The organism is Clostridioides sp. ES-S-0001-03, from assembly GCF_020676075.1.
In the GTDB taxonomy this organism is placed as follows: Bacteria; Bacillota; Clostridia; order Peptostreptococcales; family Peptostreptococcaceae; genus Clostridioides.
Map to the genome: position 1 here is coordinate 403700 of NZ_JACVWJ010000005.1, position 55846 is coordinate 459545.

Annotated in this window: 44 protein-coding genes and 1 other annotated feature; of the genes, 16 read left to right on the plus strand and 28 right to left on the minus strand. The window is 28.6% G+C overall.

Annotated features, from left to right (window positions below; all coding sequences use genetic code 11):
* Window positions 1-163 precede the first annotated feature (163 nt).
* From IC174_RS12925 to IC174_RS12945, 5 genes are all read left to right on the plus strand, one after another.
* Entirely contained in the window at window positions 164-340 is a 177-nt protein-coding gene (locus tag IC174_RS12925) for a hypothetical protein (RefSeq protein ID WP_227433563.1), read from the plus strand.
* Between the two features lie 228 nt (window positions 341-568).
* On the plus strand, window positions 569-1321 hold the full coding sequence (locus tag IC174_RS12930) for an ABC transporter ATP-binding protein (RefSeq protein ID WP_227483064.1): 753 nt from the start codon (window positions 569-571) through the stop codon (window positions 1319-1321).
* Window positions 1311-3431 (plus strand): FtsX-like permease family protein, encoded by a 2121-nt coding sequence (locus IC174_RS12935; protein ID WP_227483065.1) that lies wholly within the window; start codon window positions 1311-1313, stop codon window positions 3429-3431. Before IC174_RS12930 ends, IC174_RS12935 begins: the two co-directional genes overlap by 11 nt.
* A gap of 195 nt (window positions 3432-3626) precedes the next feature.
* Entirely contained in the window at window positions 3627-4337 is a 711-nt protein-coding gene (locus IC174_RS12940; RefSeq protein ID WP_227483066.1) for a LytR/AlgR family response regulator transcription factor, read from the plus strand.
* Window positions 4338-4356: 19 nt separating this feature from the next.
* Entirely contained in the window at window positions 4357-5694 is a 1338-nt protein-coding gene (locus IC174_RS12945; protein ID WP_227483067.1) for a sensor histidine kinase, read from the plus strand.
* A gap of 214 nt (window positions 5695-5908) precedes the next feature.
* Here IC174_RS12945 and IC174_RS12950 read toward each other — a convergent pair whose 3' ends face one another.
* From IC174_RS12950 to IC174_RS12995, 10 genes are all read right to left on the minus strand, one after another.
* Window positions 5909-6478, minus strand: coding sequence for a GrpB family protein (locus tag IC174_RS12950; RefSeq protein WP_227433568.1), 570 nt, complete (start codon window positions 6476-6478; stop codon window positions 5909-5911).
* Window positions 6479-6588: 110 nt separating this feature from the next.
* Window positions 6589-7317 carry a HEAT repeat domain-containing protein gene (locus tag IC174_RS12955; RefSeq protein ID WP_227483068.1) on the minus strand — a complete coding sequence of 243 codons (729 nt, stop codon included), beginning with the start codon at window positions 7315-7317 and terminating at the stop codon, window positions 6589-6591.
* Between the two features lie 42 nt (window positions 7318-7359).
* Window positions 7360-7452, minus strand: a complete 93-nt coding sequence (locus IC174_RS21405; protein ID WP_227433570.1) for an aminoglycoside 6-adenylyltransferase — start codon at window positions 7450-7452, stop codon at window positions 7360-7362.
* Window positions 7453-7811: 359 nt separating this feature from the next.
* Entirely contained in the window at window positions 7812-9263 is a 1452-nt protein-coding gene (locus IC174_RS12965) for a sensor histidine kinase (protein ID WP_255625504.1), read from the minus strand.
* 19 nt (window positions 9264-9282) lie between these two features.
* Window positions 9283-9975 (minus strand): response regulator transcription factor, encoded by a 693-nt coding sequence (locus IC174_RS12970; protein WP_227433571.1) that lies wholly within the window; start codon window positions 9973-9975, stop codon window positions 9283-9285.
* A 113-nt stretch (window positions 9976-10088) separates the two neighbouring features.
* Window positions 10089-10856 (minus strand): lantibiotic immunity ABC transporter MutG family permease subunit, encoded by a 768-nt coding sequence (locus IC174_RS12975; RefSeq protein WP_227483069.1) that lies wholly within the window; start codon window positions 10854-10856, stop codon window positions 10089-10091.
* Window positions 10853-11623, minus strand: coding sequence for a lantibiotic immunity ABC transporter MutE/EpiE family permease subunit (locus IC174_RS12980; protein WP_227483070.1), 771 nt, complete (start codon window positions 11621-11623; stop codon window positions 10853-10855). Before IC174_RS12980 ends, IC174_RS12975 begins: the two co-directional genes overlap by 4 nt.
* 1 nt (window position 11624) lies before the next feature.
* Window positions 11625-12323 carry a lantibiotic protection ABC transporter ATP-binding protein gene (locus IC174_RS12985; RefSeq protein WP_227433574.1) on the minus strand — a complete coding sequence of 233 codons (699 nt, stop codon included), beginning with the start codon at window positions 12321-12323 and terminating at the stop codon, window positions 11625-11627.
* Between the two features lie 380 nt (window positions 12324-12703).
* Window positions 12704-13240 (minus strand): IbrB-like domain-containing protein, encoded by a 537-nt coding sequence (locus tag IC174_RS12990; protein WP_227433575.1) that lies wholly within the window; start codon window positions 13238-13240, stop codon window positions 12704-12706.
* On the minus strand, window positions 13237-14571 hold the full coding sequence (locus IC174_RS12995; RefSeq protein ID WP_227433576.1) for a phosphoadenosine phosphosulfate reductase: 1335 nt from the start codon (window positions 14569-14571) through the stop codon (window positions 13237-13239). The genes IC174_RS12990 and IC174_RS12995 overlap by 4 nt, the downstream gene beginning before the upstream one ends.
* Window positions 14572-15532: 961 nt before the next feature.
* Here IC174_RS12995 and IC174_RS13000 point away from each other — a divergent pair.
* Together IC174_RS13000 and IC174_RS13005 are read left to right on the plus strand one after the other, a co-directional pair.
* Window positions 15533-15868 (plus strand): hypothetical protein, encoded by a 336-nt coding sequence (locus IC174_RS13000; protein ID WP_227483071.1) that lies wholly within the window; start codon window positions 15533-15535, stop codon window positions 15866-15868.
* Window positions 15869-16006: 138 nt separating this feature from the next.
* Complete coding sequence (locus IC174_RS13005; RefSeq protein ID WP_227483072.1) at window positions 16007-16288, plus strand: FMN-binding protein; 282 nt, start codon at window positions 16007-16009, stop codon at window positions 16286-16288.
* Window positions 16289-16417: 129 nt separating this feature from the next.
* Here the strand turns inward: IC174_RS13005 and IC174_RS13010 are convergent, their stop codons facing one another.
* Window positions 16418-16579 carry a type I toxin-antitoxin system toxin gene (locus IC174_RS13010; protein ID WP_227433577.1) on the minus strand — a complete coding sequence of 54 codons (162 nt, stop codon included), beginning with the start codon at window positions 16577-16579 and terminating at the stop codon, window positions 16418-16420.
* Window positions 16580-17324: 745 nt separating this feature from the next.
* Here IC174_RS13010 and IC174_RS13015 point away from each other — a divergent pair.
* Window positions 17325-17723, plus strand: a complete 399-nt coding sequence (locus IC174_RS13015) for a DUF6110 family protein (RefSeq protein WP_227483073.1) — start codon at window positions 17325-17327, stop codon at window positions 17721-17723.
* A gap of 64 nt (window positions 17724-17787) precedes the next feature.
* Window positions 17788-19887 (plus strand): heavy metal translocating P-type ATPase, encoded by a 2100-nt coding sequence (locus IC174_RS13020; protein WP_227483074.1) that lies wholly within the window; start codon window positions 17788-17790, stop codon window positions 19885-19887.
* A 167-nt stretch (window positions 19888-20054) separates the two neighbouring features.
* Here IC174_RS13020 and IC174_RS13025 read toward each other — a convergent pair whose 3' ends face one another.
* The 9 genes from IC174_RS13025 to IC174_RS13060 all read right to left on the minus strand — a co-directional run bounded on the left by IC174_RS13025 (window position 20055) and on the right by IC174_RS13060 (window position 39486).
* Window positions 20055-25259 carry a GTPase gene (locus tag IC174_RS13025; protein WP_227483075.1) on the minus strand — a complete coding sequence of 1735 codons (5205 nt, stop codon included), beginning with the start codon at window positions 25257-25259 and terminating at the stop codon, window positions 20055-20057.
* Between the two features lie 14 nt (window positions 25260-25273).
* Window positions 25274-27775 (minus strand): ATP-binding protein, encoded by a 2502-nt coding sequence (locus tag IC174_RS13030; protein WP_227483076.1) that lies wholly within the window; start codon window positions 27773-27775, stop codon window positions 25274-25276.
* A 630-nt stretch (window positions 27776-28405) separates the two neighbouring features.
* A complete protein-coding gene (locus IC174_RS13035; protein ID WP_227483077.1) occupies window positions 28406-29641 on the minus strand; it encodes an MFS transporter in 1236 nt (411 codons plus the stop codon).
* Between the two features lie 318 nt (window positions 29642-29959).
* The gene (locus tag IC174_RS13040; RefSeq protein ID WP_227433583.1) at window positions 29960-30427 is read right to left on the minus strand and encodes a MarR family transcriptional regulator; all 468 of its coding nucleotides are present in this window, start codon (window positions 30425-30427) and stop codon (window positions 29960-29962) included.
* Between the two features lie 134 nt (window positions 30428-30561).
* Window positions 30562-30690 (minus strand): hypothetical protein, encoded by a 129-nt coding sequence (locus IC174_RS21145; protein WP_255621506.1) that lies wholly within the window; start codon window positions 30688-30690, stop codon window positions 30562-30564.
* Window positions 30691-31369: 679 nt separating this feature from the next.
* Window positions 31370-32515, minus strand: a complete 1146-nt coding sequence (locus IC174_RS13045; RefSeq protein WP_227433584.1) for a restriction endonuclease subunit S — start codon at window positions 32513-32515, stop codon at window positions 31370-31372.
* Window positions 32508-34064: a class I SAM-dependent DNA methyltransferase gene (locus tag IC174_RS13050; protein ID WP_227483078.1), complete on the minus strand. Its 1557-nt coding sequence runs from the start codon at window positions 34062-34064 to the stop codon at window positions 32508-32510. Before IC174_RS13050 ends, IC174_RS13045 begins: the two co-directional genes overlap by 8 nt.
* Window positions 34065-34083: 19 nt before the next feature.
* Window positions 34084-37395 (minus strand): DEAD/DEAH box helicase family protein, encoded by a 3312-nt coding sequence (locus tag IC174_RS13055; protein WP_227433586.1) that lies wholly within the window; start codon window positions 37393-37395, stop codon window positions 34084-34086.
* A gap of 630 nt (window positions 37396-38025) precedes the next feature.
* The gene (locus tag IC174_RS13060) at window positions 38026-39486 is read right to left on the minus strand and encodes an NADP-dependent glyceraldehyde-3-phosphate dehydrogenase (RefSeq protein WP_227433587.1); all 1461 of its coding nucleotides are present in this window, start codon (window positions 39484-39486) and stop codon (window positions 38026-38028) included.
* Window positions 39487-40313: 827 nt separating this feature from the next.
* On the opposite strand from IC174_RS13060, the gene IC174_RS13065 reads away from it, so the two are divergent.
* From IC174_RS13065 to IC174_RS13080, 4 genes are all read left to right on the plus strand, one after another.
* Window positions 40314-40892 carry a TetR/AcrR family transcriptional regulator gene (locus IC174_RS13065; RefSeq protein ID WP_227483079.1) on the plus strand — a complete coding sequence of 193 codons (579 nt, stop codon included), beginning with the start codon at window positions 40314-40316 and terminating at the stop codon, window positions 40890-40892.
* Window positions 40893-41078: 186 nt separating this feature from the next.
* Entirely contained in the window at window positions 41079-41312 is a 234-nt protein-coding gene (locus tag IC174_RS13070; RefSeq protein ID WP_227483080.1) for a hypothetical protein, read from the plus strand.
* 8 nt (window positions 41313-41320) lie between these two features.
* Entirely contained in the window at window positions 41321-42583 is a 1263-nt protein-coding gene (locus tag IC174_RS13075; protein ID WP_227483081.1) for an MFS transporter, read from the plus strand.
* 299 nt (window positions 42584-42882) lie between these two features.
* Window positions 42883-43452 carry a hydrolase gene (locus IC174_RS13080; protein ID WP_227433591.1) on the plus strand — a complete coding sequence of 190 codons (570 nt, stop codon included), beginning with the start codon at window positions 42883-42885 and terminating at the stop codon, window positions 43450-43452.
* Window positions 43453-43935: 483 nt separating this feature from the next.
* Here IC174_RS13080 and IC174_RS13085 read toward each other — a convergent pair whose 3' ends face one another.
* Window positions 43936-45273, minus strand: coding sequence for a sensor histidine kinase (locus tag IC174_RS13085; RefSeq protein WP_227483082.1), 1338 nt, complete (start codon window positions 45271-45273; stop codon window positions 43936-43938).
* 370 nt (window positions 45274-45643) lie between these two features.
* On the opposite strand from IC174_RS13085, the gene IC174_RS13090 reads away from it, so the two are divergent.
* From IC174_RS13090 to IC174_RS13100, 3 genes are read left to right on the plus strand one after another with little or no spacing between them, the layout of a single operon-like run.
* Window positions 45644-45964: a PadR family transcriptional regulator gene (locus tag IC174_RS13090; protein ID WP_227433593.1), complete on the plus strand. Its 321-nt coding sequence runs from the start codon at window positions 45644-45646 to the stop codon at window positions 45962-45964.
* Window positions 45965-45975: 11 nt separating this feature from the next.
* Window positions 45976-46653 (plus strand): TMEM198/TM7SF3 family protein, encoded by a 678-nt coding sequence (locus IC174_RS13095; protein ID WP_227483083.1) that lies wholly within the window; start codon window positions 45976-45978, stop codon window positions 46651-46653.
* A complete protein-coding gene (locus IC174_RS13100; protein WP_227483084.1) occupies window positions 46646-47707 on the plus strand; it encodes a DUF4097 family beta strand repeat-containing protein in 1062 nt (353 codons plus the stop codon). Before IC174_RS13095 ends, IC174_RS13100 begins: the two co-directional genes overlap by 8 nt.
* Before the next feature lie 248 nt (window positions 47708-47955).
* Here IC174_RS13100 and thrS read toward each other — a convergent pair whose 3' ends face one another.
* From thrS to IC174_RS13135, 7 genes are all read right to left on the minus strand, one after another.
* Complete coding sequence (gene thrS, locus IC174_RS13105) at window positions 47956-49875, minus strand: threonine--tRNA ligase (protein ID WP_227483085.1); 1920 nt, start codon at window positions 49873-49875, stop codon at window positions 47956-47958.
* A gap of 63 nt (window positions 49876-49938) precedes the next feature.
* Window positions 49939-50176, minus strand: a binding site (T-box leader).
* Between the two features lie 207 nt (window positions 50177-50383).
* The gene (locus IC174_RS13110) at window positions 50384-50986 is read right to left on the minus strand and encodes a DUF445 domain-containing protein (RefSeq protein ID WP_227433597.1); all 603 of its coding nucleotides are present in this window, start codon (window positions 50984-50986) and stop codon (window positions 50384-50386) included.
* 248 nt (window positions 50987-51234) lie between these two features.
* Window positions 51235-52053 carry a putative sporulation protein YtxC gene (locus IC174_RS13115; protein WP_227433598.1) on the minus strand — a complete coding sequence of 273 codons (819 nt, stop codon included), beginning with the start codon at window positions 52051-52053 and terminating at the stop codon, window positions 51235-51237.
* Window positions 52054-52055: 2 nt separating this feature from the next.
* Window positions 52056-52817 carry a DUF6873 family GME fold protein gene (locus IC174_RS13120; RefSeq protein ID WP_227483086.1) on the minus strand — a complete coding sequence of 254 codons (762 nt, stop codon included), beginning with the start codon at window positions 52815-52817 and terminating at the stop codon, window positions 52056-52058.
* A 161-nt stretch (window positions 52818-52978) separates the two neighbouring features.
* The gene (locus IC174_RS13125; protein WP_227483087.1) at window positions 52979-53440 is read right to left on the minus strand and encodes a hypothetical protein; all 462 of its coding nucleotides are present in this window, start codon (window positions 53438-53440) and stop codon (window positions 52979-52981) included.
* 67 nt (window positions 53441-53507) lie between these two features.
* The gene (locus IC174_RS13130; RefSeq protein ID WP_227483088.1) at window positions 53508-54617 is read right to left on the minus strand and encodes a BMP family ABC transporter substrate-binding protein; all 1110 of its coding nucleotides are present in this window, start codon (window positions 54615-54617) and stop codon (window positions 53508-53510) included.
* A gap of 40 nt (window positions 54618-54657) precedes the next feature.
* The gene (locus IC174_RS13135; RefSeq protein ID WP_227433602.1) at window positions 54658-55662 is read right to left on the minus strand and encodes a BMP family ABC transporter substrate-binding protein; all 1005 of its coding nucleotides are present in this window, start codon (window positions 55660-55662) and stop codon (window positions 54658-54660) included.
* Window positions 55663-55846 lie beyond the last annotated feature (184 nt).

The following is a 55846-nucleotide window of genomic DNA, read 5'->3' on the forward strand; positions in this document are numbered from 1 at the left end:
TGTCTATTTAATACTATTTCAGTTTAACTATATATCTATTTAGTACTATTTCAGTTTAATTATATGTCTTTTAGTTTTGATACATAACTCAGCCATACTCTGACAGAACTTAAAGATATTCTCATGGACTCAAATACTTACATTAAATAAAGGGGGAATTTTAATGTTTTTTACATTTATAGGGATAATATCAGCAGTTTTATTGATATGTACAATTATATGTGGACTTTGGATAAAACTTAATAATCGCAATAATGACTCAAATTCTCACTTTACTTTTTCAATACTTTCAATTGTATTTTCGTTATTGATTGTGGTAGCTTTTTTAGTAAAAAAATAGTGTTTTTATATTATAAAATAAAAATAGATAATTATTTTACAAAAAAGACTACCATTTATACATCAACATATCTTTTATCTAAATAATCGTAACAATACCTTTTCAAAAATTTTTCTAACTCAAACATTACAAAAAAACACCCAATTCTTACAACGAGACTTATATTCCCATACCCCTTTCAAATGCTATCATTAACTTACAAGATAAATGAAAGCGAGGATGATATATATGCTTAAAGTAAACAATTTATGTAAATCATACAAGACAGGTAATAAAACGTACCCTGTATTAAAAAATATTTCTTTTGAAATCAATAAAGGAGAATTCGTTGCAATCATGGGTGCATCTGGAAGTGGAAAGACAACTCTCTTAAACTGCATTTCATGCTTTATACCAATTGATGAAGGTGAAATAACTCTTGGAAACAATAATATAAGAAACCTACAAGAAAAAGAACTTTCCGAAGTTAGAAATCAGCAGTTGGGCTTTGTATTCCAAGATTTTATGCTGTTTGATGGTCTTAGTGTCTTTGAAAATATCTGTGTTCCACAAATTATCAAAGGTAGTAAAGTTATACAAATGGAAAACCGTGCTACTAGCCTATGCAAATTATTTGGTATTGAGCATATACGCAAAAAATACCCTGCTGAAATATCTGGTGGTGAAAAACAGCGTACAGCAGTAGCAAGAGCTCTTATGAATAATCCAGATTTGATATTAGCAGATGAGCCAACTGGTAATCTTGATAGCAAATCTTGTCGTACAGTAATTGACTCATTCCTAAAAGCAAAACAAGAGCTAGATGCCACTATATTCATGGTTACACATGATAGCTTTGCTGCAAGTTTTTGTGACCGTGTTATTGTCCTTAAAGATGGAATGGTCTACAAAGAAGTCGTAAAATCAAATTCAAGACGTGAATTCCTAGATGAATTATTGGAACTTTTAAAAGAAATGGGAGGCGGTCAAGATGACAATTAATAAATTATATGGAAAACTTCGAGCCTACAATTGGAAAAACTATACAACATTATTCTTTTGTATAATACTTTCTGTAGTCTTAGTAACTTCATATGCTTTAATTTATTTTAGTCCTACAGTGCAAACAATCCTTCCAACTGGAGGAGATAGTAGAAAACAAGCCATAATGATATTTGCAGTTGCTATATTAGGATGTGCTGTTTTTACTACTTATGCCTCTTCCCTATTTTTAAAATTTAAAAGTAGAGAAATTGGTATTTTTATGGCTCTAGGGACAGATAAGAAAAATTTGAAAAAAATTCTATTTTCAGAAATACTCCTTATTTCAATAGTCTGTTGTTTTTTAGGTCTTCTATTGAGTATGCCTGTATCTTTTGGTATATGGAAGATATTCCAATTGGTAATTATTGATACAAGAGAAATGACATACCACTTTGGAACTCAAGGATTTATATATGGTTTCATATTTTGTATATTTGTAACTCTATGTATTTTCTTACTTTCAGTAAAATTCATCAATCGTACAAATATAATTGATATACTAAATGACCAAAGAATCTCTGAACCAGTTCATGAGGTAAAAAGTTGGTATGGTATATTGGGAACATTTTTTATGGTATTAGGACTTCTTCTAGGTTATGTAGTACCTTCAATAGTCATAAGTGAACTTAATTACATGATGCCATCTATATGGAACATTACGTATGTATTCTCTGCTATTGGAATTTACATGATTATGACATATGTAGTAGTACATGCAAAAAGAGGAAAACATCCAGAAAAATACTACAAAAATATTATATCTACTAGTATGATGAGATTTATGGGCAAGCAAACTGTAAAAAATATGTGTGTTGTTGCATTTTTAATTGCAGGAGCCTTATTTGCTGTATTCTATATACCTAATGTGATTGCAGGAATTAATGAAAATACTAAAAAGAATCCTATAGATTACACATTCACTTATAACCAAAGAGTGAATCAAATATCTAAAAAAGAAATTGAACAGTTGGCAGATAAGCATAAAGTAAAAATCCAAAACTATATGGAACTTCCTTCTATTGAATTAATTGTAGATGGTACAGAATCAATATTTAATAAAGATAGAACTATTGATGATGTATATATGAAAAAACATTCTTTAGCCATGTTCTTTAATTCTAAGGATTTCTCTAAATTAATTGATAAACCTATCACTATAAAAAATGGTGAATATCTTGCTGTTGTAAGTAAAGAAAATAATAATAGAGATTATGATTTTCCAAAATTTATATCAAGCCCAGCCACAGAAAAAGAAACTCCTTTTAAATATTCTGGAAACCTAATATTTAATGGTTCTTTCTTTCAAAATGCTCGTATGACTGCTTATGTCCTTAGTGAAGACGATTATAATGCATTTACTAAAGGTTTATCTATAAATAACTACAATAATTCTGTCCTATTTAATGTAGATAAAGCTACAGATACCTATGCTTTTGCTAATGATTTAAAGTCAGAGATTATAAAAAGAACACCTAAGGAAATGGGAACATACACTATGTATGATGAATATGTGAAAAAACGCAATGAATCAACTGGTCAAAAGTATTTTTTGGATGAAGAATATCCAAGTGGAGAAGGTTCTTTAAAATTAACTCCAGATAATAATCAATTATATCTCCAATGGAAGTACTATCCTAATTTTAAAACTTTGCAGAGTCAAGATATGATAAAAAATACAGCAGTATTCTTGATGTTATTTATCTATGTAGGTATAATCTGCTTTACGGCTGTGGGAATCATTGCATATACAAGAGGTGTTACAATAGCAGTAAATCACAAACAGATTTTTATAGATTTGAGTCGATTAGGTGCTAACAACGACTATATAAAATTCTGTATTCGCAACCAATTAAAGAAAATCTTTTCATACCCTCTTATTACTGGAAGTTTTGTAATATATCTTTTTAACTTTATGATTATGGTAAACAATGATGGTAGAATTGTTCATAGTGAAGTCAATGCTCTTCTGATAAATCTAGGTTTACTAGTGGTTTGTGGGGTTTATATGTACCTTATATATCTGTTGACTTACAAAAAATTTAAAGAAATTGTTGGAATTTCAAAATAAGTTTGCTTAAATTATTTTAGATAAAACTTCTCTGAGTAAGTCTATATAATTCTTATCTGTACGATTTTAGTCAAAACTTATTTAATTAAGACTCTACTTTGCTACCTAGACATATTTTCTCTTTTATGTATCTAGGTAGCTCAATTTATTATATACTTAATTATATAAATATAAAACTTGAAAGGAGAATAATCATTGATTTCAATTTGTATTTGTGATGACGAAAAACAACAAAGAAGTATGCTAAATAAAATCATCACAAGAGAAATGGATTTATGGGGCTATCCCTGCCAGATAAAAGAATACTCAAATGGAGAAAGTCTAATATATAATCTAGAACATGAAAATTATTATATGGACATCATTTTTTTAGATATTGAACTTGGAGAAATTAATGGAGTTGATATAGCAAAAGTCATTCGAAAATACTCAAAAGATACTATAATTATCTTTGTCACAGGTTTTTCTGACTATGTATTTCATGGATATGATGTAGGAGCTTTAAACTATATCTTAAAACCTTATAAAAGTGAAAAAATATGTGAAGTCTTAAAAGAAGCACTAAAAAAATTAGAACAATGGAAAGAACACTTTATTACGATTCAGATTGGAACTAACCTTTGTAAAATCAATACAAAAGACATTCTCTACTTTAAAAGTGAATTAAGAAAGCTGACTGTAGTAACCTCTGACAAATCTTTAGAGTATTATGGAAAACTAAATGATATGGAAGATATTCTTCCATCTAATTTTATACGTACACATCAAAGATATATTGTCAATCTAAACTATGTAGACAGTATAAATCAAACATATGCTAAAGTACAAAATGAAAAAATTCCTATAAGTCGTCAAAAATATCAAGAAGTTGTAGGAAAATTTACAAGACATATGCTAGAATCTTAATTTTTAGAAAGGTTTTCAAATGGATACTTATTCAATAATATCAAAAGCTACAATTTATATTACAGTTTTACTTAGCATTTTTATGGCCTTTTTTCTTTATAAGCTAACATCTTATTTTATAGATTTTAGGAAACATTGGATTTTTAAAATAATATTGATTTTGGGTTATTCTATTATTGGTCAAATGATAATATGGCTTTCTGACCCTGTAAATATACTTTTTACACTACTTGGATATTTTATACTCATTATAGTCTGTAGTAAAAGTAGGTTGATTCCTATAATATCAGTTATAATGATACTCTATCCTATTATAGTTGGTGTTAATTTTCTTTTTATAAACAATCCTCTATATAGAGAACTTGTAAGCTCAAGTGAGTATACTGTAGTACTTTCAATCTTTAAGATAGTTTCTGCCATAATTAAAGTATTTTTATGGTTTTTGATACATTTTTTCTTAAAAAATAGATTAGTTAATATAAAACAGTACCTTACAAATCGCATATGGATTTTTATTGATATAGTATGTATATCCTCATTTTTATCAATATTAATTGCCATTATTTTGCCACCCACTAATTTAATTCCTATGGGTAGCGATTATAATATTATTTTAGGTAACTTACCTTATGGTACTTATCTAATTATTTTATCTGCAATCATAGCTAATATTGGTGTGATACTTCTTTTAAATCCATTAATTGAAAATGTAAAGATGAAGTTAGAAAATCAATCGAATCATATAAAAGAAGAATATTACGACTTACTAGAGAATCAACAGGTTCAGATACGCAAAATACGACATGATATAAATAACCACTTCCAAATGATTGAGTCTTATTTAGAAGTTGAAGATATTGATGGAGCTAAAGATTATTTTACACAATTAAAACTTAGCTTTGGGACTTTAAGTGGTAAGCAATTTTGTAAAAACCCTGCCCTTAATTCAATTTTAAATCTTCGTCATACAGAATTGGAAGAAAATAGTGTTGATGTTCATTTTAATATAGATATAGACAATCACTTTGGTATAGAACCAATGGATTTATGTACTATTTTTTCAAACTCTTTGGATAATGCTATAGAAGCATCCTTAAAGATTTCCGACTTATCAAATAGAAAAGTGGTGCTAAAAGCACGTTGTGAAAATGAGTATTTTAGCTATTTATTAACAAATAACAAGGTAAATCCTATCATTAAAAAACATGGTTTATTTATTTCAGATAAAGATAATAGTAAATCTCATGGATATGGTGTTGAAAATATCAAGGAAATTGTTGATAAGTATAGTGGAGAGTTGAATATTTCTTATACTGATACAGATTTTTCTTTATTTCTTTATATTAGGTTGTGTTAGTATTAAGCTGAGAATCTTAATATATTTAAAAAACTCCAAAAAGGAAAGCCAGAAATGACTTTCCTTAATTTATATTTTAATAATAATATAAACACATATAAATTGTGAGCTTTTTCAACTGTCTCAAAGTGATTTTAATATTTCATTTTTAGTAAGCATTGATATATTAAACTTAAATTTAAATATATTAAACTTAAATATAGTAAATAACATCCTAACTGTATCTATTAGAATACAATTTCCTAGATTTTTCAGTTACCTTTTTAATAAAATCTGATTTATTATCTGTATAAGCATCACGATTATGCTCATATTCCTTCCATAATTTCAACTTAAGATTCTCATATTCCTTCGCAACGCTTGGATTATCAATCAAATAATCTCTAAAAAATAATTCATCATTGTCTCCTGCATATCTTATATGTAAATGAAAAACTCGTTCTGCAAACCCATCTACTGTATATCCTTTATTAAATGAAATCCTATCACCACTTTCAGACATGCAAATATAGTCATCTGACTCAATTATCTCTTTAATCTCTTGCATATTACACTCAGGCTTTATCTCCATCAGTATATCAACAATCGGTTTTGCATAAATTGTATTCACAGCAGTACTTCCAATATGACTTATTCTCACAATTTTTTGCATAGGAAGTAGTTCAGTTAGTCTAGATTCTTCTTCTTTAAACCAATCTTTCCAACATTCCCTATGATTAGTTAAAAATATAGGAAATAGCTTCCATAACTCTTCTAATGTCATATCTGACAGCTGTTTTCTCATAAACCAGTTTCCCCCTTTTAGATTAGCAAATTTGATTGTTCTTTATACAATTTTATTGCTTTTGATTTTATTTCCTTCTACAACTTTATTAATTTTGATTTTATTTCTTTCTACAACTTTATCTCTTTTTTAATCTTACTTAGAGAACACTCAGCTTCATTTTTTATTAAATCATTTTTATCACTATATAAAACTTGCTCAAGAATATCTATACTTTCTTGAGTCTTAAAAGAAGAAAGGCACATTACGCATTTCCAAATAATTAAATCATCTTCCGAATACTTTTCCATTACACTTACAATCTTTTTAAAGTAATATTCACTAGCTACACCTTGATTATAAAATATCATAAATCCTATAGCATCAATTACCTCAGAAATCTTAATCCTATCATCACTCTCTAAAACGTCAAACAATACAGGTAAAATCTCTACATTCATCCTTGCTAAACTTCTTGCAATTATATCCCTTGCCAATGGATAACTCTTCTTTTTAGAAACCCTGTCTGGCAAATATTTATGTTGATTATTTCCTATTGTTCCAAGATATTTAATCATCTGTTTTGCAGTATAAGTATTCCCATTTTCAAGGGCATTACAAAGCTCAATCTTCGTATATAGAGATTTTTCAACGCAAAGCTTTCCTAACAAAAACTCTACAAATTCTTTATTTTCGACTCCATATCTTTTTGACATCAAATTTATATAAACTGACCTTTCAACTGCTTTTGATGAACTTGCTAGTTCCAATAACTCTTCATCTGAATAAGATTGAAATTTATTGATATATTCTTCTGTAATAAAACCTCGCTTTATCAACTCTTCATTAGTACTTTTCATAAATTAACCTCATACTATTATTTTTTATCAGACATAAAATAGTTAAACAAGATTAGTGATATAATAATTTATCATATCCATAGAATAAGGAACTTCTTCTCTCCAAATCCCTTTTGCCACATTATTAAGACACATCAAAAATTATTACAATCGCATATAAACTCATTTAGAATGTGATTTCTACTGGACAAACAGGTAAATATTTTTTCATATTATTCTCCTTAACTAACTTAAAGTTATATATTTACTTTTAATTGGTACAGTTATATAATACTATATTTATTACGTCAAGGTAACAGATTTTATTTGTAGAAAGTTTCTTTATTTATTGTAGAAACTTTCTATATTCATTTAAAAACTTATAAGATATTTTTTCAATACTCAAATACAATAAGAGGTATCAACATATTGCTGATACCTCTTTTATATACTTAACATAATCACTTATTAATATATTTACAATATCTACACAATAAAAAATTAAATATGAATGATTAGAGATTAAATATTTTATGCTGAAATATAACACATGCACCACCACATTCCGCATTTTCTATTCTGATTGAACCACCAAGCATCTCAACTAATTGCTTGACAATGTACAACCCCAAACCAGAATGCCCATCCTTAGTTTGTCTAGCCTCATCACCTCTATAAAATTTTTCAAAAACTTTATGCATATCTTTAGCACTAAATCCAGTACCAGAATCACAAATCTCATATGAGATATATTCTTTTTCTGCCTTTGCTGATATTTTGATTTTTCCGCCTTCTGGAGTATATTGAAGACTATTGGATACGATATTATCAAAGATTCTTTCCAATTTCTCTATATCAATCAAAATAGATTCTTCTATATCACTTTGAATGTTTAAAGTGATAGATATTTCTTTTTTCCTAGCCTCTAATTCATAGTAGTATACTTTTTGCTCCAAAAACTCAGTCAGATTTATAGGAACTAACTGTAACTGAATACAAGATTTTTCAAGTTCAGAAGTATATTGCATTTGCTGAACTAGTGAGACACTTTTATCTACATTTGCTTCTATAACTGCAAGATATTGACGTTGTTCTTCACTAATCTCAGTATCATCAATCAGAGCTTCTGAATATACCTTTACAATAGATAATGGTGATTTCAGGTCATGTGCCAATGCCTCTACCATTTCTACTCGTTCCTGTTCTATTTTCCACTGTGCAGATAAGGATTTTTTTAATTCTTCTTTCATTTCTGAAAAAGCACTACATAGATTTCCTAGTTCATTATCCGCGTAATAATCTATTTCAAAATCAAGGTTCTTTTCTTTAATCTTCTGTGAACTATCCATCAGTAGTTTTAGTGGTCGATTGATATTTTTAGCAAGAATTCGAGAAAATAGTATTGTAAATCCTATAATATATATAAAAGGAGATAACAAAACAAGAATAATAACCCTATCGTCTCTCCACAGCTCATTTTCATTTCCATTTGCATAAGTAAGTTTCAACTGATAAGCAAGAAGGACAGCCCCTTTGATTTTTCCACTATCATCAATAACAGGAACAATCTTTACAAAATTTCCCGAATCTATAATTTTAGTATTTAGTTTATTAAATAATTGTTCCTTTGTTTCAAAAATTTGTTTCTTATATGTACCATATAAAAAGTTACTGTCATTATCTACAACCTGATAGAGTAATCCGTCACCATGAATCATATTGTTCAAATCTTCTGCATTTGAAGGAGATAGAATAGTTGTATTTTTTTTATGAATGTATTTTTCTATTTCTGGTATCTGCTGTTCATAATAATTTTCGCCATATATGTCATTATTATTTAAAGCTCGAATAAACAACATAATTACTCCAGCATAAGTAATCAGTGACGCCAATATGCTGGTGATTATAATTAAAAAAAGTGTTCTGCGAAACTGTGCTGAAAGTGACCGATTCTTTATGCTTTTCATTATATGAAAATCTCCTTCTCTAAAATTTGTTCCATTTATACCCAATCCCCCAAACAGTAGAAATATATTCAATTTTAGGTGTTACCACAGAAAATTTAGCACGAATCTTCTTAACACGCTCAACAACTGTTGAATCTTCACCTTCTGAATCATATCCCCAGACTTTTTCATAGATTTGTTCTCTAGAAAAAACCTGTCCTGCATGCAATGCAAGTAATTCTACAATATCATATTCTCTCTTTGTCAAGTGAACATCCTTGCCATCAATTTTGACTGCACGCTCTTGTATATCTAAACATAGTTTTCCAAAATACATTTTTGGACGTTTATTCTCCATATTGATATATTGTGACCTCTTTTCACGGCGTAGATTAGCTTCAATACGTGCCATCAATTCTCGTAACCCAAAAGGTTTCACTATATAGTCATCTCCACCAAGAGTTAATCCCTTTATTTTATCTGTTTCTGATTGCTTTGCACTTAGAAAAATGATAGGGCAGACTACATCATCTCGTATGGTACTACAAACTTCAAAGCCATCAGCCCCAGGCATCATAATATCAAGTATAATAAGGTCTGGCTGTTTCTTTGCTAATTCAATTCCATCATTTCCATTATATGCGATAAGTACTTCATGCCCTTTTGACTTCAGTTTTTTTTCTAATAAGGCCACCAATTCTCTTTCATCATCAACAATCAATATTTTGCTCAATTTTAATTATCCTCCAATACTTATGCATTATTAACAAGCCTGTATTGTGACCTGCTCATATATTATCTGATAATTTTTCTCATTGGTCAAGTTTATAAAAATGTCCATAGTCATTACTCATTGCATGCTCTACCTTCCCATCTGTTAAACCATATAATTCCACCAACTAGAAAAATGATAAGTCCAATTCCTGTTAAATTAAGTGCATTTATTAGCTGTGACTCTGCTCCTGAAGAAATTGCAGTTGATAAGGTAGTCTGAAAATAAATAGATGGAAACATTGACATCTTTACTGGCCAAGCCCAAGGAACAAACACCCAGATTTTACCCCCAAGACTTGTTCCTCCAATCAAAGCAGCCATTAAAATACCACCCATGCTTATTCCTATGGATGCTCCCATCCCCCATAAAAAACTGACCCACAAGTGAATAGATAGAATTGGAAGTGTCCCTATTACTGCAAGTAAGGATGCCATCATAAATAGAGAAATGCTACCTCCATCAGGTATTATAATATTCATTCCGACACATATTATAAGTGATGAAATAAAAGTGCTGACTGCCATACAAAAAATCAATATAAAAAATTTTCCTAAGTATAACTTAATTCGGGAGACTCCTGTATTTAAAAAACCATTGAACTCTCCAGCAAGTTCCTCCTCATGTATAATAAAGCTTGATAGAAGACTTATTCCTACTGGAATGATAATTGCTGTCCATACTATAAAATAACCTTCAAAAACAAATTTATATGTAACTTCAGACCTAATTGCCAGATAAGCAACAACACAAAGTGCAATGACTACAGGCATAAAGAATGTAAGCCAACGAATTGCTGTACGTTTTGTTTTTAGCCACTCTGATGATAATACTCCTATCATTTTATTTCCCTCCTATTAAACCAAATACCTGTAACTACTGTAATTCCAACAAATATAACCACGGATACGATAATCCCAACAGGAATCACAGATGAATCTAAAAGTGGATTTCCAGTCTCCAAAATAGCTCCATTTGGATGCACACCAGCAATAGGACACATCAGTCTCATAGCCCAACTCCACGGTACTGCAAACCATAAAGATTTTATTGCTGTAAGAACACCTATCATCATACCTACAAGTGCAATTCCCATACTTAAAAATGTTCCTTTCCATGTAGCTGCCCACAGCTGAATAGGGATAAGTGAAAGAGAAACAAGCCAACAAACAAAACCTCCAGCAATAATCCTACCAAATGGGATTGCTCCTTCTGATAAAAACAAACCAGTCATAATTGTTGAAACTATCAAAACTAGTGTTGATAGCAGAGTGTAAACTGCCATAGCCATAACCTTATCAGTCCAAAGAATCATAGGTGAAACATTATATGCACGCAAAGTGCGATAATTCCCAGCTTTTCTTTCCTGACTAGCTACCAAAGTAGCAAACAATCCCATACCAAGAGGTAAAAATACAAATGGCCACGAATTAAAAACCAAGGCTAGAAGGCTGTCCCATGACCAAGAGCTACTTTGAGATAATGGGTTTTTCATGATTGTTGATTGTGTTATCCCTGCATATAATGCAAAGAATATTGGAATAAAAACAATCAATTTCCCCATAAATGTTCTTTTGTATTTTAAAAGTTCAGATTTAAGTCCATTCATTTTACTTTCCTCCTTTTAAGATTACATCAGAGAAGAATTCCTCTAGATTTTCATTTGGGTCTGGTATACCTTGAAATAATAGCCTTCCTCCACTAATAATTCCTATTTTATCAACTACCTGAGCAACCTCTGATAATATATGACTTGAGAGAATTACTGTAATTCCCTTTTCAGGAAAAGATGCAATCAACTCACGTAGTTCTTGAATTCCAAATGGGTCAAGCCCGTTGGTTGGTTCATCTAAAATCAATAGTTCTGGATTATTCAAAAGTGCAATAGCGATTCCAAGTCGTTGTTTCATTCCCATAGAAAATTGTGAGGCTTTCTTTTTTCCAGTATTTTTTAAATCAACTGTGTCTAATACTTCATGAATTTTTTCATGTGGAATGCCTAGAAGTCTTGTGTGAACTAGTAGATTTTCCTCTGCTGTAAGGTTTCCATATAAAGCAGGTGATTCGATTAAAGAACCGATTTTTGTAAGAGACTCTCGTTGCCAAGGCTTTCCATTAAAAAAAATATGTCCTCCTGTTGGATGAAGAAGTCCAACAATCATTTTAAGTGTTGTTGACTTACCTGCACCATTTGGTCCAAGAAGTCCATATATACTATTACGTTCAATTTGAAGTGAAATATGGTTGGCTGCCATCTGCTCTCCATATCTTTTTGATAAATTTTTTGTTTCAAGAATTAAGTCTTTCATGTCTATTCATCCTTTCTTGTAATAATCTAAATTCATTTTCTATAAGAAGATTAACATGAAAAAATAACAATTTTATAACACTTATAATTTTTTTATTAAAATATACTATTTATTCATAAATGAAAAAAGTTAATCAGTACTAACAAAGAAAAAGAGCAGGATATCCTCCTACTCTTTTTTCTTTGTTAATATTATGTAATTTATATCTTACACTACTCTATTCTCAATACTTGTATTTATTCAAAAGCTTTAAACTCAAGTATATTTTCTTTAATATACTGCCTCATATTTCTTTAAAACACTTCTTCATAGTTCTTTAAAACACTACTCCAAAAAGGTTAATAGTATTTCTATAGTGTTTAGACTAAAAACATATCTTTTTAATTATCTTGTTTAGTATCAGAATCAAAAGGAATCCATGCACGTCCAAACTCTTTATCTTTAAATAAATAGGATAATCCAGTTATTTGCTTTAATCTAAGAATCTCCTCAATATCCATCCCTAAGTGCTTTGATATCCATTTATCAGATTTTCCAATATCACAAAGTTCCTTTATAATATTGCTCATTAAATCCACATTATGTGAACCTCTTGCACGATTGTGACGAATAGTACTTGCCATTCTCTCATCAAGTGATTTATCAATTACTGAAACAGGAAGTACTCCACCTTCTCTATCATATATATCCTTATTTTCAAGCATTATTCGATATCTATGAAAACCATCTACAATAACATATTTGTCATTTTCTGGATTATAATAACAGACAATCGGCATTGTATATCCATCTTCTTTTATACTTTTATACAGCAACTGCATTTCTGGTGGAGCTACTGCATTTGGATTATAGTCGTTAGATTCTATCTTTTCAATTGGGACAGCGATGATTTCATATACAGGACTTTTATACTTCATAGCATCTTAACTCCTATCTTAGAAAATTTTTCATACTTTTTCTTAATGTATTCTGTTTTCATTCTTTGCTCTTTTGTAGGACCAAATCCCATAAACTTACACATATGGTCATTTTTTAAAATACAATAACACATTCTTTTCCAACTTGGTATATCTTTAGTAAATTTAATATCATCTGTGTCATCAGGTATATCTCCTAAGAATACGACTCTACTTTTTTTATCTTTTGTATGATTAGAAATTCCATTTATTTCTATATTATACCCTTTTCTTATCAACTCACATATAGCGATTTCTGGCAAACCACCACCCTTTTTATGCCAAAAGTCGATAGATGTTGAAAATTTTTTAATATAATTATTTCTTATATCTTCAGGTAGTGTATCAAGCAGAAAATAAGTGAAACTTTTCCATGTATGTCCTTCTGGCAACTTTACACTACGATACCCCATAGCTTTTGTTTTTCCATAAATAGAAGTAAAATTAGCCCCTTGTACTCTAGCAACCAATTTCACCCATACTTCTGGGTCCAATATCTTATATAAGTTTAAACTCTCTTTTGCTGAATCATTGAAAGGAGATGCTACTCTCATTTTTCTTGGAGGCAATCCAGCTTTATAGAACAAATCATAGATTTTATTGTACTCATAGTCGAATTTATAATTGGCTACCCAAACATCTTCTAGTCCCCAGTCATATAAAGGAGATGCTGTCCATACATTTTTAAACTCCTTTGTTATCCAACACTTTCCTTTATATCCATGCTGTTTATTCACAATAGCACAATAACGTTGTAAGGATTCTGAAGCTCTTGTTCCAAGTAAACAAGCAACTTTTGCACCCTTATGCTTGTTTCTCATCCACCTACCAAATTGCTTTGCCAAACTTTCCTGCTTCATCTTATACTTATAGTAGGTAAAAAGATTATTTTCTTGATTTATTACGTATTCTTTGTCTGGCATTTTTCTTACCCATAATTCTTCTTTCTCATCATCCCATGGATACCAAAACATTTCATGATTACCTACAGCTGTTCTCGTAGCCATTGGCAGACATACCCAATATGGTTCAATATCTTCAAGATTGTCTTCAAACATTTTTTCAACATATTCTGTTGTCATACTATATTGAGCCTCAAAATCTTGATGAAATACTCCTATTTTGGATTTTATATTATATTTTCTTTTATAATCCAAAACTAAATTCAATAATAGACCACTATCTTTTCCTCCACTGAAAGATACATAGATATAATCAAATTCACTGAAAACATAAGAAAGTCTGTCTTGAAAAGCTTCAAATACACTGGATTCCAAATATCTTTTATCCATTTGTAATCTCCCCTTTCAAATAGAAGTTCATGAAAGCTTATAACATAATATTATATATGCACTTTTAGTAGTAATCAGCATAAATTATGAATCCTCTAAGTGCATAAATCCAAAAAAATAAATATAATTATAATATAAATCAATTTTTCTATTATAAACTATATTTTACCATTATTTTACATAATTTTCCAACAGCATAATTATCATTATTTCTTCAGTATTTAGCTCAATATTTTGTATTTTACATATGTTTTAAAATCAAATTTTTATTTTCCAAGTTTATAATTTTTTAGATTATATATTTCTTTTATATATTTCTTAGGTAAATTTTAAAAATGTCTTTTCTTTTTTTATTGTTTTATAAGAAAAATAATATAAACATATATAATATTTAAAATAATATAGACATGTATAGTGTTTAAATATACTATTAACTTATAAGATAGTAATTTTATACATCAATAATTTTTATAAAAATCAACTATTTTTAGTTAAATTGGGTAATAAAAAATAAAAGGATGGTGATTTGATTGAAACTTAATAAAGGTGTCAAATTTACAATAGGATTGCTTATTGATATAGGAATCAGCTTAGTTTTAGGTCTTAACCCCCTATTAACAACTTTATTTGCTCTACTATATATAACACTTTATATTCCAGATATTTGTAATATTATAAAAAAATAAATATTCATCTGAAATGGACGATATAGAAAAAGCTCCTTACTTAAAAGACTATTCTAGCTTAAATTCAATTGATTTTTATGTAGTACCACATTTCCAAAATTGAGAATTTGGAAAAGCTGTAGAAAAAATAGTAAATGCGTATTCTAAAACTTTAGAATTAAAAGCTCTTAATGATAATCAAGCAATATTAATTGAAAACGACAGTGTCAGAATTTTAAAATAATTTAATATAAATAGCACCAGAAAATGATAAACACTACATTGTCATATCTCTGGTGTTTTTCTATGCAATAAGTTTTAAAATAGCCCTCGATGAAATCAACATTGACTTTGAAAATACAGACTACCCACCTGGGGAAAAAGAAACCTTCCGTGTTGGTGAAGAAATCAATGAGAAAATAAAACAGTTACTAAAGGCTGGTATCTTATCAGGTGAGCTTAGAGAAGATATTGAAATTATGCCTACTATATTTTCACTGTGGGGAATGTTATCTGGCATTATACAGACAGCACCAAATAAAGAAGCTTATATCAAACAAGAAGTAAAACTTTCTAAACAGGAATTTCTTAAACACGGATTTGATATGCTTTATCGCTCTATTTACAAATAGATAAGATAAATCTAAAAATATACAGTTTCTTATAATAGACATTATTACTTTATATATTTGAATATATCTGAAATTCCATTAAAACAAAAGATATTCAAAACAATTACCAAATACAATTACAAACAAACAGTGGAAAATATGACCTTTAAAAAAGTAAATATTTCCGATATTGTTTATGGAACCTATGTTGGAGAATGTAATATAAATATCATATCTGCTAAAGTAGAAGTCACTGTAAAAAGTGGTAAAATTTCAAACATTAATCTTTTGGAACATAAAAATGAACGAGGAAAAAAAGCAGAAAAAGTTATTGATAAAGTACTTAACAAGCAAAAAGTAGATGTAGATGCTGTATCAGGTGCAACAAATTCAAGTAAAGTTATAAAAAAAGCAATCGAAAATGCACTCATAAAAGGATAACTATACTTAACAAATTTCTATAAGAGTAAAAATATTGTTTTTGAATATCTGTGCCAATTTGTGGTATAATAAAAGCAAGAAGAACTACAATCTATTTCGTCGTAGAGTGAAGTTCATAATTAAATGAAGCTATTTGAACTTATGGAACTTGATTTTAAAATCAAATTCCCAGCCACTTTTACTCTTGCCACGAGTTGAGTGGCTTTTTACTTTCGTAAATACTTTACAAATTAAGTAAAATATTAAACTAGCAACAACGCCAGCTATTACATTAAGTAAAAAGTTATTCATACTTCCCACCTCCTTTCATTAGGAAGTAGGTTTTATCCTAGTATGAACTCCACTCTTAAATTATAGGTTACATCTTCTTGCTATAAATATTATAACATATACTTTCCCATATTTTACCTGTGTTTTTATTCTAATAACTCCCTTTTCTTTTCAGCATCATATCTACCTACTATCATCAAATATTGTTTAAAAATTAGATTTAATATAATAAAATCAACTATAAACAAGAATAAGTTTGTTTCTCTAAGCAATGTAATACTTATAGGAATGTGTTACAAATAAAACTCTCAATAATTGAGCCTTGAGTAGTGATAAAATAATATTTTTCATAAAATAAGCTAATTAATTGATATAAATTATCATTTTCTGTTGAAAGTTACATTCATGCGTGCTATACTTAATTGCATAAATGGTAATAAATGTCATATGATTTTACAATTCTATTAATAACAATTATTATTAACTTTTTAATTTTCGAAATAAATATCAAGAATTTTCTAAAATACATGATAATTCTTTAAAATATAAGAGAATTATTAAAATGTAAAAGAATTATATAGACTATATAAAAAACACATAAAACTATACAAAAATATATAGGATTATACAAAAGCGTATAGGACTCTCGAAACATAATAGAACTATATAATACTACTTTTGTAAAATCGCGCTCTATTTTTAACATTTATTACTTTATACATAAGATATATAAATAAAATTTAACTTAATGAAGGGATATGATAAAATGAATATTTTAAAAATGAAAAAAACAGGGATATTTTTAGGAGGAGTACTTTTAGGTACTGTAGGTGTCAAAATACTTTCAAGTGATTGTGTAAAAAAGTCTTGTACTAAAGCAACTGCTGGAGCGTTGAAAGTTAAGGATTCTGTTCTTGAAACAACTACTAAAATCCAAGAAAATATGGAAGATATTTTAGCTGAGGCAAAAGAAATCAATGAACTAGAAGAATTATCTTCATCTAAAACAAAAAATGTACAGGAAGATACTAAAGTTGTACAAGAAACTATTAAAGATAAAAATGTACAAACTGTAGAAAAAAATACTGATTCTGATAGCATTAAATGTGAAGACATCAAGGAAAATACTACTGTAGAAAAAAATAGTACTTGCACAGCAGAATAAATTTAACGATTATTATGGTTAATAATATCAAGTATTATGATTAATAGTATCAGGAGGAAGTAAATTGAATCTTTATATAAAGCATGAAATCAGAGGTCGTATACGTTTTGATTTACAACTTGGTAAATTGAATAACAAACAGGCAGATACTCTACTATATTATTTGACTTCTATAAATGGTGTTACCAAAGCAAAGGTTTATGATAGAACTGGTGACGCTGTTATTTATTACACAGGTGAAAGAGACTATATAATAAAAGAAATCACTAAGTTCAGTTTCAACAATAGCGAAATAGAAAAACTAGTCCCTGAACACACTGGTAGAGAGTTAAATAATTACTACAGAGATAAATTAGTAAATAAGCTATTTATAAAGAGTGTATCTAAGATATTTTTCCCAAAATATTTAAGATTTTTTTTTATAGGACTTCACTCTATAAAATATTTCAAAAAAGGTATATCTTCTTTACTAAATAAAAAGATAGAAATTTCTGTTTTGGATGCAACTGCAATAGGTATCTCCATTTTTAGGAAAGACATAAATACAGCTGGGTCAGTGATGTTTCTTCTTGGTATAGGCGAATTACTAGAAGAATGGACTAGAAAAAAATCTATCGATGATTTAGCTCAAAGCATGTCATTAAATATTGAAAAAGTATGGTTAAAAAAGGATGATAATGAAATTTTAGTCCCAATTTCAGAAATAAAAGAAAACGATTTAGTTAGTGTAAATATGGGAAATATGATTCCATTAGATGGAATTATTGAATCTGGTGAAGCAATGATTAATCAGGCCTCTTTTACAGGTGAATCTCTTGCAGTTAATAAAAAAGAAGGCTCTTACATCTATGCTGGAACTGTAATAGAACAAGGTAATATTGTAATGTGTGTCAAAGAAAAGGCTGGTACTACAAGATTTCAAAAAATTGTAACTATGATTGAAGAATCTGAGAAACTTAAGTCTTCTGTAGAAGGAAAATTTGAACATCTAGCAGATACCTTGGTTCCATATAGTTTTTTAGGAACGCTATTTACTTATGCAGTTACTAGAAATCCTATAAAAGCACTTTCTATTTTGATGGTAGATTTTTCTTGTGCATTAAAGCTATCTATTCCTATTTCTGTATTATCAGCTATGAGAGAATGTAACAATTATAATATTGCCGTAAAAGGTGGGAAATTCCTTGAAAATGTTGCCTATGCAGATACTATTGTATTTGATAAAACAGGCACATTGACAAAAGCTCAACCAACAGTTGCAGATATAATTACCTTCCAAGATTATAATAAAAAAGATATGTTAAGACTAGCTGCTTGTCTAGAGGAACATTTCCCACATTCTATAGCTAATGCAGTAGTTCATGAAGCTGAAAAACAAGGTCTCAGTCATAAGGAAATGCATACAGAAGTAGAATATATTATTGCACATGGTATTTCAACAAAAGTCGATAATAAAAAGGTTATAATAGGTAGTAAACACTTCGTATTTGAAGATGAAAAATGTATTATACCAGATGGCGAGGAGTATAAATATAATAATCTTTCAGACGAATATTCTCACCTATTTATGGCAATATCAGGAAAATTATCAGCTGTTATTTGTATTAATGACCCTTTACGAAAAGAAGCTAAAGATGTAATTTCAAACTTAAGAGAATATGGACTCAAAAAAATTGTAATGATGACTGGTGATAGTGAAAAAACAGCTAGGTCTATAGCTAGTAAAATTGGAGTGGATGAGTATTATTCAGAAGTTCTACCAGAAGACAAAGCCAATTTTATTAAAGATGAAAAACTAAAAGGTCGTAAAGTTATTATGATTGGAGACGGAATCAATGATTCCCCTGCTATATCTGAGTCAGATGTTGGAATTGCAATGAGTGAAGGTGCTGAAATAGCAAGAGAAATTTCAGATATTACTATATCAGCAGATAATTTAAATAATTTAATTACTTTAAAACAGATTAGCAATAAACTTATGAAAAGAATTGGTTTAAGTTCTAAGTTTATTATTGCTTTCAACTTAGGTTTGATTTTTCTTGGTGTAGGTGGATTTATTAGACCAAGTACATCCGCGTTTTTGCATAATGCTTCTACTGTTGGAATAAGTTTAAACAGTATGACAAATTTATTAGATAAACCTAATACTTATAACTACAATTAACCCCCCTTGTATAACACATTTATACATAAAAAATTTATAATTCATATTAAAAAAAGCACTTTTAAACAATTAAACAGTAATATTTAAAAGTGCTTTTTTGACTAAATTTCCATAATATTTCTACTTAACTACTAAAAACACCCTTCCTTAAACCTCACTTAAAACCGCTATATTTCAATTAATCTCTGTTCATAGCATTTTAGTTCATTTTGTTTTAGATAGTTAAATTCAGACTCTACATAGATACCACAACCAATAAACTCAATTGTCAGATTTGGTATATTCTCTTTCAGTATACTCATCTGCTCATATATAATTTTTTCCCACAAATCAGCCTGTAATATAGAGAAATACTTCATAATTTCTCCATTGTTATCCATATCCTTTTTAATTTCAGACCAGTTTTTTAACAAAATGCCTCTTTTATCAATGTATCCAAGTTTTTTAAAGCTCTCTATACTCTGATTCCATGCATCTTTGCTACTCTTCTCAAAATATGACTCTAGCTTTTTATTCTGCTCACTTGTCAATAGGTCATAAGAAAGCTTCTTATTAAAATGTGCTTTCAAAGAAAGCTTAGCCATAGAATATGGGCTTCTACCAGAGTTTAATCCCGCATTTTTAAACTTTTCTATTCCTTTATCTTCTATTGAAGACCATATAGAGTTTACTGAATCTGAATCATCATCTTTTTTATATTTAACATCCAAGCCATGTGTAATATCGATATAATTTTGTGGAAATACATATTGATAGTGCATATCTTTGTTATCATCATATAGAGAAAAATATCCTTTATCATATAAATGCATATGTACATTTATTTTTAAACTATCATCTAAAATATTTCGTCTAAGATTAGGTATATTTGCATAAATAGTCACATATTTCATTGCATCATAGTTTTGATTTAGTGGAATTTCAAAGCTAATTTCTTCTCCTGTCAAAAGCTTTTTCACTTCTTCTTCATTACAATCATATAAAGAAAATGTATTTTCAAATCCCACACGTGATTTTCCTGCTAAACTTCCTGCTAATGGTATTTTCAAAATATGATTATCTGTCTTTTGCCATTGATAAGTATCTTGAACTAAAAACTCTTTAATTTGTCTATTCTGTTCCTTTGCCTGCTTTAGCACCTCATCTTCATTTTCTGTTATCCCTACATGACATCTATTTAAGATATTTACTATATTGCTTCCAAATGGAAATGTCCATAATTGAAAAGCTGCTGCCTCCAATTGGCACAAATATCTAATCTGATTCAATTCAATTTGATGAATAAGCTTTTTCTGATACTCATTCATCTGGTTACCACTGTCTGACATTTGATAAATCAGTTCTCCCATTGCAAGATTATCTTTTTTCTTGTCAATCTTATCAGTAATAATAATCTGAGCATCCATCATATCCTGTACTTTTTTGAAAATCCCAGAAATATCCTCTGAATTTTCCATTTTCAAGATTTCAAACTTCTTAATTAATTCAGTTAGGACATCTTTCATTTTTAGTCTGCTTATTTCATTTTCAAAAATATCCTGATTTTTAACTGTAGTATCAAATCCGTCTACAAATGGTATAATAGATTCTTTCAATGTTTTATTTTTGAACTCTTCCATCTGAATATTTAAATTATCTAGTTTTTTAATATTATCCTCTTTTGACTTAATCGCATCTTTAACTACTTTTATTTTATCTTCAAAGCTAGCTTTTACATTTAGACAATTATTAACACTACTAATTGCTGTATTAATAAAAGAACAACTTGCACTACCAATGCTTAATACATTTTTAATAGTTGCTGTTTTTTGCTGTCTTTCAATAGATGCTTTACACTTCTCTAGTGCAACCAATTTATCTTTTTGTTGTTTATTACTATAATTTGCTTCCAACATACCCATTTCTTTTTTCTGAATGCTTTTGTATATCTTTTCATATTCGCCTTCATCCAAGCCATTTTTTGCTACTGCAATGTCATTTTCTTTCCCTTGGTAGTCATTATTATCTAAGGACTTAGTCATAATCTCTTTAATTTTATTAAAATTTTCTCTCTTTCCATCATCAACACCGACTAGTTTATTTGTCATTGCTCCTAAAGCATTCTTTCTATCTTCATTTAACTGAGTTCCAAGGACAAAACTCATACCTTCAGAATCTATTTTGAAATCTGAAAAATTAACCATTCTGTTAGTCCATTGATACTCTTCTTCCTTAGCTGAAAGATTTTCTTTTAAAGATTTTGCACTATCAAAAGCTCCTAAGCACGCTTGACCAATACCACTTAATGATGATAGTAAACTCAATGCACTCTGTATTCCAGAAAGAATTAGTTGTATTTTCATCTGTTCTTGAAGTTTTTCCTTCTTTTCTTCTAGTTTCTTTATATCTTCTTTTTCATCTTCTTTTATCTTTAGAATTTCTTGAATCAAAAGATTCATTTTTGCTCCAACAGAAAGCATTTTATTTTCAAGCTCTTTTTTCAAAACTTCTATCTGTTGATTTCCTGAGTTAATTTGAGTTAGAACACTTTCCTTATAGGTATTGAAATATGATTCTTTTAATTCATCTTTCTTTCCTTGTTCCAATTCTTTTAAAGTCTTCTCTAGATAATCTGTCAGAGTTCGAATATCTGTAACACGATTTCCTCCAATTTCATCTTCCTCTATCATCTGCATGTAAAATGCTGCCTTCTGTTCTAATGCAAATAAAATCATACTCCATTCACTAAAACTCTGATTTTCTTTTACAAAAGCTTCTATTCTATTAGACTGCATCAATTTATTTATAAGGTAGTCATAAATCTCTTTTGCTTCTTGGTAAAACGCTTTCTTAATATGCATATCATCTAAAGAAATTACTTCTTTATTTTTCTTATCAAATTTATAATACTTCTGAAGAATTTCTCTATTTAACTGCATTTCCACTTTCTCAACTGCATTAAAAATCTCATAAATATGCGAAATTTCTAAAATATCAGCTTCTAAAATTCCTACTGCACATAAAAGTTTAAGATTTCTATATCCTTTACTTCCAGAAAAACCAAATCTTTCAAAGAATTGATAGAAAAATGTATCCATTGATAGAGAATACTCTTGCTTTAACAATTCGTTTTCTACTAATGACTTTCCAGGATTTCCTTCTTTTCCCTGTGCTCCATCTAGACCTGAGTCTGCAAGCTTTTTAATTGTCCAGTCCTTGTGTTTTGTATAAAGATCATCTAATGCCTTTCCATCATCTGCTGTTTCCTCACTATCTGAACCACGCCCTATCACATATCTATCAAAATAGTAATAGTTTCTGTCACTATCATCTATTGGAACAGAAATTCCTATATATCTTATTGTTTCTTCAAAAATTCCTCGGATTCCTCCAATACCTCCAGCTCCACCTTTTCCTCCAGAACCGCCTTTTCCCGCTAAGCCATGTCTTCCGTCTATTTGACTTATAAAACTTTTTAGTACTGTTGCTTGTCCAAGGAGATAAATCTGTCCAGCCTTACTTCCAAGACCAGCATTTCCACCATCTCCACCTATTCCTCCAGTATCTCCTTGTTTTCCTTTTTCTGCTTCTACTATATAGTATTTTGTACCTTTTTCCTTATTAAACTCTTTTTTCTCTGGCTTAGAACCTAGTTTTGCATTTGCTCCAGCTATTCCGGATGCTCCTGTTTCTCCTACTTTTCCACCTTGGCCGTTTCCACCTTGTCCACCATCAGCATAAAGCTTAAGTTCGCCTTCTTTTTGTATATGTTTAAAAGATATTAAAATATCGCCTGAAGTTCCTGCATTATTTCCAGCTCTTCCATTCATTCCGTTATAAATAGAACTTTCTCCATCTAATTTTTTTGCATCATTTCCAGAAACATTAATTGAATAAGAACCTTTTGGTATACATAATTTTTCAACTAATAGAACTATATTTTTACCTGAGAAAACATCCTTCTTCATATCACAATCTATTTTTAGCTCACACTCTCCATACATATATATAGATGATAATTCATTAAGTTTATAGCCAGATATTATTTTAGTTAAATCTGATAAATTCACTTTAGGTACAGGAATATATATAGAAAGCACTTTGTCTTTTTCATATGATTTTATATATGTACAATTTTGGATTTTTTCTCTTCTGTATTCTGCATCTAGAAGCTTCTCAGCTTCTTCTTCTTCCAATTCCTTCTCTGCTATCCAGTATTTAATACATTTTAATGTATCTTCTAGTGTTGTATTTAATAATGACTTTAATAATTCACTTAGACCAACAATATTAGTTTCTTTACAGTAACTATTTAGCTCTAAAACAAGGCGTATTTTTTCTAATATGTTTACTTTTTGCACTCCATCACCATAGAAAAGCCCTTGTACAAACTCCATAAGTTCTTCAATACTATTTGTTTTACATAAACTCTGATACATTTGTTCCAACTGAGATTTTTTTTCTTTTAGATTTTCTATAGAAGATAAAATGGAAATAGAATCTTCTAACGCCTTTTTTACACTTTCTATATAAGGAGCTAGAAGTTTTTCTAGTTCTTTATATGTTGTGTCAACAGCTTTTTGTATCTCTATTTTACAAGAAGCAGTAAGCATTAATCCCATATCAGTTTTCTTGAAAGTAGTTGGAAGTTTTTCTAATTCTCTCAATAGATTTTCTGGCTTTGTGTCTAGTGGATTACACAATTCTATAGAAACATTATCTGCTAGTACCACATTTAACAGATATACCAGTTCCTTATAACCTTCATAATATTTTTCTTGGCTATCTAGGTCTTCTTTTACTTTTTTCAGTATATTTCTAACTTTCTCTTTTGTCACGTTACCACTAAGTGGCTTAGGTATTTTATTGATAATAAAGAAAAAATTTTCCTTATACTGTGTATATTCATTAAACATATCTTTTAAGTTTTTAGCTGTATCAATTAACAGTGTATGTCTAGAGTCCAGTAAAGACTGGTAGTCTAAAATGACTACTATACCTTTTACTTTTAAAGATGCAGATATAGTTTCTCTTACAAGCATTGCTCCTGCAATCATATACTCTGCTCCACGATTATCAAAAAATCCAGGACAATCGCATAAAGAAAATGCTTTATTTTCAATATCTACAACTTCTGGGCATAAAGTCTTAGAATATACACCATTACCAATATCAACTGCTGAATCTTTAGCTGTGATGTACACTTGTCCAGTTTCCGCATCTGTTTTTTCTTCCATATCACAACCTTTTAAATAGTTGATACAAGTGCTTTTTCCAACCCCTGAAGCACCCAGGAATAACAAAATCGATTTTTCTTTTAAATTGTATCTTTTCAGTTCATTCCTTCCATTTTCCAAAAGATTTATGATTCCATTATACAATTCATTTGACATATATCCATCCCTTTCTATACTTCAGCACAATAGTTTTGATATTTTTCTTTAACAAAGCTTTCTTCAACTTTTAAAACTGCTGTTGATTTTTTATAATTTGGATTATTATATCCTCCAGATTCTCCTCTATCTCCATAATCAGCATACTCTCTTGATGGACCTTCTTTTCCTTTTTCCCAACTTCCACCTTCAAGAGTTATACGATAACTAGTAATACTAGTTAGTTTATAATCCCAACTTTTAAAATATCCTGTATAGTATACAGTAGAATCTATAGCACTTGGAGAGAATGAAAGTGTATTATAACCATGATGACCACCTTTTCCTCCACTTCCACCAAATCCTGGTCTTCCATCTGGACCTCTTTCTCCATCTCTTACTGTTATATCACAGCAACTGATTAACTTATCTCTCTTTTTATCTGAATCTGCCAAGAAGTAAATATTTCCTTTACTTCCTCCATTTCCACCTCTTCCAGCATTTCCTCCTTTTTCTCCTTTTCCTCCTTTTGCACCACTTGTTCCTTCTGCAAAATAACCTTTAAACATTTGTCCATAGAAATAACTTGTATATCCTGCATCACTTCCATTTCTACCTGTGCTTCCAGCCACACCATCTTTACCATCTGTTCCTCTTGAACCATTTCCTCCATTTGCTATTAGTGTAAGGCGATAGTTTCTAATTTCTTCTTTAATGTACAAATAAATATTTCCTGCATCTCTACCATCTTCACCATTGATTCCATATATAGAATTATCTATAAAATTTCCACTCTTTCCACTTACATTAATCTTAGAATTACTACTTACATCAAGATTCTCACAAGAAATAATGATATTTTTTTCTGATGCAAAATCCATTCCAAGATTAGTATCCATATAGATAGTGTCTTTAGCTGAAAACATAATTGTAGAGACATCATCTCCCACGTTTCTATTTCTAAAAGCTTCTAAAACACTGCTAATTACCAAGTTTTTAATTAATGCTTTAACTTCTATGACCGTCTTTTCTTTAAGTATAAATGATTTTATTATAAATGGATTTAAAATATATTTACTTACAAGATTTCTAATTATTTCATTTCCTTTTTCTCCATATGCATTTAATCTTGTTATATTTGCTTCTAATTCTTCACTATTTCTATCTATAAGATTCTTTAAAATAGGCTCAAAATCACGTTTACTATATATGTAGTCTGTTTTATTTGCAACTTCCATCAATTTATCTCTATTTGATAATGTCCATACCTGTTTTTGTACCTCATAAGAAACTAAAATCTCTTCTATTTTCTTTCTTATAATAATAAATTTTTGTTCCATTATACTTTTACTTGTTTTTTCTATAATAGATTCCATATATACAGAAGATAGTGAAATTTCAGCATTTCCATGGTCTGTATATTTATTTAAATCTTTAATTATATCTAAGTTTCTTCTTATCTCATTTTGTAATTTTATACATGTGTCTTCCAAGAATAATCCACTTTCTCCTGACAATAAATTGATAAATTTCTCTAAAGTAATACTTTCTGCATTAACTGAACTTTCTAACCAGTTTTTAAATATGTCTACTACTCTTTCATATTTTGACATTTCTTGAATCATTGTTACTCTTTCAACCTTCTTAATAAAGTCTTCTGTATATTCTTTGACATAAACTTCTAGTCTAGATACTATACTACTTTGAATATCTTTTATTAATGTATCTAAAACTAATCTTGCATCTGCACTGATTGGATATTGGAATGCTGATGTTTTATCTTTTACTTCTTCTAATTTTATTACTTCTTTTAATAATCCTTCTCTTTGCTCTGCTTCAAGTGGTTTACAAAGATGAATATTTTTTCCTTCTCCTTTTAGCAATTCTTCAAATAACCAAGCTTTATCTTTTATATTATTTTCTGGACTTTCACACAATTGTTCGTATTTTTTTCTAATCACATTATATATTTGTTTTTCTGTTCTTCCTAAAAAGCTTTTAGAAATAAAGAAAGTAATACTTCCTCTAAAATTCTCTTTATGAAGACACATATTTAATTGTTGAAATAAATCAAGTACTTTTGTAAGTCTAGCCTCTAATATATCTGCTTCTGGTATTAGTACAACTACTCCACATATAGATGCAGAATTTCTAAACACCTCTCCTAACGAAACTGCTGCACTAATGTCATGTGCTACTCCTCTGTTATCACTAAATCCTGCAGTATCACATAATTTTGCATCCATTCCTTCTACTTCTCTTCTCATATCTACAATATTTGGATACAAAGTTTGTGAAACAGCTCCTGAGCCAATTTCTGCAACAGGGTCTACACATTCAATATAGGAGATACCAGTATCTTCATCTTCTACTTCCTTCATTTCACATCCTGCAAGATAATTAATTGCTGTACTTTTCCCACAACCTGTGCCTCCAAGAATCAAAATTAGATTCTTATTTATAGCTTTATCTATTGCTACTTTTCCTTCATCTAGTAGGATTTTGATTTCTTCTAAAAGCTTATTTTTTTCTCCCATGTATTTTCTCCCTTTTTTATAAAATTTTTTAATATTAAAATAACTGTGCTTGTAAAATAAAGCCTTTACTAACACAGTTATTTTATTTTATATATCTAATTATATTTTTTATTTTATATATCTAATTACATGTTCTACTTTTTTCTTCACAAAGAAGAGCTTTGAAAATCATAATTTCTGCTAAATAATCCTTAGGTGCCTTTGTAATTGCAGTAGCATTACAAATAAATTTTAAATTTGTACCTGCTACAACTTAAGTAGCAACGATAAGTGTTTCATAATCAACATCTTTTAACATTCCTACAGCTTAATTGAATATTTCTACTTATTATTTTTCTACTTATTATTTCTTTACTGGTCTAAATTTTGACCATCCTCCACAATAAATATTCATATAACAAACCTACTTATATGCTTAAATTTATTTATATAATAGTACGAATTTTCTAAATATTCAACACAAACTGTGTAACTAGTCGATAAAAGTGCATAACTGGACACATAGTCATCATAAAAAACTTTTAAAGTCAAATTTATCTAATTAAAAATAATATAATACAAAAAAACAGTCAATCTATTAAAATCAACTGCTCCATAAAGTGAATTTTTACTTATTATATTTTACAAAGTTTACACATTTACATGTGTCCCTTTATACAAAACTAATGTTGCCACTCCTATAAGTATCATGCCCATAAAAGCAGGTGTCGCATGACCAAGAAATACATAGATTTGACCTCCAATGATAGGTCCAATTATTCTTGCTAAAGATTGAATGGATTGACTACCACCTTGAATCCTCCCTTGCTCACTAGAATCGACAGACTTGGATAGCATCCCATTGAATGAAGGTCCAAAGATAGAATCGCCAAAACCAAATATAAACATTCCAACAATAAAAATAGGATAGAACGAAAACAAGGCTGATGCTGCAATAAAACTGTAACCTATAATCTCTGAAACCATTCCAAGAATTGCTATCTGTACATCACTAAGTTTTTTCAAAAGCTTTGGCATTATAAAACCTTGTGAAATGATGTCTTGTATACCCATAATTGAAAATACAAGTCCAATTAGTGCGGGTTTCCAATTGAAAGTGTCTATTGTAAATTGTGAAAAAACTGACTGTAAAGACCCATTTGGTATCCAAAGTAAGAATGCTGATAAAAGTAGCCTTTTTAAGTTTTTTACAGAAAGTACATTTGCAAGCTGTATAAATGGATTTAGCCTTGCAAGTGTAATCGACTTTAATCTATTCTTCTTATAAAGGCTCTCAGGCATATACAGGAATCCATAAATAACATTAAGTAAAGTTATTATTGCTCCAAAATACATGGGTACAGAATAACCAAACTTAGCAAGTAATCCACCTACAGTTGGACCAATAACACAGCCTACACCTGAAAATGCACTCACCCATCCAAAGTATTTACTTCTATGTTCTCTAGGAGTAATATCTGCAAAATATGCGAAGATAGTGCTTATGCTCCCACCTGTTACACCTTCTATTATACGTCCAACAAATAATACCCATAGAGCTCCTCCTATTCCAAAAACTAAGTACCCTATTGCAGAACCCAAAAGGCATAATAAGAGTAATGGACGACGTCCATATCGGTCACTCAAAGCTCCAAGCCCAGGAGCTGCAAAAAACACACAGATTGCATAAACAGAAGTTAGCATTGTAACAACTATAGCTTGTTCTTCTGGACTATTTGTATAAGGTTGCACTAAGAATGGAACGACAGGTGCTATGATAGTGAATCCGATTCCGCAAAGAAACGCAGATATAAGACCAAATATCAAAGCCTTTTTATCTACAATTTGTTCTGTATTCTGTTCATTGTTTGATTTAAATATAAACATTTAAATTCTCCTCTCAAAAATTATAATTTTGTTTCCTTTAGAAACATATTTATTTATTTATTTTTTACTTTTTTACCTTTTTACGTCTTTACCTCTTTACTTTTTTCATTATTTTATTTCCCTAGTAGCATGTTCATCTTTTATCATTTCGCCTCATTTGGAGGTATATTCCTATATTCGTTTTTTGATCCCTCGGAAACATATTTATAGTATCATTTTTTTGTTTCCTTGTCAACAAAATAGATAACAATAAAAATACAGCCTATTCTCAATAGAGTTAGGCTGTATATGATTTCATTTTCATTATTCTGATTTATTCTACTTTAATATTATCCCCTGTTTTTTTATTTCTTCATCCAAATGTCGGTTATAATTTTCGACAAAGCTAATCATACTGTCAAATTGTTCATCAGTTACCTGCTCAAATACAACTTTATCACGTTCTTGAAACTCTTTATGAAGTTCCTCATGGATATTATAAACTGTTTTACCTTGCTCAGTAAGTCTAAAATAGATTTCTTTTTTATTATCAGGCTTCTGGTAACTTTCAATAACACCTTTTTTTATTAACTTTTTAGTTACTTTACTTATGGCGCCTCTAGTCATATAAAAGTATTCTGCCAGTTTTGTCACATTGCAGTCTACATTTCTTCCAATGTATTCAATGCAATGTACTTCAGAAGACTTATAACCCTTGAGACTCTCTTCCATCTTAAATTTATTAAGCCAAACAGTCTTATTTAGTAAATCTCTAAAACCCATCATGACCTGTTCTTCTTTATTCATGGTATATATCCTCCCACCCGTTAGTGCATTAACAATATTATATTAAACTTTTGTTTCTATTTCAACAATGTCAAAATAATTCTTTTAGGAATCGAACTATATAAAATAAAGAGATAGAATCATCTAATTTAATCCTATCTCATTTCTGGGTCACCATTTCTAGTTGATAAGTTATAATGTTTATAAAAATCTATCATTTCCTTGTGATACACTTTATTTACAATTTTAGTTATTAATTGTATCTCATTTTTTGTTTTATCCATATATTAGCACCCTATTAACATTAATATATTTATTATATTAATATTTAGATAAATATGTTACATAACACAAACATTTTTGTAAGTAGTATATATACTATTAATTTACTTCTAAGTCCTATATATAATCCCACTTGTTCATATAAAATAAAAAGCACATGCTATTACACCTAATATACATACTATATCTATAGATATAATTTTACGAAATTCTATATCTTTTACATCATGTGCCTGATATATAAATGCTAATGGTATTATTAATTACTCAGATACTAAACTCATAATGCATGAATGTATTATAAATAAATGTATTATACCAAACTTAATTATATCTACAATTATCTGTTTTGCTATTTTTTACAATCTTAATTATTACTTGTATAAGTCCAAATAAAACCCAATATATATAATCTTTTATTATAAGTTATTTTAAATATGCTAGTTTATATAACAAAAAACCAAATGCTATTGTGCATATAATTATAACTATTCCTAGAATTGTTATAAGAATCTTTTTCATTAATTTTTTTAAATCTTTTATACTACTTCTTATTTTCTTATCTTTTATACAGATATAGCAATAATAATACACCACATTATCATTGCTTGTTCTCTAGTCGTAAATATATTATTTATTGTATCTATTATATTTATAAAAATCACTTCCCTATTTTTAATATTATAATTCTGCATTAAATGCTTTTTGCATAAGTGAATTAAAGTTGTTTTCTAACTCTTCTAAACTATTTTCCATTTTAAATTTCAATTTGTCTACTTGTTTGACAAAATCAGCAAATCGCTCTTGAAGTTCTTTTGGTGGAACTGGAATCTCTATATTCTTGAACTTATCCATCGAAACATTATACATAGATCCACTTGTACCTGTTGAATTAGCCGAAAATTTCGCTCTTATTGATGATTCACTTAATATATATTTCATATAAAATACATTTACTCTATCAACAAATAATACCTTCCATAATTTATCTGGAAGTAATAAGTCAGGATAATCCTTGTGAATAATGCATGTAGCTCCAACCATCTCTCTTGTGTTTGCTCTACTAAATAATAAATCCCCTTGCTCTGGAAAAACATACTTTTTAATCTCTACATCCTTATCTATTACCTTATATTCATCTGATTTAAAATATCCTTGCGTTACAGCACTAACTTTTAAAACAGCTTTTTCATCTTTCATTTTCACTCTAGCTTCCCCGTTGGCACTCCATCCTGCAGTTATACTTTTTACAACACTTCCAATAGTTTCTATATCCCAATTATTCAGATTAGTTACTGGATCACCAAACATATCAATAAATCTTGATTTAACTAATTCATCAAGTAATCTATTACTTTCTTCTCTCTTACAAATAGCGCCCTCTGCTCTTTCTAAAATAGAGACTATTCTTTCTTGCTCTTCCAAAGGTGGTACTGGTATTTTTGCGTCAGTTAAATCTCCAAGCTTAATATATTTTATAACTCCACCTACTGATTTAGCTCTCAGCACATCAATGTACTTACTCATAAAATAGTATAAATATTTAACCTCTAATTTATTTTTATCTATACTTTCGATTATATATGTTCTTTGATATGCATCAAATTTTCCATCATAGTATTTTACATTTAAATCTCCATTCCCTGCAACCAATACACATTCACAATCATAGCTATATGATGATATTTTTAATGGTTTCACTGAACAAGTGAAAAATGGATATTCTCCATCTAGTGAACTTTCATTAGCATCAAGTCTTCCAGTTTTTATATTAACTAAAGTTCCTAACTTAACTTTTTTCCATCCTTGCGGTAACCTCTTACTCATGTCCATTCACCATCTTCTTTAAAGCCTTAATATCCTCAAGAATACCCATCTCAAGAGCTTCAATCTTCTCCATAATCACCTCTGGAACTTCATACACAACTTCCTCATACTCAATCGCTTTATACTTATTGATACTCAAATCATAACCATTATCAACAATCTCACTCTTATCAACAAAGAACCACTTATCTTCTTTACTTGGCTCAAGTGTCTTATCATCCATACACATTCTAAAACTTTCTATAATATCGGGAATATCATTAGCTTCAACTTCATTTCTCTTATCATCTAAGCTATATCCATCAGCTTGCATATCATAGAACCATACCTTATCAGTCTCTCCACCCTTAGTAAATACAAGTATACCAGTAGAAACCCCAGCATAAGGCTTAAACACACCACTAGGCATAGAAATAACAGCCTTTAACTCACACTCATCAACTATCTTTTTTCTAACATCCTTATGAGACTTAGATGAACCAAATAGCACACCATCTGGAACTATAACAGCACCTCTCCCACCCATATCAAGGATCCTATCTATAAGTACTAAGAATAATAATTCAGTCTTTTTAGTTTTTACAACACTTCTTAAGCTCTTATTTATATCTCCTTCATCTATACTTCCCTTAAAAGGAGGGTTAGCTAGTACTAAAGAATATTTATCTTCTTCGTCATATTGGCTAGATAAAGCATCAACCTGAGTTATCTGTGGATTTTCTATGCCATGAAGCATTAAGTTCATAGCTGCTATTCTAAACATAGATGGGTCAAACTCCGTTGCATTAAACATCTTATTTTTATAATGCTCCCACCCATTACTATCTATTTTGTCCCCTATCTTATCATGAAGTATCCCTTCTTCGTCAGTAAATACACTATTTTTATCTGTATACTTTCTCAATATATACTCACTAGCACTTACTAAAAATCCTGCAGTACCACAAGATGGGTCTGTTATTACATCTTCTATTGTTGGGTCCATTAATTCTACCATCATATTTATTATATGTCTTGGGGTTCTAAACTGACCATTTACACCTGCTGTTGCAAGTTTTGACAATAGATATTCGTATAAATCACCGTTTGTATCATTATCATCTAAGTTTATAGAGCTTATTAATTGAACTGCTTCATATAATAAACTTGGCTTTTGTATTAAAAACACTGAATCTTTCATTTGATCTGCAAAGATGCTATCTTCATCTGAATATGTTTTTAAAAATGGAAACACCTTATCTTGCATATTTTTAAAACTTGCTTCACTATCATAGTGAACAAACTCCGACCATCTTAAATTATCAGAATTTAAGTTAACTCTATTTATTTGATCTTCATCCATACTTTGTACGTATTTTTCAAATACAGTAGTATATGGTCTTCTCATTCTCTTAGCTTTCTTTTCTTTTGCAATTTCTGTGTCATCTAATTTCTTTATAAATAATAAATATGATATTTGCTCTATGACAGTTAGGGGATTTGATATTCCCCCTGACCAAAAGCTATCCCATAACCTATCTATTTTACTTTTTATTTCTGAATTAAGCATATTGTTCTCCTCTTTCTATTTATGCATATATGTTATCTTCTTCTTCAGCTCTATATGGTTCTATTAAATCAAATACCTTATCACAAAGTTTTTCATTAAATATACCATCTATACCATCCTTACTTAGTGTTGTATATTTTCCTTCATAAAGTGTGGCAAATGATATTCCTCGATTGTTTAGTATATCATCTTTTATCATTTTAATCATATTAATTTGCTTTACATTCATTTTAGAGTGATTTATATTTATGAATTCATCAAATTTGGTATTTAATTCTTCTTCATCTACTCCAACAAATTTTCTTATTATACCTATAACATCTTCTTTACTTACATGAGTTTTTTCTGATAATTCATCTAAGCTAAACTCTACTCTTCCAGAATTAAATATATCATAAATATTATCTAACTCTTTTTTAGTTATTTCTTTTCCTTTTCTTATCTTTTGTATAACAAGGTTCATGCTCATTTCTTTTTCAAGGGTATTTTTTACTCTTTCTATGTAAGCATCTACATTAACTTGCCCATAATTATCGCTTGTGCCTATATCTTTTATTAAGATATCACTATCTTTTATATCTATTTCTACGAATGGTTTTGTATTTTTAGACTTATACTTCATTAAATCTCTTAAAAGTATTCTTATTTCTTCTAACTCTTTATAATTTAAGCTTCCCCACTTTTCTATTTTAAGTAGTTCTTTTACATAATTACGAACTCTATTAAATTGATTCATAGTTGTGTTAAGCTTAGATAAATCTCCTATTACCTTAGATACATGAGTAATTATGTTTGGATCATCATTAAGCTTTAATATTTGTATTTTATACATCGAGTTATCAAATAGTATTGCATCCCTATGATCACTTACATCTACCCACCCCATTAGTGGTGATATATTTTTCATTAATTTATTTAATAAGTTTTTATCTATGCTATCCCATACTTTATCCAGTTTTAATGAATCTATAATTTTTTTATTTTTTCTTATTTCTACTGATTTTTCTGGTAAACTATCTATATCTTCTCTTATGAGTTTTACAATATTGTTTACTTCTTCTTCTAATTCTTTAGATTTTAATATTTCTAAAAGCTTCAATCTACTTTCAAATCTAATTTGAAGTGATGATTTAGCTTCTATTGGAATTATGCCCTCTGGTTTTTCCTCAAAGAACTCAAAATTTTTCCAATGATCAAATATATAAAATTCTTCTTTATCTTCTCCATTTCCAAACAGATTAGGGCAAAGTCTTGTACCTCTACCTATCATTTGTAAAAACTTTACTTTTGAATATATAGGTTTTGCAAATACCAGATTTACTACTTCTGGAACGTCAACTCCTGTATCTAACATATCTACTGATATTGCTATTTTAGGTCTATCTTCTTCTTTAAATCTTTTTAGTATATCGTCTTTATTTTTTATATCTGAATGTATTATAGCTGCTAAATTACCATTATATTGAGGATACATTTCATCAAACAATTTTAAAAGTAATGTAGCATGATTTTTGTTTTTAGCAAATATTATACTTTTACCTATTTCATCTTTTACTTTGATTCCACTCTCCATAAGGTTTTGTAGTATTTTTCTATTCGTATCTTTATTACTTACAAACTCCTCTAAATCATTTTTATCAAAGTCAATTTGTTCTTCATCTAATCCATCTTCTTCTAAATCTCTTTTTTGTTCTTCACTTAAATTATTCCATTTTATACCTTTTCTTAAAAACTCTGTTGAGGCATCTTTTGCTCTATACTTAAGTAGGTACTGTGGTATATGATTTACTGCTTCTTCATATGAGTATGAAAATGTAGGATCTTTGTCACCACAATCAAATAATGAGAATGTATTTCTATTTATAAATCCTACTGGTGTAGCTGTAAGTCCTACTATATATGAATCAAAGTAGTTTACTATATCTTTATATACCTTATATATACTTCTATGAGCTTCATCACATATTATAAGATCAAAGAACCCTACGCTAAACTCGTGATAGTAATTTATCATTGTTTGATAAGTTGAAAAATACAGTACTGATTCTCTATCCTGAGATGTTTTTGATGTTATTCTCATTTGCGGGGTATTTGGCATAAAAGTCTTAAAACTACTTTTATCTCTACTTGCTTGCTTTACAAGTTCATCCCTATCAGCTAAAAATAATACTCTTTTTACATGGTTAGCTTCTATCATCCCTTTTACTAGAGATATGGCAGTTCTTGTCTTTCCACATCCTGTTGCCATTACTACTAAAGACTTTCTATGTCCTTTTTCAAACTTTTCGTATACACTTTTGATACCTTCTATTTGATAACTTCTACCACTTATACTTGTATCTATTTCTACACTACTAAGAGGTCTTTTATTTTTATGCTTAAACATTTCATATTCTAAATCTTCTAAGCTATAAAATCCCCATACAAGTCTTGGAGCACTATATTTATCATCCCACATATGAGTTTCATATCCATTAGTGAAATATATTATAGGTCTTATACCAGTTTGTGCTTCTATGCCATCAGCATAAGATTTCGCTTGTTCCTGGCCTACATATGGATCTACCATTGTTTTTTTAGCTTCTACTACTGCTATAGGATTGTCTTTTTTATCAAGTAATACATAATCAGCATACCCTACTTTTCCAGTCTTTCCTTTGTAGTTTTCTATTTTATATTCTTTAACTACTTTACTACCACATACAGCCCACCCTGCTTGTTCTAATAACACATCTATTAATTTTTTTCTAGTTTGTGCTTCATTTAAATCTAATATATCCTCTACTTTTTTAAGTTCTGTATAACTATCTATTATAGAAGTTTGTTTTAGCTCTTCTTTTACTTGTACTAATTCTTTTTTATTATTTTCCTCAATTTTCTCTACTTCTTTTTTATAATCATCTATTTTATACACTTTTTGAGAACTTACTTTTGGCATTTTAAATTTAAGTGGAAGTATAGACTTATCTTTAGTTACATTTATGTAAAACCAAGCACTTATCTTTATCATTGCCATTAGAGCTTCTTTTGCTTTATCTTTATCATCTATAGCTTCATGCATTGCTTTATTACCATGAAGTCTAACTATATTAAACCAGTCTGGTATAGATTGATTTAAATTTAGAGTCCTTAACTTTTTTATTTTATCATCTTGAGTTGCAAATCTATCTATTTCTACTTTTAATGTTGCTAATACTAAATCTATTAATTGTTCCCCTAATATTCTAGTTTTTAACATCGAAGCATTTGGATCTACAATTATGTAATTTTCTGCCTGCATTCCTAGCTTTTTTAGATTAGACCATCTCTCTAAAAAATAAAAGTTTGACATTGTTTATTTTCTCCCCTTTTAGCTTTATACTATTCCAATTTGTTATATTCCCATAAGTATTATTATACCATTCATATGTACTACATAGACAAAATATCTTATTATATACTAAAGGTAAATAAAATCCAGCCTAGTATAGGGAAACAACGATTTTATCCTAGGCGGAATACCAAACAACTATCCATATTGACGACACTATCTAACTAAATTTACATATATCTATAGAGCAATAACCTAAGAAAAACTGACAAAGTAACTTATCAAAAACGTGGAAGCTTCACAAATCAGCTAAGATACAAAACAATAAAAACACATGGGCTAATATATGTAATAGACTTGATATGAAATGTGATGTTTGTAAAGTATGTTAGAAACTAATAGTGTGAATATTAATTATTTTTGATGAGAGTTATTATTTAGCCCATATAAATAAAAAATCTACTTCTGATGAATAAATAAAAAAGGTTCACCCTAATTAGAGTGAACCTTTTTTATATCTATATAATTTATACAAAATCTATATCCTGATTAAAACTTCATTATTTTCTAGAGCTATATAAAGCTTTAAAAATCAAAATATAAAGTGGAAAAAATTAATTTCTCCACTCTATCCTATATTACTAGTATAATCTACAGACCCTTAACATTTACTACTACTGCCTTAGGTCTAGTCATAGCCTCAATTGAATACTTAACGCCTTGAGTTCCCATTCCAGATGCCTTTACCCCTAAAAATGGGAAGTGGTCTGGTCCCCTCTCAGTCTTATTATTTATTTGAACAGTACCAACCTCAAGCTTATCAGCTATATAAAAAGCCTTATCAATATCACTTGTAAATACTGATGATTGAAGCCCATACTCTGATTGATTAGCAATTTCAATTGCTTCATTTATATCTTTAATTCTTATAATTGGAAGTACTGGTCCAAAAGGTTCCTCCCAAGCAATTTTCATATCAACACTTACATTATCCAATAATGTTGGATAAAATAAATTATTTTTTCTAACATTACCTGTTATTAATTTAGCCCCTTTATGCAATGCATCATCCACTAATCCTTGAACAAAATCAGTTGATTTGTTATCTATAAGAGGTGTAATAACTACTTCATCCATTGGATTCCCAACTGTTAACTTCTCTACTAACGGTTTTATTTTTTCAACTAGCTTATCAGCCACACTATCTTGAACCAAAATTCTCTTTACTGCCGTACATCTTTGCCCTGAATATGAGTAAGCTCCAGCTACTATGTTTTTAGCTGCAAAATCCAAGTCTGCATCTTCTAATACAATAGCAGCATCTTTTCCACCAAGTTCCAATAATAACGGAACCATTTTAGATATTTTAGATATATGTTGACCAACTTCAGTACTACCAGTGAAATTTATAAAGTTGATTCCCTTATGAGTTACAACATAATCTCCTATTTCACTACCTCTACCTGTAATTGTGTTGAGTACACCATCTGGTATACCAGCCTTTCTCATAATTTCTACTAAATGAAGTGCACTAATAGCTCCTTGTGTAGCAGGTTTTAGGACAACTGCATTTCCACCAATAAGTGCTGGTGCAATTTTTGACATTGATAAATTTACAGGATAATTAAATGGAGATATAGCTAAAACAGTACCCAACGGAACTCTTGAAACATAAGACATCTTATTACGTGTTCCACCAGGGAAATTGTCACCACTAATAGCCTCACCTTCCATATTCTTTCCTACATCTGCTGTGTACCTCAAAAAATCTGCTGTTCTTTCAACTTCTGCTCTTGCAGATTTTATATCTTTAGCTATTTCAAGTACCAATATATTAGCTATTTCATCCATATTTTCTAGCAATAAGTCAGCTGCTTTATGAAATATATTAGCCCTCTTGTATACAGGCATATCAGCCCATACCTTTATACTTTCTTTTGTATTTTTAATAGCTTCATCTACTTCATGCTTTGTCATAGATTGTACTTTTCCAACAAGTGAGTTATCTATTGGTGAGTAAATTTCTATTGGTTTTTTTGAATTGGATTCTACCCATTTCCCATTTATTAAATTTTTATATACATTTTCTTCGGTTTTAAGTTCATTAAACATATTTTTATTCCTCTCTCTGATATAACATTATGTATTTAAATTATAGCCATTTATTTGTTATGTAAACATTTCTTTTTCTCATAAACGTTTACCTTTAAAAAAAAATTTGTAATCCTTATTTTTTGTATTTTAAATACCGTTTTAATTAGAAGTAGCTTTTTAATTTAAATATCTATTTTTTAATATGTCTCTGTAGTTTAAGTACTTATTTTAATGTATTTTTATTTTAAATAATTCCTCATCATTTCATGCTTGAGTTTCTTGCAAGATATAATTACACATATCATAATGTCAACCATAATAGAACATATTACACAATTAAGAGAACATTATTCTGTTAATCATTGACCCTAATCTACCTATGTGATATAATTTAAGCAGAACACTATTCTGTTTTAAAAAAGAAATATCACGAAAAGAAATAAAAAGCTATCCAAAATCCAATTTTTTAGTAAATGCACTTTTTCATAAAATAATGGACCGTTATATAAAGAACTGTCCAGGCAATGATAAATATTTCACAGTTTGGAGTGATTGTATTTATTGCGGATTATGTGCTAAAGTATGTTCCTGTAAAACAATTAAATATGCCAGTTATCAAATGCACATACATAGAACCAATAACCTATAAGGTCATTCCTTATGGCTATTGGCTCTTTTCATATAACTGCCTCTACTATAATACTACTTGCAGATTGTAGCAAAAAACCGTTGTTTGTTAACAAAATCATGCTTGACAAATTCATAAATGGACAATACTATATATGTATGACTAAAAAAATATTTTAAGTCATACATATACATACTTATGGAAAGGATTGATAAATATGGCTAAAAGCTTTACAGAAGTTGAAAAAAACAATATAAGAGAAAGATTAATTTTAGAATGTGAAAACCACTGGTCTAAATATGGATATAAAAAAACTAATATTGATGAGCTTTGTTCAAAGGCAGGAATTGCAAAAGGCTCTTTTTACACATTTTTTGATTCAAAAGAAAAGTTATTTTTTGAAGTATTAAATGGAATTCAAAATAGACTTATATCATCAATATACGAAATCTTGAATAGTATGCCTACAAAAGAAGGATTTGTAGCATCTTTAAAGATGTTATATCGCTTATATGATAAAAATCCATTTTTATATGCTCCCAGAGATCATGATTCTATTGCTTTTTTAAACAAATTACCTAAAGATATGGTTTCAAAGCTTGAACATAACAATATACAAAGCTTCTATGATTTAATTGAAAAGTATGATTTTAAACTAAAAATAGATAAAGAAAAAGCCTTTGGTGTTTGTAGTGCTCTATTATCAAGTCTACTGTTAAAAGAAGATATTGGATATAACTATTTTGAAGTATTCGATTTCATGATAGAGAATCTTGTAGATGACATATTTGAATAATATGATGTGCTAATTTTACTAGATTATATAAGTAAAATAAATGATTATGTAGAATATGTAACTAGTAGAATAGGTAACTATAAAATAAATTAAATTAAATAAACAAATTAAGTGAATTACACAGCAAAAATAATAAATTTTGTTTTTCTGCTAAAATTCCTTTAAAATTCTTTTGGGAGAGTCCATATGATTGAACTAATACAAAAACTAAACGATATTATATATAAAATAAATGAAAAATTAAACATACATACAAAACTTGTAGACCCTAGTAGTGAACTTATGCCTTTCTACTCTACTCTATCTATAATGTTTGCTATATTTTTAATAGTGTTAGGAATTAAAATAAAAAGAAAACTTCTAGTAGTAATTGCTGTTATAACAATTATTATAAATGTTTTAATAATCTTAGATAGGTAGGTGTATATATGACAAAATCACTAAATACTTTCAACAAAAACTTCAACTTAATGGTATTAGGTCAAATAATTTCACTGTTTGGTGCCTCAATACTTAAATTCGCTTTATCCTTGTACATACTTGATATGACAGGAAAAGCAGGAATATTTGCTACAATACTTGCAGTATCTTCAATTCCAATTATAATATGTTCCCCTATTGGTGGAGCTATTGCAGATAAATTTAATAAAAGAAATTTAATGGTTATTTTTGATTTTTCAAGTAGTTTAACTGTTCTAGTCTTAGCATTATTTTTATTTAACAATAAAGGTTCAATACTGATTATAGGAATTATCATGACTATACTTTCAATAATAAGTACGATGTATCAACCCACTGTTCAGTCGAGTACACCTATCCTAGTTGATAGTAAAAATTTAATGAATGCAAATGGTGTCGTAGCTGGAGTTGCATCTCTTACAAATATCGCTGGACCTGTACTAGGTGGTGTTTTATATGGAATTCTTGGAGTTAATGCTATTGTAATTATCAGTTGTATAAGCTTCTTTTTATCAGCTATTATGGAAATGTTTATTCAGATGCCTTTTGTTAAACAAGAACAGTCTGATAATATCATAAAGTCTATCTTTAATGATATAAAAGATGGTGTTGTCCATATATGTAAAGAAAATCCTACTCTATTAAAAATATTATTTATAGCAATGGCATTAAACCTCTTTTTAACTTCAATGATAATTGTAGGTATACCATATATAATAAAAATAACAATGGGTGCTAATGATACCTTATATGGTACTGCACAGGGAGCAATATCATTTAGTTCACTAGTAGCTGCTATAAGTATTGGCATGTTCTCTAAACATATAAAAATTAGTAATTTATATATGTACCTTTGTGTATGTGCACTAATGTTTATTCCAATGGCATTTTCGGTATATCCATCTATACTACAAACAGGGTTGGTAGCACCATTTTTAATTCTTGTAATATCCTCTATGTTAATATTTTTCATGACAACAATTATTTCAATATTTGCCATAACAATAACTCAATTAGAAACTCCAAATGAACTGTTAGGAAAAGTAATGGCTATACTTTTTGCAGGAACAGCAGCCGCAATGCCTCTTGGTCAGGTCATATATGGTAAACTTTTTGATTTATTATCAGATAGAGTTTACATTATTATTATAGGAGTTGGTATAGTTACATTCTTTATAGCAATTATTTCAAAAGTAATATTAAAAGACAAAAGTGCTAAGTACAACAAATAGAGATTTTATTATATTCTAATTGTATTTTTTACAAATAATATCAGCAGAATATTTATATTCATAGATACATTATAATGTTTGATTTTAGTCTTAACTTTACAAAACATACAAAACTATACGACTGTAGCATAATATATGAATGTGTCATATATACTGATAAAATTTTAATTTTCACTAATTTCTGAATTTAAATGCAAAATTATGCATTAGTGTGTTGACGTATTGGAAATTGATTGATATAATCAATGAAAAATAAGCTTTATAAAAATTCAAAATATTCAGCTAGAGGAGTGATAGTAATGAGTTACATGCCAAATTTAGAGCAAGCATGGGAAATCTTAAAAAAATACAATAAGGAAGAATTTCATATAAGACACGCTCAAATTGTATCTGGTGTTATGAGATATTATGCAAAAGAATACGACCCTGAAAGAGTAGAATTTTGGGAAATCGTTGGACTTTTACATGACTTAGACTTTGAGATGTATCCTGAAGAACATTGTGTTAAGCAAAGAGAATTAATGACTGAACTTGATTTAGATAAATCAATAATTGATTCTACTGTAAGTCATGGATATGGATTGACTGGCTCAGACGTTAAACCAGAGCAATTTATGGAAAAAGTTTTATTTGCTGTAGATGAACTTACTGGATTAATTGGTGCTGCTGCAATAATGCGTCCTTCAAAAAGTGTATCTGATTTAGAATTAAAGTCTGTTAAAAAGAAATTTAAAGATAAATCTTTTGCTGCTGGCTGTTCTAGAGATGTTATAAGAAGTGGTGCAGAAATGCTTGATTGGGAACTTGACAAACTTATACAAACAACTATAGAGGCTATGAGAAGCCTAATTCCAGAAATGGAAATATAGGCTATCATACATATAAAGTAAGTATAATAAAACCAAATTAAATACTAGAACAACTTTATTTATATAGAGTATCTGATTATGTATTTATCGATTTAATAGTTTCACTAATAAGCAGTTACGTTGATACAAATGTTTTGTTGATTTTATCAATATAACATAACTTTAGTTGCAATAGAAGTTACATCTCTAAAGAGTTTTTCTCCTTTCGATGCAACTTCTTTTTTATGTTATTTTGTCTACTGATTCCACCCCTGTTATCTACTTCCAGCCACATTACCTCTAAATCTCAGACTTTATATTTTAAAACTCATTCTATGTACGACTCACTATATGTACAACACACTATTTTTACAACACACTATATGCATAGCTCACTATATGTATGATTTACTATATAACACACTAATTTAAATAGATTCTTATAGGTAATAATTAAGTCTATTATCTTTATAAAATTATATTATTTACTCATGACACATCAAATTATATATTAATTGCTTTTTTTACATTCCTAAGTGGTATAGCAATCTTAACTACAAATTTTTTATCATCATATTCAATTACAACGTTTCCTCCATATTTATTTACAGAGTTTTTTATACTTTTTATTCCTAGACCATGAAGTGCATCTTTTTTATCTGTTACAATTTGTCCGTTCTTTGTGATAATTTCATTTACTTTAGTGTTTTCCACTCTTATAAGATAAAAATTTTGTAAAACATCACCTTTAACACAAATTACTTTACTCCCCTCCTCAATTTTTTTACATGCTTCAATTGCATTATCTAAGATATTTGAAAATATATGACATACATCTATTAATTCAATAGCTTCGCAGTAACCAAAATTTATTCCTATTTTAAGTTCTATATTATTTTTATCACAAACTTCTTTCTTCTCACTCAATATAGCATCTAAGATAAAATTACCAGTATTAAATAAAATATCATTACTTTGAATCTCCATCTGTAAGTCATCTAAATATGAAGTAACATCAATACCTTTTTTAACCATAGTTTTTATACATAAGATATGATTTTTCATATCATGACTTAATAATCTAGTTTTTAAATGTTTCTTTTCTATATCCTCATAATATTCATTTTTATTGTGTAAAACGTTTTTAATCATATTATTTTCTGCTATTAATGCATTATACTCTTGTAATTTTTTAGCAACTAAAATCAAGATAATACTTGATAGAAGTAACATGATAGAGATTATAAGTAATTGATAATTATGTATTAAACTACCACTAGTTTTAGGATTAAATATGTATTCAAAAATAGCAAAGAAAGACGCTATATTGGCAATTATAGGTATAATTACATATGTTAATGTCTTTTTATTTATTTCTATATTCAATTTTATTTTTAATGTCTTATATAAAAATAAAATTAAAAGCAAAATTGTCTTTCCAGATACAATTGACTCAATTCTATATATATTTTCTGTTAACATTTGGCTCATATCATCTATTGAATTAATCCAAATTGTTAAAGACATGCTCAAAGCATCTATACCCATTAACAACATCCAATACATTAAAGATATTAGTATGGCTTTTGTAAGCCTTACTCTATATGAAATTTTGTAAAATGCAATCATAATCATCACAGATATAATTACTCTTATATTTGGAATTACGTCAAAGAAATAAAATATATTAGCAAAAATAATAATACCTATCATGTAAAGATTTATTCTTTTATTGGAAATTTTTTGTATACTTGTGTAATCTAGTATTTTTTTACAAACAAACCATTCTATGATAAAAGACATAGCAATGAAAATATTCCAAAACAAATTTGACTTTATCATAATATTTTCTCCTAGTGTATTAATAATTTAATTTTTAAAATTTTCCATATAACTTAATTATATACGACTCTACACCTGTAGTAAATACCTTGATAGAATTATCCTAAATAAATTGAATTTTATTTTATTTTTTAATAATATCATTACATATGCTAATATATTTAAGCATTCTTCCTTCTTCCAATTTAATAACAACATCATTTCTCTATAAATAACTATAAAAGTACGTTTTTCATATGATTTAGTATGTAATTCTCTCCTAAAACGATATAAAACTGTAAGAATTATAATAAAATAAATTTTATCACACGAAATACATTGACAGGCGAGGTATATAAAAGTATTATATACTTAAACGGAGGTGATGTTTATGAAAATCGCATCTGATATGATAAGAGGTCATACAGAAACAATTATCTTAAAGCATTTACTTGAAAAAGATAGCTATGGTTATGAGATTAATAAATCTATATTAGAAAAAACACAAGGCTTGTATGAGTTAAAAGAAGCAACCTTATACACAGCCTTTCGTAGACTTGAACAATCTGGTGCAATAACATCTTATTGGGGTGATGAGGCTACTGGTGCTAGAAGAAAATATTATTCTATAACAAGCGAAGGTAGAGAAAAATATAAAAAAAGCCGTGAAGAATGGGATAATACAAAATTGTTAATAGACACATTAATTTAGGAGGTGAAAATATGTTAGACAAAATACATGATTATATTGAACAAAGCTTTACAGAAGTTAAAGAAACAAGAAAGGTCAAAGAACTTAAAGATGAACTATTCGAAAATCTAAAAGAAAAATACAGCGACCAAATACAAAATGGTAAGTCAAAGCAAGAAGCATATAATTCAGTAATATCTGGGATTGGAGATTTATCTGAATTAATTGAAAGTGTTAAAGAACCATATTTTATGTCTTCTGAATTAATTGAAGAAAGAAAAAAAAGAGCTTTGAGAGTATCAATAGCAATTGCTCTTTTTATAATAAGTCCATTTTTAACTGCTGTTTTAATTGTAAACTTGGGTATCCAACCAACTCTGGCTAGTCTTCCAATGTTTATATTAATAGCAGTTGGAACAGGTCTATTAGTATACAATGGAATGACAAAGCAAAACTATAGTCCATCTGATGATACTATTGTAGAAGAATTCAAAGAATGGAGAGTAAAAACTAAAAGTACAAATCTTGCTTATAAATCATTTATGAGTGCATATTGGATGATAATAGTTGGCATTTTTTTAATTGTTAATATATGTTTTGATGCTTGGAGCTTTTCATGGATAATATTCATAATAGGTGCTGCGGGAATTCATATAGTCGAAGGTGTACTACAATTAAAAGACGCGGAGGATGATGATAAATATGAATAAAAAATTTTTAAAAATAAAAATTATTGTTTGGAGTATTGTGGCTATAGTATTTTCTATAATATTTATTATTTTCCTTACAAATACTATTACTTCATCTAAATATGATGTCAAAGATTTGATTAAAGGTTCAGTTAAAAATGAAAGTTTTTTATCCTCTAATAAAAATTATGATAAGTATATAACTGTTAAAAGTGAGAGTTTTTCAAATAAAATAAATAATATTGATGTTGACTGGATTTCAGGTGAAGTTAGAGTTTTAAAGAGTGATTCTAATAAAATCAAATTAATTCAAAAAGCTCCTTCTAATTTTTCAAGGAAAAAGATTGCAAAAATAAAGGTTGATGGTAATACCCTTTCTATCATTGATAATTCTGCAAAAAAATTCTTCATTGGAATTGGACTTCCAAAATCAACAGTACTTGAACTATATTTACCTGAAAAATTATATAACAATATAAATGTATCTACTACTTCAGCAGATATATATAGTACTTATCTTAAAAGTAACATGGCGTATATTGAATCAGTTTCAGGTAATATAGAAATGTATGGTAAGATTGACAAAATGACTTTAGAGACAACTAGTAGCAATATCAACATAAAAAAACTTGATAGTAAAAGTGTTACCTGTAATTCAGTATCTGGTAAAATTCAACTTTCTGGTAAAACTGATGATTTGAAGATAAATACAACAAGTGGAGATATAGATTTAAAAAATATGGACAATAAGAATCTTATATGCGAATCAACTTCTGGTAAAGTTAATATAGAGGGTAAATTTTCCAATATCAAATCTGAGACAACTAGTGGAGATATAAAAATTAATTCAAGTGCAATGTTGTCTTCTTTCAAATGTGATACTACTTCTGGTGATATTGATTTGTATATTCCTGAGAATTCAGGATTTACCTTAGATTTTAGTAAGGTCTCTGGTAATTTAAATAGTAGTTTTAAATTACTTCAGGATGGCGATTCATATGTTTATAAAAATGGGACTGCAAAGATGTATGTGGATACTACAAGTGCCGATTTAAATATTATAAAAAATAACTAACAAAAAATAGCGATATTAAAGCTTTGTATAAACTACATAAAGATAATATACATTAAAAAGTTATATAAATTACACAAAGATAAATCTTTATATCTTATAAGCAAAAATTAGAGGCACATTATCATAAAAAATATGACTAAATGTGCCTCTAATTATAATTATTTATTCACAAGATACTTATCTATACAGAAAATATCTATCTATACACAAGTTAACATTTTATATATCAATTAACTTTATTTTATATATTAGTTTTGAATAACACTTTCTCTTGACTCAATTTCTTTTGAAATACTAGCTATAAACTCATCTAATTTAATACTGCCTATTTCACCTTTATCTCTTGATCTTACAGAAACATTATTTTCAGCTACTTCTTTTTCACCTACTACTAACATATAAGGAACTTTTTCAAGTTGAGCCTCTCTTATTTTAAATCCAATTTTTTCAGCTCTATCATCTAATTCAACTCTTATACCTTTATCAAATAATATTTTTTTAACTTCATTAGCATAATCCATAAACTTATCAGATATAGGAAGTATCTTAACTTGAGTTGGAGATAACCAAACTGGGAATTTGCCAGCATAATGTTCAATTAATATACCTATAAATCTCTCTATACTACCAAAAGCAACTCTATGAATCATAACTGGTCTATGTTTCTCACCATCTTGTCCAATATAAGTATTATCAAATTGTCTTGGAAGTTGCATATCTAATTGGATAGTACCACATTGCCAAGTTCTTCCTAAACAGTCTCTTAAATGGAAGTCTATCTTAGGACCATAGAATGCCCCATCACCTTCATTTATAGTATATGGTAGACCTAACTCTTCTAAAGCTTCTCTTAATCCATTTTCAGCTGCTTCCCACTCTTCTTCGCTTCCCATAGAATTTTCTGGTCTTGTAGATAATTCTAGATTGTATTCAAATCCAAAAGTCTTGTAAATACCATCTATTAGATTAGCTACACCTTTTATTTCATCTTTGATTTGTTCTGGTAACATGAATATATGTGAATCATCTTGAGTAAATGCTCTAACTCTCATTAATCCTTGTAATGCTCCAGATAACTCATGTCTATGAACTCTACCAAGTTCTGCAACTCTCATTGGGAAATCTCTATATGAGTGTAATTGAGAATTGTAGTAAATTAATCCACCAGGACAGTTCATAGGTTTTATAGCATAATCCTCGTCATCTATTTTAACTGTATACATATTCTCTTTGTAATGATACCAGTGACCTGAAGTCTCCCATAATTTTCTGTTTAATATAATTGGAGATTCTATTTCAATATATCCAGCTTTTCTGTGTATTTCTCTCCAGAATTTTAATAATTCATTTTTAAGTTCCATTCCTTTTGGTAAGAACATAGGGAATCCAGGACCTTCATCAGGTATCATAAATAAACCTAATTCTTTACCTAACTTTCTATGGTCTCTTTTTTTAGCTTCTTCTAATAAGTGTAGGTACTCTTCTAAATCTTTATTTTTTTCAAAAGAAGTTCCATAGATTCTTTGAAGCATTTTATTTTTTTCGTCACCACGCCAGTATGCACCTGCTACACTTTGTAATTTAACAGCTTTAACCTTTTTAGTAGATGGTAAATGTGGTCCTCTACATAAATCAGTAAAATCACCTTGTTTATAGAAAGATATTATTTCACTTTCAGGTAAATCAGATATAAGCTCTACCTTATAATCTTCTCCTTGTTCTTTCATAAGTTCTAAAGCTTCATTTCTAGGAAGTTCAAATCTTTCTATTTTTAAATCTTCTTTAGCTATTTTTTTCATTTCAGCTTCTATTTTTTCCAAGTCTTCTGGAACTAATCTATGTTCTAAATCTATATCATAATAGAATCCATTCTCTATACTTGGCCCTATAGCAAGTTTTGCTTCTGGGTAAAGTCTCTTTATAGCTTGAGCTAACATATGTGCTGATGTATGTCTAAAAACGTCTTTTCCTTCTTTATCTTCAAATTTAAATAAGTTTAAATCACAATCACTATCTATCATGTGGTCCAGACCTACAACCTCTCCGTTCACAGATGCTGCTACCACATTTCTAGCTAATCCTTCACTAATGGATTTAGCCACATCCATAACAGAAAGAGCATTTTCAAATTCTTTTATTGAACCATCTTTTAAAGCAACTTTAATCATTGTTTTTTCCTCCTTATTGAGATAATTTTTAATTTTTTTGTAATAAAAAATCGCCCCAAATATATTTGGGACGATATTAATTCGCGGTTCCACCCAAGTTGGTGTATACAAATATATACAACCCTCTTGATGACTATAAGGTAGTCACCCGAGCACTTTCACAAATCGTGTAAAACAAATATTGCTAATAAGCTCAGCTCCAAGGTAGTTTTCAAATAGACCTATTACATGGGTTTTCAGCCATAGACCCAGATTCTCTGTGAATGGTTTCCACTCTACTCTTCCTCTTCAACACTATAATTTTTGATATATTTTCATTATAACAGATAGTCATACATCAATCAACATTAATGTAATATATTAATTACCCATTATTTTTCATCTCAATCAATTTTAAACTAATATTCTTATATTTTATATTAATTTAATCTTTTGATTTATAGTAATATTATAATATTTTCACTAATTTTAAATTTTTAAAGCATATCTACATGCATGATAGATATAACTAGATAAATATAGTCACTAATCCTTGAACTATACCTATTAAGAAACCTAATACAAGACCTAAGATTTCTATATGTTTTAATTCATTTTTAGCTATTCTTATGATTATTTCTTCTAGTTCATATAAATCTAGTTCATTAATCTTATCTTCGACCATTTTTTGTATATCTATACGCTCATTTGCTTTATTTATTATATTTTTGCTCAATTCATCTATGCTCTGTTTCACTTCAGATTCAATTATATCTCCTAAATAGTCCTGAATCATGTTCTTTATACTGCTTGGTATAAATGAAACTTTCTCATGTATGATAATTTTCACCCTTGCTTTTATGTATCTTACAACTTCTTCCTTATCTTCGTCAGTAATGATATTTGCAAGTATTTCGTCCATTGAAAGAAATTCGTTTTGAATTATTTCACCTACATTTGCTGCTATTTCTGCTCTTCTCTTTGGTATAAGACCTACTATCTCTATATTTAAAATAGGTATCTTAATAGGTACTATTGGTCTAAATATCAGTCTTATAGCAACTACATTTGTGACATAACCTATAAATCCACCAATAACAGCTAATATTAGTATCCTAATTAAATTATCCATTATAAAACTTCTCCTTATCAATTGTATATTTGTTAGCTATATTTTATCTTTAATAACTCTAGTTATATTATAGCTTTATATACAATTATAAGTCTTTCGTGTCGATTTCAAAAGAATTTTTTGATTTCTAATTTTTATTTTTATTATTTTAGTTGTATTTTACTATCTTTTAACTCTGATTTATCTGTAATTTGAGTATATTTTTATTTTTAACTATCTTTTCAAATCTTAAATTATATCTTTCAATTCTAATTTTCCATAATTATACTAACTTTATTTTCAAAAATTGCTTCTACTGTATCTATGATTTCCTTTGAGCAATTGTTATTTAATAAATCTAATATTTCTATCTTCTTAGGGCATAAAGTTAATAAGGTACTTATTAAAAAGTCCTCATAATTTAAATTTTCTCTTATGACCATATTTATAATTTCTTCATCATCTATACTGTCTATTTTATTTCCATTTTTATCGTATAAAATAAATGTATTATCTTCCATTATATGAACTTTAAGTAAATCTATCTTTTCTTCTTGAGTATCTATAAAATATTTTAAAACTCTTATAAACTCATCTTGGTCTCTTTTTATTAAATACTCTTCAACTGCAATATCACCTATAGCAGAAATATATTTCATAAATTCTCTCATTCTAAATCTAATAAAACCTTCGACATTTATAAAATCATTTTCCTCTATATAGTTCCTAACCCTTGTAAATACTGTTTCTCTCATAAAAATCTCTTTTTTAGCAAATATGTTTAGTGAATATATGTATATATTATTTTTATCTTCAGGATATGTACGCCCATAGCATTTTAGAATGTATTCTTTTAAAAGTTTCTCTTTCATTATACTTATTATCATACTAGTTATTTCTGTAGATATTTCATCAATATTTAGAGCTCTTTGTTCAGTTTTAGTACCATTAAGTATCTTCTTATTTAATACTTCTTGCTTTGCAGAATCAATTACGACTTCTACAATGTCATTTGTATATATTAATCTATCATTTACATTATTATTCCTCAAAAATTTCATAGAAGAAATATTATCCTTCTCAACCAAAGTTATCGCTCCTTTCTCGTCATGAGAGGAACTATAGAACCTATATCGAGTAAATTTTCACTACTAAGTGTAACTATCTTCTTGTTTTTACTTTCTATAAAACTTTTTATACGTTCATAGTCAGGATGTTTTTTAACATCTCCACAAAAAGCTAGTTTATCCTTAGAAATTAACCCTGTACATCCACCTATAAATCCATAATTCATCTCAAATAAATTTATATGACCTTTTTCTATTAATAAACACTCTATTTCTGTATTCTTCATGCTTTTCCAAATACCTTTATCTGATGTTATTATAGATGTTCTATCTACTATACAGATTGAGCATTTAGAATAGCCCTGCTCTATATTTATCTTTTTAAGTTTATTATTTTCAATATAATCTAGTATCGCTCTGTCAGTGTACTTAAAATTGTGTATGGCATAATCACCAACTATAGCAATATTGTAAGGTATATCATAAGGATATTTATTTGATAAATTAGCTTCTCCCTTAATTATATTAAATTTATGTTTACTTAATAACTCTTTGTATTGATTATATACATTCGGCGCAACAATTATATCTCCTTTTCCTAAATTACAAATACATATATCTGGGTGATATTTTATACTTTCATATAATTCTTTACATTCTATTGTTTTTATTATTTCTATATTTCTTAATTTTAATTCATTTTCCATTAGATAACTAATTCTTTTGTCCACCAAAGCTAGACACAAATCGTCATCTAGTATAAATGGCTCTCTTGTAAATTCCATTTTTTACTCCTTTTTATTTTTTTTGATAAATTTTTTATTTGAATATAAATAAAGTGTGCAGTAGATTTTTTCTACTTACACACTTATTATTGGACTTTTATGTAATTAATCTAAATTAATTAATGTTTTTTTTGATAAATTTTTATAAAAACTCTACTCTATCATCTAATTGATTTTAATTTAGCTATATCGTTCCAATTGCTTTCTGTTACTATTTCAATTTTATTTAAGTCTCTTTTTATCTCTTGTGTGTCTCCTTTAACAGCTACAACATGTTTTTCTGTATATTCTAATTCTACCTTTGTGTCTTTTAAATCTTTTTTAATTTCTACTAGATTATTTTCTATCTTATCTAATCTAGAGTCTATTCCATTAAATCTAGCATCTACTTTATCTAGTCTTATGTCAACTTCATCAAATCTAGTACCCATCTTCTCTAGTCTTATGTCTACTTCATCAAATCTAGTATCCATTTTATCTAGTCTTATGTCTATCTCATCAAATCTAGCATCCATTTTATCTAGTCTTGTATCCACCTTATCTAATCTGTTTTCTAATTTATCAAATCTGTCGTTAATACTGTTTTGCATTTTGTCTAGAAATTGCAAAATTTTGTCTTCCATATGTATCAACTCCTCTATAGATAATTATAACATTCTACACAAATACTATACACATCTTCAGCAATAATTAGTATGTATCTTTCACCTTATTGTACTCTTTTTTTACATATTCCAAAACATCTGGTGGTATGTTTCTATTGCTATTTGGAGTAAGTCCAATTTCTCCATCTTTTATCTTAAACTCCATGACTTTACTTCCCTTAAAACCATCCTTTACAACATTCTGTATCAATTCATAAACAGGCTGTTCTACATCCTTTACAATCGAACTTATTACATTATCTGGAGCCATATCATATTGGTCTTTATTAATAGCTATAACTTTACCACCATTTTCTCTAGCTACCTGAATAGCTCTTTTCCCATCATCCTCTGTGGCTGAAAATACAACATCTCTATCAGAATCTCTCATTTCTTTTGCAATAGTTCTAGCTGACTCAGGATTTTCAAATACATTTGCATACTTTACCAATAAATCAGCATTTTTATTTGAAGTTTTAAGACCTTTTCTAAATCCAGATTCATATTTGTCTCTACTAGAGCCTTCAACCCCTCCTATAAATCCTACTTTACCAGTGTCAGTCATTTTTCCTGCAATAAGACCTGCCAAATATCCAGTGGAATTATCTTGAAATGATACAGAAATTACATTAGCTGGTTGAACCTTATAATTATAATCAACTATTGCAAATTGCTGTTTTGGATATTTTGTAGCAGCTTGTTTAATCGGTTCTGCAAATCTAGTTCCAACTGCTATTATCAAGTCTGGTTCATATTTATATAATTTTTCTATGCTATTTGCAAAGTCATTAAAAGTCTTTGGTCTTTCAATCTTCTCTCTAATATCAAAATCCTCATCAGCTCTTTTTAAAGCTGACAGTACATTATTATTATACGATTCATTACCTAAATTTTCAGTATCTAACAATACTCCAACAGTTTTTCTTACATAAGAATCATCTTCCAATTCATCCTCATCATTGCTACTTTCACTATTTGACTTATCTTTATCAGACAAAGTTGACACATTCTTAGATTCACTTTGTTTAGACTTATTATTATTTATATTAGAATTATTATTTACTCTATTAAATCCAAAATCAAAATTACAGATAAATAGTATAAAAACTGTAAAGAGTATGACAAAACAAAACATCAATATCCTTTTTATTTTCACAAAACTCACTCCCTGACATAGAACATGAAGTCTCTATAAATTATTTATTGTTCTTATTTACATATTCTAACACATCAGGAGGAATATTTTGAGAACTATTTTGAGCAAGTCCAGTACTTCCAGACTTCATTGTATTTTCTATAACTTTACCACCCTTATAATCTCCTTTTACAAAGCTTTGTATTAAGTCATAAGTAGGTTTTTCAAAGTCCTTTACAATAGAACTTATAACATTTTCTGGAGCCAACTCATGCTGATCTTTATTAATTGCTATCACTTTTTTATTCTTTGCTCTAACCATATTTATTACACTCTTTGAATCATCTTCAGTATTAGAAAAAATAATATCTACTCCACTATCCATCATTTTTTTAGCAACAGATTCAGCAGATTTACTATCTTTAAAAATATCTACATACTCAACTGAAATATCTTTTATATTGCTATTAGAAAATTTAACACCTTCTTTAAAGCCAGATTCAAATTTATTTCTACTAGAACCCTCTACTCCACCTATAAAACCAACCTTATCTGTTTCTGTCATCTTTCCAGCAACTAATCCAGCCAAATATCCAGTCTTATTATCCTCAAAAGAAATTGAAGTTATATTAGATGGTTGTTTGTCATACTCATAATCTACAATGGCAAACTGTTGCTTTGGGTATTTCTTGGCTATCTTTTCTAGAGGCTTTGCAAATCTAGAACCAACAGCTATAATCAAGTCAGTATTATCATTACATAAAATATCTATGCTATTAGAAAAAGTTGATGAATCCTCTGATTCCACTTTATTTGTATCTATGTTAAGATTTTTTTGTGCAGTATCTAACGCTAACAAAGCTGAATTATTCATGACTCCATTATTTGACCCTTCAATATCTAATATCATAGATACAGATTTTTTTGAATTTTCTTTGTTACTTAGCTTATTTTTATTATCTTGATTAGAACTAGAATTATTACTTGAATTACTGCTACATCCAACTAACATTCCAGCAGTCATTGCTACAGTTAACATTAATACCAACAATTTTTTTAAACGCATCAAAATCCACTCCTTATATTTTTGTGACATTTTTACATACTATTTACTTTTACATACTATTTACTTTTACATACTATTTACTTTTACATACTATTTACTTTTACATACTATTTACTTTTACATACTATTTACTTTTACATACTATTTACTTTTACATACTATTTACTTTTACATACTATTTACT

What these genes read in the sequence shown, in the direction of transcription:
- IC174_RS12925 (WP_227433563.1), top strand. Translation starts at nt 164, where the DNA reads ATGTTTTTTACATTTATAGGGATAATATCAGCAGTTTTATTGATATGT.
- IC174_RS12930 (WP_227483064.1), top strand. Translation starts at nt 569, where the DNA reads ATGCTTAAAGTAAACAATTTATGTAAATCATACAAGACAGGTAATAAA.
- IC174_RS12935 (WP_227483065.1), top strand. Translation starts at nt 1,311, where the DNA reads ATGACAATTAATAAATTATATGGAAAACTTCGAGCCTACAATTGGAAA.
- IC174_RS12945 (WP_227483067.1), top strand. Translation starts at nt 4,357, where the DNA reads ATGGATACTTATTCAATAATATCAAAAGCTACAATTTATATTACAGTT.
- IC174_RS12950 (WP_227433568.1), bottom strand. Translation starts at nt 6,478, where the DNA reads ATGAGAAAACAGCTGTCAGATATGACATTAGAAGAGTTATGGAAGCTA.
- IC174_RS12955 (WP_227483068.1), bottom strand. Translation starts at nt 7,317, where the DNA reads ATGAAAAGTACTAATGAAGAGTTGATAAAGCGAGGTTTTATTACAGAA.
- IC174_RS21405 (WP_227433570.1), bottom strand. Translation starts at nt 7,452, where the DNA reads ATGTGTCTTAATAATGTGGCAAAAGGGATTTGGAGAGAAGAAGTTCCT.
- IC174_RS12965 (WP_255625504.1), bottom strand. Translation starts at nt 9,263, where the DNA reads ATGAAAAGCATAAAGAATCGGTCACTTTCAGCACAGTTTCGCAGAACA.
- IC174_RS12975 (WP_227483069.1), bottom strand. Translation starts at nt 10,856, where the DNA reads ATGATAGGAGTATTATCATCAGAGTGGCTAAAAACAAAACGTACAGCA.
- IC174_RS12980 (WP_227483070.1), bottom strand. Translation starts at nt 11,623, where the DNA reads ATGAATGGACTTAAATCTGAACTTTTAAAATACAAAAGAACATTTATG.
- IC174_RS12985 (WP_227433574.1), bottom strand. Translation starts at nt 12,323, where the DNA reads ATGAAAGACTTAATTCTTGAAACAAAAAATTTATCAAAAAGATATGGA.
- IC174_RS12990 (WP_227433575.1), bottom strand. Translation starts at nt 13,240, where the DNA reads ATGAAGTATAAAAGTCCTGTATATGAAATCATCGCTGTCCCAATTGAA.
- IC174_RS12995 (WP_227433576.1), bottom strand. Translation starts at nt 14,571, where the DNA reads ATGGATAAAAGATATTTGGAATCCAGTGTATTTGAAGCTTTTCAAGAC.
- IC174_RS13005 (WP_227483072.1), top strand. Translation starts at nt 16,007, where the DNA reads ATGACCTTTAAAAAAGTAAATATTTCCGATATTGTTTATGGAACCTAT.
- IC174_RS13010 (WP_227433577.1), bottom strand. Translation starts at nt 16,579, where the DNA reads ATGAATAACTTTTTACTTAATGTAATAGCTGGCGTTGTTGCTAGTTTA.
- IC174_RS13015 (WP_227483073.1), top strand. Translation starts at nt 17,325, where the DNA reads ATGAATATTTTAAAAATGAAAAAAACAGGGATATTTTTAGGAGGAGTA.
- IC174_RS13025 (WP_227483075.1), bottom strand. Translation starts at nt 25,259, where the DNA reads ATGTCAAATGAATTGTATAATGGAATCATAAATCTTTTGGAAAATGGA.
- IC174_RS13030 (WP_227483076.1), bottom strand. Translation starts at nt 27,775, where the DNA reads ATGGGAGAAAAAAATAAGCTTTTAGAAGAAATCAAAATCCTACTAGAT.
- IC174_RS13035 (WP_227483077.1), bottom strand. Translation starts at nt 29,641, where the DNA reads ATGTTTATATTTAAATCAAACAATGAACAGAATACAGAACAAATTGTA.
- IC174_RS13040 (WP_227433583.1), bottom strand. Translation starts at nt 30,427, where the DNA reads ATGAATAAAGAAGAACAGGTCATGATGGGTTTTAGAGATTTACTAAAT.
- IC174_RS21145 (WP_255621506.1), bottom strand. Translation starts at nt 30,690, where the DNA reads ATGGATAAAACAAAAAATGAGATACAATTAATAACTAAAATTGTAAAT.
- IC174_RS13045 (WP_227433584.1), bottom strand. Translation starts at nt 32,515, where the DNA reads ATGAGTAAGAGGTTACCGCAAGGATGGAAAAAAGTTAAGTTAGGAACT.
- IC174_RS13050 (WP_227483078.1), bottom strand. Translation starts at nt 34,064, where the DNA reads ATGCTTAATTCAGAAATAAAAAGTAAAATAGATAGGTTATGGGATAGC.
- IC174_RS13055 (WP_227433586.1), bottom strand. Translation starts at nt 37,395, where the DNA reads ATGTCAAACTTTTATTTTTTAGAGAGATGGTCTAATCTAAAAAAGCTA.
- IC174_RS13060 (WP_227433587.1), bottom strand. Translation starts at nt 39,486, where the DNA reads ATGTTTAATGAACTTAAAACCGAAGAAAATGTATATAAAAATTTAATA.
- IC174_RS13065 (WP_227483079.1), top strand. Translation starts at nt 40,314, where the DNA reads ATGGCTAAAAGCTTTACAGAAGTTGAAAAAAACAATATAAGAGAAAGA.
- IC174_RS13070 (WP_227483080.1), top strand. Translation starts at nt 41,079, where the DNA reads ATGATTGAACTAATACAAAAACTAAACGATATTATATATAAAATAAAT.
- IC174_RS13075 (WP_227483081.1), top strand. Translation starts at nt 41,321, where the DNA reads ATGACAAAATCACTAAATACTTTCAACAAAAACTTCAACTTAATGGTA.
- IC174_RS13080 (WP_227433591.1), top strand. Translation starts at nt 42,883, where the DNA reads ATGAGTTACATGCCAAATTTAGAGCAAGCATGGGAAATCTTAAAAAAA.
- IC174_RS13085 (WP_227483082.1), bottom strand. Translation starts at nt 45,273, where the DNA reads ATGATAAAGTCAAATTTGTTTTGGAATATTTTCATTGCTATGTCTTTT.
- IC174_RS13090 (WP_227433593.1), top strand. Translation starts at nt 45,644, where the DNA reads ATGAAAATCGCATCTGATATGATAAGAGGTCATACAGAAACAATTATC.
- IC174_RS13095 (WP_227483083.1), top strand. Translation starts at nt 45,976, where the DNA reads ATGTTAGACAAAATACATGATTATATTGAACAAAGCTTTACAGAAGTT.
- IC174_RS13100 (WP_227483084.1), top strand. Translation starts at nt 46,646, where the DNA reads ATGAATAAAAAATTTTTAAAAATAAAAATTATTGTTTGGAGTATTGTG.
- thrS (WP_227483085.1), bottom strand. Translation starts at nt 49,875, where the DNA reads ATGATTAAAGTTGCTTTAAAAGATGGTTCAATAAAAGAATTTGAAAAT.
- IC174_RS13110 (WP_227433597.1), bottom strand. Translation starts at nt 50,986, where the DNA reads ATGGATAATTTAATTAGGATACTAATATTAGCTGTTATTGGTGGATTT.
- IC174_RS13120 (WP_227483086.1), bottom strand. Translation starts at nt 52,817, where the DNA reads ATGGAATTTACAAGAGAGCCATTTATACTAGATGACGATTTGTGTCTA.
- IC174_RS13125 (WP_227483087.1), bottom strand. Translation starts at nt 53,440, where the DNA reads ATGGAAGACAAAATTTTGCAATTTCTAGACAAAATGCAAAACAGTATT.
- IC174_RS13135 (WP_227433602.1), bottom strand. Translation starts at nt 55,662, where the DNA reads ATGCGTTTAAAAAAATTGTTGGTATTAATGTTAACTGTAGCAATGACT.